Genomic DNA, 55,185 nt, shown 5'->3' on the forward strand with positions numbered 1-55,185 from the left:
GGTGGCCCGGGAGGCCGGGGTGTCCATCGGCACCGTCTCCAATGTCCTCAACCGCCCCGAGGTGGTCTCCGAGGACCGCCGCCGCCGTGTGCTCCGGGTCATCGAGGACCTGGGCTACGTCCGCAACGACGTCGCGCGCCAGCTCAAGGCCGGCCGCTCGCGCACCGTGGGGCTCGTGGTGCAGGACTCGGCCAACCCGTTCTACAACGAGATCGCCCTGGGCGCGGAGACGGCCGCCGAGCGGCTGGGCCAGGCAGTGATCATCGGCAACGCGGGGCTCTCCCCCGAGCGGGAGAGCCTGTACCTGGACCTGTTCGAGGAGCAGCGGGTCCGGGGCGTGCTCGTCACCCCCCAGACCCCGGAGCGGGCCCGCGTCGACGTCCTGCGCTCCCGCGGCACCCCGGTGGTGCTGGTGGACGAGCACGCGGCTCCCAGCGAGTACTGCTCGCTGGCCGTGGACGACGTCGAGGGCGGCCGCGCGGCCGTGGCGCACCTCCTGGGGACGAGCCGTCGGCGGATCGCCTACGTGGGCGGCCCCGACTCCCTGCACCAGGTCCGCGACCGCCGGGCGGGGGCGCAGCGGGCGGTCGAGGCCGTGCCCGGTGCGTCCCTGGAGTCCTTCGGCACCACCGCCCTGACGGTGCTGGAGGGACGCCGGGTCGGCGAGCAGATCCTCGAACTCCCCCCGGGGCGACGCCCCGAGGCCGTGTTCGCCGCCAACGACCTGCTGGCGCTCGGGCTGCTGCAGGCCTTCGCGTTCACCCACCGCGTCCGGGTGCCCGAGGACATCGCGCTCATCGGCTACGACGACATCGACTTCGCGACCTCGGCGATCGTCCCGCTCTCCTCGATCCGCCAGCCCGCGCGGCTGATCGGGCGCACGGCCGTGGAGCTGCTGGAGGACGAGATCACCGACCCCGGCCACCACCACCGTCACGTGAGCTTCCAGCCCGAGCTCGTCGTCCGGGACTCCACCCGCCCCGCGGCCTGAGCCGCCGAGCGCCTCGCCCGGGCCCCTGGGGCTGCGTGGGCCCAGGAGTCACGCGGGCGCGAGCCGGTGCCGCAGCATCTCGGCCCCCTCTCCCGCCAGCCGGTCCAGCCCGGCGCGGCGCCCCGTGAGCAGGAGCAGCAGCGCGGCGGCCGGTCCCCGGATCTCGGGGCCCTCGCCCGCGACCCAGGAGACGTCGGTGGCGACGAACCGGAAGCCCTCCAGCGGCAGGTGCCGGAACACCCGCGCCGTGCGCGTGCCCCCGGTGGACCGCACGCGCTCCGCGGCGACGGCCGCGGCCTCCGGGGGCATCTCGAGCTCGAGGCCCAGCGGCACGGCGATGTCCTGGCCGTGCACCAGGATGTCGGTCAGCGTCTCGAGGCTCGTCACACCCACGTTGTGCCGCCGGGAGCCCACCGTGGCGCGGATTCCTGCGACCAGGCGGTCCGCCGGACGGCGGGCGCGGTCACGGGCGGACTCGAGGATGACGTGGTTGAGGCCGCCCGGGTGCCGCAGCGCGGACAGCAGCGCGGCGCCGAGGCCCAGCTGCTGCAGCGTCAGGTGGGCGGCGACGTCCCGCACCGTCCATCCCTCGCACAGCGACGGGTGGTCCCACTGCTCCCCGGAGAGCCCGGCGAGCAGGTCCGCCGTGCGCCGGCGCTGAAGGTCGATCACGGCCCAGACGTCGTCGTCGCCCATCGGGCCGGTCGTGCTGTCCTTCCGGACCGTGCTCATGGTCCTGCCTCCTCGCCCGCGGACGGGGCCGTCACCGGGCCCCTCGTGTCCTCCGGGTGACCCTATTATAGTTCGTTCATAGGACTATTTCGAGGGGCGGGCATGACAGGACAGCTCAACATCGGGGTGCTCATGTTCATCGCGCACCGCTCGGCGGAGAACCGGATCGTGGAGGCGGTGCGTCGGGCCGGCTACTCGGACCTCACCGTGCCGCAGGCGCGCATCCTGGCGCGGATCGGCCCGGACGGGACCCGCCTGTCCGAGCTGGCCGAGCAGGCGCAGGTGGCCAAGCAGACGGCCACGGTGCTGGTGGACCGGCTCGAGCGCGCGGGCTACGTGGAGCGCACGGTCGACCCCCGCGACGCCCGGGCGCGGCTGGTGCGGATCGCGGGCCGGGGAATGGAGCTCGTGCCGATCGCCCGCACGGAGGAGGCCCGGATCGAGGCGGAGTGGAGTGCGCACCTGGGCGAACGGAGGATGCGCCACCTGCGCGAGGCGCTTACAGCACTGCGCGAGATCACCGACCCGCACGCGGGGCCGGAGGAGCAGGGGTGAGGCTCAGGCCTCCTTGGGGATGATGATCCACAGGGCGATGTAGACCAGCTCCCCCACGCCCACCAGGCCGAAGACGATGAAGCCCAGCCGCAGGAGGAACTTCGGCAGTCCGAAGCGGGCCGCCAGGGCCGCGCAGACGCCGGCGATGAGCTTGCCGTTGCGGGGGCGGACCAGAGAAGTGTTCATGCCCGGATCCTACCAACGCGCCCCGGGACACGCCCGGGGGCGGGACCGTCCGGTCCGGGCGGAGCGGACGGCCCCGGCCGGCGTCAGAGGTCGACGACGCCCTTGTCGCCCTTGATCGTGTCGCCGGTGACCTTGGACTTCACGAGGTTGGCCACCTGGGTGACCTTGCCGCCGCCGGGGGTGTCCCAGTACTCGGCGGAGCGGCCGGTGACCTCGATGAGGATGTTGTTCGGGTTCTCCGGCCCGCCCTCGAGCCAGGAGCCGGTGAAGCTGTCCCACAGCTCCTTGAGCTTGGCCTCGTCATTGAGCACCAGCGCCGTCCCGGTCAGCGAGACCCAGGCGCCGTCCCCGGCGTAGGCGACGTTCACGGCCGGCCGCTGCTGCAGGTCCTGGACCTGGTCCGAGGTGCGCTCGGCGATGAAGTACACGGTGCCGTCGAATTCCACGTCCTGCGTGGCCATCGGCTTGGAGATCAGGTTCCCGTGCTCGTCCGCGTGGGTGAGCATGGCGATCCGGGTGTCCTTGATGAGCTGGCGCACCTTGGCGGTGCCGTTGTCCTGGTCGGTCATGGGGAGGTCCCTTCTTCGGTGGACTGCTGACGGTGTTCGACTGCTGAACTGCGGTCCGCGGCGCGGAGGGCCAGCCTATGAACCCCGAGCGCGTCGCACGAGGGGTGGGCCGGCGAACGGCCCCGGCCAGGCCGCGGGGAGGACCGCCGCGGCGACCCTTCCTACCGGCCCTCCGGCGCCTCGGCGGCGGCCGGGACCACCGCGTTGCGCGCGGTGGAGACCGGCAGGTTCACGGGGCACGCCATCTGCCCGGCGAGGCGGTGGACCACGGCGAACGCGCTCAGGGCGAGCGCCAGCACCCCCAGCCAGGGCTGGACGGGCGCGAACCACGTCAGGGCCCCGGTGGAGCCGAGGGCCAGCAGCGCGAGCTTGTTGCAGACCGGGCAGCCCACGGCGAACCAGGCGGCGAACGTGCCGACCGCGCCCAGCCGGGCGCTGCGGCGCTCGCCGGACTCGACGGCCCGGGCCACGGTGGCCGCGGCGACGTCGTCGTCCCCGGGAAGCGGGGTGCCGCCGGCCACGGGGGACACGTAGGAGGCCACGAGGACACCGGTGAGCGCCGAGGTGGCGATCCAGACGGGGTAGTTCCACCACACGGGCGGGATCTCGCGGCTGAAGACGCCGTTGGGGATGAGCACGGTGGCGAGCCCCAGGACCAGGGCGGTGGCGAGCCCCGCGAGCACCGCGACGCCCCACTGGCGCGGACCCCACAGTCGGAGGGCCTGGGTGGCGGGGCGGAGGCGCTGCGTCATGGGCGGGGTGCCTTTCGGTGGGACGGGGTGGTGCCCCCACTGTGTCGTGGATCGCGGTCCCGCACCAGCGCGGGGACCAGCCGCACCAGCACCACCATCCCCACCAGCTCGACCAGGGTCTGGGTGACGACGACGAACGGCGTCAGCGCGAGCCGCTCCGGCAGCGCCAGGGCCAGGGGGAGCACTACGAGGGAGTTGCGGGTGACCCCGCCGAAGACCAGGGCCCGGGAGACCGGCACGTCCAGGCGGGCCAGGCGGGCGGCCAGGATCCCGATCGGGACCATGAGCACCAGGAAGCCGGCGTAGAGCGGCACGACCGCCGCGAGGTGGGGCAGCTGCTCCCCCACCCCGCGCACCTGCGAGGCGATCACGGTGAACAGGGTCAGCGCCATCAGCGGCACCATCGCCGCGCCCGTCGCGGACTCCAGCCGCCGGGCCGCGCTGGAGCGGGACGCCGCCCGCTGCACGGCCGCCGCCGCGGCCAGGGGCAGCAGGATCAGGAGCACGAACGCCTCCGCGAAGGGGCCCAGCTCCACCAGGGCCACCGCCTCCGGGCCGGCGAGGAGCAGCAGGTAGGCGGGCAGGAGCAGCATCTGCGCGAGCATCAGCAGCGGGGCGGCCGCCAGCAGCCGGTCGGCGGCGCCCCCGGCGAGGCCGGTGAAGACGATGACGTAGTCCACGCAGGGGGCCAGCAGCACGAGCAGCACGCCCAGCAGCAGGGCCTCGTGCCCGGCGACCGGCCGGGACAGCCCGAGGACCACGACCGGGACGACCACGAAGTTCACCACCAGCAGTGCCGCGAGGAAGCGGAGGTCCGCGAAGGCCCGGCCCAGTGCGGCGAACGGGACGGCCAGGAACGTGGCGAACAGCAGCAGCCCCAGGACCGGGGTGATGGCCGGGGCGAGCGCCGGCGCGCCGGGCACCGTCCAGCCCACGAGGACCGCGGCCGCGATGGCCACCAGGTACACCGCCACCTGGTGGCGCTCGGCCCGTGCGACGGCTGTCGGTGCGTTCACCCGCCCAGCCTAGGGGCAGACCCTCCGGGGGGTGCCGGCGGCCGTCGCCGGTCCGCACCCCGATAGCCTGGTGGAATGCAAACGCACACGGCCCGCACGGAGGCCGCCCGGGTCGATGCCCTGCACGCCCTGAAGATCCTGGACACCCCCCGGGAGGAGCGCTACGACCGTGTGGTGCGCCTCGCCCAGGACGTCTTCGGGGTGAAGGCCGCGGCCGTGAACCTCATCGACGCCGACCGGCAGTTCACCAAGGCCGAGGCGGGACTGGACGGACTCGTCCACGCCACCCGCACCGACTCGCTGTGCGCGCGCACCGTCGACCGGGACGCCCCGCTGATCGTCGCCGACGCGATGACCGAGCAGCGCTTCACCGGCAGTTCGTTCGTCACCGGGGACGACCCGGTGCGCTTCTACGCCGGCCACCCGCTGCACGCCCCCGGCGGTGAGCCGGTCGGGTCCCTGTGCCTGGTCGACAGCGTCCCGCGCGAGCTGGACGAGCGGGAGCGGCGCATCCTCGCGGAGATGGCCGGGTGGGTGGAGCGCGAGCTCGCGGCCCAGATGGAGCTGGACCGGGCCGAACAGATCCAGCAGATGCTCATGCCCCGCACCGGGCTGGTCACCCCCGCGGTCGAGGCCGCCGGCCGGTGCCTGCCGGCGCGGTCCATCGGCGGGGACTTCTACGACTGGATGGTCCTGGGCGACGAGGTGCAGGCGATGGTCACCGACGTGATGGGCAAGGGCATCCCCGCGGCCCTGCTGTCCGCCTCCGCGCGCGCCGTGCTGCGCGGGACGTTCCAGTACAACCCCCCCCCCTGCGGAGGCCATGAAGCGCGCGGCCGGGGCGCTGACCCCGCTGCTGGAGGAGGCGGGGGCGTTCATCACCGCCTTCATCGCCCGGGTGCACACCGGGACCGGGGAGATGAGCTACATCGACGCCGGCCACGGCCTGGCGCTGATCCTGTCCCCGGACGGCGCCCACCGCCGGCTGATCTCCTCGGGTCCGCCCCTGGGGGTCGTGGCCGAGTGGATCTGGGACGTGCACACCACCACGCTGCTGCCAGGGCAGACCCTGCTGGTGGTCTCCGACGGCTACCTGGACTTCTTCGACGACCTCGAGGCGGCCGTCGCGACCGCCGCAGCCCTCAACACGCTGGCCGGCACCGCCGAAGAGCTCGTGATGCTGTGCAGCGACTACGCCGGCACCTCCGGCGCCGATGACGACACGACGGTCCTCGCGCTCCGGCGCACCGCCTGAGCACCCACCGGTCGCTGCGCCCGGTCCGAGGGCTCACCCCACGTGCCGGCAGGCGGGTTCGCTCGTGTAGGTGAGGACCACCTCGTCGTCCTCGGGGCGTTCCCGGGAGGAGCGGTGGCTGACGGCGGCCAGCACCGCGGTGATGACCTCCTCGTCGTCCTCGGGGCGTTCCCACTCGGAACTCCCGCGGCCGGGGGGTCGCCCGGCGCTTCCGGCCGGTGCGGCGCCGGGCCGGGTCTGCTCCCGGGGCAGGACCTGGAATCCTCGGACGCCGGTACCGATCGTCTGCGGTGCCGGCTGTGCGGGCGGTGTCGCCCCGGAGTGGATGCTGGTCGTGGTGGTCATCGCGCTTCCCTACTTCGTCGTAGTGGTGTGCTCGGTGGTGTCGTGCTGTGCCCGGTCGGTGTCCGTCCCCGCGGGGCGTGACGCTTCCGGTGGAGTGCCCCGCTTCCCGGACCCCCAGGACCGTCGCGGGGCCCGCGGATCCCGGCTGCCCGATGGAACCGGGCGCGCCGGTGGACGCCGAGGAGTCCGGGGGTCGCAGACGGCGCGCTGGTGGGGGATTCGCCTCTGCCCGCAGGTGGACCTGAGACTAGCGACCCGGACCACGGACCGGAACCGCCCGGCGAAATATGTCGACGCATCAGGGCGCGCGAAGCGCGAGAGCGCGCCGGGGAGCGGCCCTCACGCTGACGTGGAGTCGCCCTTCGTCAGCGTTCGCAGGAGGGGCTGGACGCGGTAGGGGATCTGCTCGCTGAGGGCCAGGGACGTCTCGGCGCGGAGGACTCCCCGGATCCGCAGGATCGAACGCAGGACGGCGTGCAGATCACGGGTCTCCCGCGCCGCCACCCGGCACCAGACGTCCCCGCGCCCCGAGATCTCGTGCACCTCCAGGACGTTGTCGATGCCGCGCAGGGCGGTGACGACGGCGTCGAGCTCCCGGTGGGTGACCTCGAGGGTGAGGAACGCCAGGACGTCGAAGCCCACGGAGGCCAGGTCGACGTCTCGACCGCCGGAGCGCAGCACCTCCCGGCGCTCGAGCCGGCGCATCCGCGAGACCACGGTGTTGCGGGCGACCCCGAGTGCGGCCGCCACCTCCCCGATCTGTGCCCGGGGGTACCGCAGGAGGTGCAGCAGCAGCCCGATGTCGACGGCGTCCAGTGTGGTCACGGTGGTCTCCCTGTCAGTGGTCCGCCTCGAATTTTTGATCAGCGTGATCAGTTCCGCAAGCATCTCGGTGGTGCCGGACTCAGTCTCCGGCAGACTGCGTGAGCACTCTGCGCCGGCCGCCCACGGCACAGCCCGCAATCGCCGATCCCACCGGAAGGCCCGCGATGACCGTGTTCAACGAGCTGACCATGCGCTCCGGCGCCGGCGACGCAGGCCGGGGATGGAACGCGGGATCGCGCTCCCGCCTGGTGCTGACCATGTCCACGACGGCACTGCTGCTGGTGGGCGCCAACCTGGCCACCCCGCTGTACCCCGCGCTGCAGGAGCGCCTGGGGCTCGGCCCCTTCGCGGTGACGGTGGCGTTCTCCTCCTACGTCCTGGCCCTCATCGCCGGGCTCGTCCTCTACGGGCACTGGTCGGACCACATCGGGCGGCGCACTGCCCTGGTGCTGTCGGTCCTCGTGGGACTGGCCGGTGAGATCGTCTTCGCGACCGCCGGGGGTCTCGCCGGTCTCGTGACCGGTCGGGTCCTGCAGGGCGCAGCCGTCGCGATGGTGACCGGCGCCAGCAGCGCGGCGCTCCGGGAGCTCCTGCCCCACCGCCCGGAGTGGGCCGGCCGCTTCACCCTCCTGGCGTCGGCGGGCGGAGTGGCGGCGGGCCCCCTCCTGGGCGGGGCCCTGGGGCAGCTGCCCCACCCGACGACGACTCCCTTCGCCGTCCACTGCACCATGCTGATCGCCGTCCTGGTGCCGCTGTGGACGCTGCACGCCCGGCCGGCCATCGCCCCGGCCCCGGGATCGGCGGCCTTCAAGGCCCTGCGGCCGCGCCGTCTCTGCCTGCCGCCCGGGGTCCGCACGCGGTTCCAGCAGGCGGCCGCGGTCGGTTTCCTCAGCTTTGCGCTCTTCGGCTTCAGTCTCTCGCTGGCTCCGGGCTACTTCGCGCGAACGCTCGGGGTGAGCTCCCCGGCCGGGATCGGGGCGCTGGCGGCCCTCGTGCTCATCGGGTCCGCCGCGGCGCAGCTGGTGGGACGCCCCCGCGTCCGGGCCCTGCCCGGGGCCCTGGTGGGGATGGCCCTGGGCACGGCGCTGATCGGGGTGGCGGGCGCGCTGTCCAGCCTGCCGCTGCTGCTTCTCGCCGCTCTGTTCGCCGGGGCGTGCCAGGGCGTCGCGTTCCGCACGGCGTTCAACGAGCTGTCCGTGGCCGTTCCGGCCGCCGACAACGCCCGGGTGGTCAGCGCGGTCTACGTCGTGACCTATCTGGGCAGTGCCGTGCCGGTCCTGGGCCTCGGGGTCCTGGCCGGCGCCGTGGGCGTCCCCTCGTCCGTCCACTGGTTCGCGGGCACCCTGGCCGGCGCATGCCTGCTGCTGGCGGGGACCGTCCGGTTCCGGGTCGGTCGCGGCCCGCGGCGCGGACAGCGGGCCTGACCGGTCGGGGCACGAGGGACAGCACGCGGGGACCGCCGTCAGGCGATGATTCCCGGCGGCGGCCGCAGGCGGCTCTTTCCTCGGATGCGCCGAGCAGTCATCATCGGGGGACGACGGAGTCGCCGAGTGCGAAGGAGCACCAGCCATGTCACGGGCCCGCGTCCACAACTTCTCCATCTCCCTCGACGGCTTCGGCACCGGTGAAGGTCTGAGCCAGGACGCCCCCTTCGGGCACGCCGGACAGAGGCTGCACGAATGGATGATCGCCACCCGATGGTGGGATCCCGGCGGCAGCGGTGGCGTGGACGACGCCTTCGCCCAGCTGCACGGTGTGGGGATCGGCGCCGAGATCATGGGGGCGGGGAAGTTCGGTCCTCCCGGGTGGCACGAGGACGCCGGGTGGGAGGGCTGGTGGGGCCCCAACCCGCCGTTCCACACGCCCGTCTTCGTCCTCACCCATTCCCCGCGCCCCTCGATCGAGATGGAGGGCGGCACCGTGTTCCACTTCATCGACGCCTCGCCCGCAGAGGCGCTCGAGACGGCGCGCACGGCCGCCGACGGCCAGGACGTGCGCATCGGCGGGGGCCCCACCACGGTCCGCGACTTCCTGGCTGCCGGGCTCGTCGACCACCTGCACGTGGTGGTGGTTCCGATCCTGCTGGGCCGCGGCGTGCGCCTGTGGGAGGGGCTCGAGGGCCTGGAGGCGGACTACCGGGTCGAGGCCACCTCCTCGCCCCGTGGAGTCACCCACGTGACCTTCACCCGGACGAGCGCCTGAACCGCCCCGGTCGGCCCAGCGTGTTGATGACCGGCGTGTTGACCAGGGCGGACCGATGGATCAGTGAGCGGGGAGTGCCCTGCCGATCTGCGGGTCGGGGCCGTGCCCGAGCCATCGGGCCACGGGGATGAGCACGATCAGGGCGAGGAAGCCGGCGAGCACCACCGTGGGCACGGCCAGGGAGTCCTCGAAGTTGGCGACCACCACCACGGTGGCAGCGCCCATGTTGCGCTGGGACGCCGAGATGCCCAGTACGACCCCGGTTCCTGCCCTCCACGCTCCCAGGATCCATCCGAGGCCGAAGTTCAGGGCGATGAACGCCAGGATCGCCGCGATGGTTCCGGTGCCGACCAGCCCGGCCAGCTCGCGGTGGTCGGCGAGGAACTGGTTGGCCAGCATCACGACCATGGCGACGAGGCTCAACCGCCCGACGGGTCGCTGGGCCAGGCCCGCAGCCGTCGGGGTGAACTGGCGCAGCAGCACCGCCCCGACCAGGGGCAGGAACATGGTCAGCAGCAGCACTGCGGCGATGGCTCCAGGAGCGACCTCGACTCCGGGGAGCAGCACGGGCAGCGCGACGGGCATGTACCCGATGGTGGCCAGCAGCATGACCGCCAGCAACGACGAGGACACGGCCATGTCCGCACGCGCGAGCTTCGACAGTTTGAGCACGAAGGGCGCCCCCGCGGCGCAGGCCAGGACCATCAGACCGATGCGGGCCTCCTGCGGGATGCCGAAGACCGTGATGACGGCGAAGGCCACGGCCGGAGCGATCACGAAGTTGGCCGCCAGCCCCGCCAGCACCAGACGAGCATCTCGGAGGGGTGTGAGGAACTGCCGGACCGTGTGCCCCAGACCCACGGCGACCATGCTGGTGACCGCGAAGAGCGGGACCGCCACGGCGGCCACGGCGTCGGTGACGGTCTGCAGGTCCATACCGCTCATTGTGCGGAGGAACCGCAGTGGAGTATTTTCAGATTTCCACCCAGTGGAAGAGGAGATCATGGCCGGCAACGCGACCACCCCGGGGCGTTCCGTTGCTTCCCGGGTCCTGGAGGTCATGGGGTCCTTCGATCCCACACACACCAGACAGAGCCTGTCCCAGATCTCCCGGCGCAGCGGGATTCCGGTGGCCACCTGCCACCGGCTCCTGAAGGAGCTGTCGGGGTGGGGGGCGGTGAGCCGTCAGCCGGACGGCACGTACACGGTGGGTCCCCGCCTGGCCAAGCTGGGGATGCTCGCCCCGATCCAACGAGGGCTCCGTCAGGTGGCGGCTCCCTACATGCAGGATGTCCTCTTCGCCACGCGCCAGGTGGTCAACCTCTTCGTGCTGGACGGGACGGAGGCGCTGCTGCTGGATCGGATCGCGGGCACTCATGTCGGCTCCCCGATCGCCCGCCCCGGCGACAAGCTGCCGTTGCACACCAGCGCCGGCGGGAAAGTGCTGCTGGCCTACGGGCCCGCCGAGCTGTGGGAGACCTGCACCCAGGCGCTCGTGCGGGAGACCTCGCGCAGCATCGTGGACATGCCTCGGCTGGAGCAGGAGATGGCCGCGGTGCGGGGACGCGGGTATGCCACGACCGACGGGGAGCACTCCCTCGGCGCGCACGGGCTCGCGGTGCCGATCCGGGACGTCGAAGGCGAGGTGATCGCCGCTCTGGGCATCGTCACCCTGGCGAGGATCAAGGACTCTCAGCGCATCGTTCCGGCGCTGCAGGTGGCCTCCGCGGCGATCACCCGTTCACTAGGAGTCCCCGCCTGACCTTCCCGCTCGCCGGGTCAGGCGTGACTGCCTGCGGGGGCTTCCGCGGGAACGACGGCGTAGACCTCACCGGGACGTGCCACGCTGACCGGTCCGGCGTACTCGGCTGCGACACCGGCGGTCCACTCCGCGTCGGTGGCGACACCGGCCAGATGGGACAGCACGACCCTGGCAACCCCGGCCCGGGCAGCGACTCGGCCCACCCCGGCGGGAGTGGTGTGCGAGATCTCCTGGTGGTTGAGGAACTCCGGTCCAAAATCCCGTGCCCGGTAGAAGTCGAGGTTGACGGCCTCGTGCACCAGCAGGTCCGCCCCGCCGGCCAGGGTGGACGTGTTGAGGCACTCCGTCGTGTCCCCCGAGACCACCACCGATCCGTAGGCGGTGTCGAAGCGGAAGGCGAAGGCCGGGAAGATCGGCGGGTGCTCCACGAGAATGGCGCTCACCCGCACGACCTCGTCCTCGTAGACCAGGAACGGGTCCATCCGGGGGGTGTGCTCCCCGTCGGCCCCCGCCGCGGAGGCCGGCAGCCCGATCTCCTCGACCTGCACGAGGTCGTACAGAGGCGGACGCCCCTCGTCGACGATCCGGACGTCGATGTCGTAGGAGTAGGCCCGCAGCACGTGCTCCACCAGACCCGCGACGCCGACCCCTCCGGCGCGGGGGTCGGCCGGGCCGGGACCCAGGAGCTGCACCGGTTCGGTGAAGCCCTGCACCGGCCGGCCCCAGTTCCACAGCAGGAAGGCGGGGATCTCGGCCACGTGGTCCGAGTGCAGGTGGGTCACGAAGCAGGCCTTCAGGTTCTCCCCGCGCAGACCCGCCGCATGGGCGGCCCGGGTGACTCCGAGACCGAAGTCCACGAGGTAGAACCGGCCGTCGACGACGATGGCGGTCGCGATCCCAGGACACTCGGAGCGGATCGCGGGGCCGGCGGCGGTCCCGAGCGTGACCACGTGCAGCCCGCGGGCCTGGTCGAGGGGGGCGTCGAGGGCAACGCGGTCAGTCATGGGAGGGCCTTCCGATCGGGCGCGGCCTGCACGGGCAGGCGGGTGAAGTGCTCCTACTCTGCCCGCGCCTCCCGGTCGGGAGAACGCGTGATTTTCACTGGCCGGAAAACGTCCTATGTGCTCCAGTTCACAGGCTCCTAGATTCGCTGAGACACTTCACCACGGCCCGCACTCTTTCGAGGGTGCACGACGGGAGCCCACCGCCATGACCACCACAGCCGTACCCCAATCCGCTCAGCCTGTTCCGCCGGGATCGGGCATCGACCCCAAGGACCCGCACCACTGGAGCAGCAGGAAGCGCTCCCGCTACGCCTGGATGCTGACCTTCCTGCTGCTGTTCCTCATGATGCTCAGCTGGGCCGACAAGGCCGTTCTGGGCCTGGCCGCGGTGCCGTTGATGGAGGAGCTGGACATCACCCCGGAACAGTTCGGGCTGGTCGCCAGTGCCATGTTCCTCACCTTCGGGCTGGCACAGCTGGTGGCGGCCCCGCTGGCCAACAAGTTCCGGGCGAAGACCATCCTGCTGGTGCTGTGCCTGATCTGGTCGCTGTCGGTGATGCCGGTCGTGGTCTTCGCCACCCTGCCGGCACTGTGGGTGTCCCGGCTGGCGCTGGGCGCCGGTGAGGGCCCGCTCGCCCCGGTGCTCATGCACGCGGTCTACAAGTGGTTCCCCTCGAAGAAGGGGGCGACCCCGGCCGCGGTGGCTTCCTCCGGAGTGACGCTGGGCATCGTGGCCTTCGCCCCGGTGCTCGCCTGGGTCATCGCCCAGCACGGATGGCGCACGGCGTTCGTCGTCCTGGCCGTGGTCGGGGTGCAGTGGTGCGCGGCCTGGATGGTCCTCGGCAAGGAAGGGCCTTACACCTCTCTGGCGGCCGAGCGCGAGATCGAGGGCACCGAGATCGCCGTCTCCGCCCCCGGGGCCTCTCGGGTCAACGAGGAGAAGGTCCCCTTCTTCCGCAGCATCATGAACCCGACCTGGATCTTCGCCGTCATGGCATCGTTCTTCGCCTACTGGACCTTCACGCTGGCCATGTCCTGGGGCCCGGCGTACTTCCAGAACGTCATGGGCTTCAGCGGGCAGCAGGCCGGCTCCCTCATCGCCCTGCCTGCGGCGTGGGGCGTCATCGCCACGATCGGTCTGAGCATCCTGATCCAGCGGATGGATCAGCGGGGCGTGCCCAGCCGGCGTTCGCGCGGGTGGACCCTGGGCCTGGCCGGGGCCGGTGCCGGCACCGCCCTGCTGGCCTCCACGTTCGTCTCATCGCCGGTCCTCGGGGTGGCCCTGATGAGCATCGGGTTCAGCACCGCCCCGGCCATGTTCGCCATCACCTACCTCATCGTGGGCGAGCTGACCACGATCTCCCAGCGCGGTGGGCACCTCAACGTGGCCAACGCCGTGCTCACCACCGGCGGCGTGTTCGCCCCGGCCGTCGGCGGCTTCCTGATCGGCGGAGCCGCCACACCGGCCGACGGGTACCGGCTGGCCTTCCAGGTCACCGCCATCCTGCTGGTGGCCTTCGGCGTGCTCGCCCTGGCGTTCGTCAACCAGCAGAAGCAGCGACTCCGCCTGGGCATCGAGGCCTGAGCGGCTCGTCCGGGCAGACGAAGGGGCCCCGTACCGTTCCCGGTGCGGGGCCCCTTCGCCGTCCGTGCCGCCGGCGTCAGCCGGTGTGCGGGCGGGCGTTGACGGTGCGGAGCTCCAGGTACTCCCCCAGCCCCCACCGGCCGCGCTCACGACCCAGCCCGGAGCCCTTCCACCCTCCGAACGGGGCGTCCAGCTCCACGACGGTGTGCTGGTTGATCCACGCCGTGCCGACCTCCAGCCGGGCAGCCACCTCGTGGGCCCGTTCCAGGTCCGGGGACCAGACCGAGGCGCCCAGGCCGAACTCCTGGGCGTTGAGCTCCTCCACGGTGGCGTCCAGGTCGTCATAGGCCACGACCGGCAACGCCGCACCGAACTGCTCGCACGCCACCAGATCCGTGTGGTGCGGAGCGTCGGCGACGACGGTCGGCTCCAGGAAGTGTCCCGGCAGGTCCGTGCCGTGCTCCCCGCCGTGGGCGATGCGCCCGCCCTCGGCCACGGCCCGCGCCACGTAGTCCTTCACCAGCTGCTGCTGTCCGCTGGTGTGCATCGGCCCCATGGTGGTGCCCTCGGCCACGCCGTGGCCGATCCGCAGCGCGGAGACGGCTTCCACCAGGGCCTCCGTCAGCGCCGCCGACCGGTCACGCGGGACGTAGACCCGCTTGACCGCCATGCACACCTGGCCGGCGTTGCGGAAGGCGGAGCCGGCGATCCGGGCGGCCGTGAACTCGAGGTCCGCATCCGGCAGCACGATCGCCGGATCGTTGCCGCCCAGCTCCAGCGTCACCTTCTTCACGGTCGGTGCGGCCTGGGCCATGATGGCAGCCCCGATCTCCGTGGACCCGGTGAACGAGATCTTCCGCACGTCCGGCATCTCGGACAGCGCCTTGGCGAGGACACCGCGGCCGGTGACGACCTGCAGCACGTTCTCGGGCAGGAACCGGTTGAGCACCTCGGCCAGCGCACGGGTGGACATCGGGGTGGACGGGGACGGCTTGGCGATCACGGTGCACCCGGCCACCAGCGCCGGGGCCAGCTTCACCGCCAGCAGGGAGATCGGGAAGTTCCAGGGCGTGATGGCGCCCACCAGTCCCACGGGGGCGTACTGGACCTGGACGGAGCGGTCGCCGCGGGCGGGCAGCGTCTCGACCAGGTCCCAGTCGAGGTCGGCGTAGTGGCGCAGCAGCCCGGCCGCGACCGTGAACTCCTGGGTGGCCTCGGCCCAGACCTTGCCCTGCTCCAGCGACAGGATCCGGCCGAGGCCCTCGGCCTCGGCCAGCACCGCCTCGGAGGCCTGGCGCAGCGCCGTCCGGCGGGCTTCACGGTCCGCGGCCCAGTGGCGGGCGACCGCGGCCGCGGCGGCAATCGCCCGCTCGACGTCCTCTGGTTGGTGCAACGGAACTTCTCCGACCGGGTCCAGCGTGGCCGGGTCGATGACTTCGTAGGTGGCAGGCACCGGATCTCCTTGTCGCTCATGTTCCGGAAGTGCCCACCGACCGGTGGGCGGACTTCCCCTGTTCCCAGCTTCGAGCTCCCATGTGACCGGACCCACGCCATCTTCCACCCAGTGAAAAGGAGAGATGAACCGGGAGTGCGCCAGGCCACATAGTGGAGTCGAACCAGCCGAACCGCACGCGGAGGATCCATTCGAGCGTGCAGGGGCCACTCTTCTGGAAGGACCACGTCCATGACCCTCGACGGACAGACATTCGTCGTCACCGGTGCCGCCTCCGGCATCGGTGCTGCCACCGCAGCTCTCCTGCGCGATGCCGGCGCGGAGGTGATCGGCGTGGACCGCAACACGCCCGCGGAGTTCCCGGGGGCCTTCGTCCAGGCGGACCTCTCCACGGCCGAGGGTGTGGCCGCGGCCGCCGGACGGATCCCGGAGGGAATCGACGGGCTGCTCAACATCGCCGGCGTTCCCGGCACAGCCCCCTGGCGTCTGGTGCTGTCCGTCAACGTCTTCGGCGTCCGGGATCTGACCCGGGCTCTGCTGTCCAAGCTCGTCCGGGGCGGCGTGGTCGTCAACCTGGCCTCCAACGTGGCCAGTGGCTGGACCGAGCGCCGCGAGCAGATCGTCGCGTTCACCTCCGTCGAGAACCGGGAGACGGCCCTGGACCTGGCCGGTGCGGATCCTGAGGTCACGGGGAACTCCTACCGGTTCTCGAAGGAGTGTGTCCGCTGGTTGAGCCTGGAGGCCGCCGCCTCCTCCCTGGGGAGGGCGCGCGTCGTCTCGGTCAGCCCCGGCCCCGTCCAGACCCCCATCCTCGAGGACTTCAAGACGGACCACGGCCGCGACAAGGTCGAGGGCGCCGTCGCCCTGCTGGGCCGCGCAGGGCAGCCGGACGACATCGCACAGGCCATCGGCTTCCTCGTCAGCCCGGAGGCCGCCTGGATCAACGGCACCGACGTGTGCGTCGACGGCGGCCTGAGCGCTCACCGCGCTGTGGCCGCATCCTTGTCCGTGACCGCCTGAGTGGAGGGACCATGACCACCGTGAACACCGTTCCCACCCCCGCCGTCGGGAACCAGACCACGAACGGCTACCGGCACGAGGTCGAGGAAGTCCTCGTCGACCGGCTCGAGACCGTGGCCGAGGGCGTTCGCCGGGTGACCCTGCGCATGCCCGACGGTTCCGACTTCCCGCAGTGGGAGCCGGGCTCGCACATCGATCTGATCCTGCCCCACCACATGCGCCAGTACTCCCTGTGCTCGCCCCTGGCCGACCGCAGCCGGATCCAGGTGTCGGTGCTGCGCACCCGCGATTCCCGTGGTGGTTCCGCCTACGTGCACGAGAGCCTGGCCGAGGGCGACACGGTCCACATCAACGGGCCCCGCAACAACTTCCCCTACGTCGACTCCCGGAAGTACCTGTTCGTGGCCGGCGGCATCGGCATCACTCCGATCCTGCCGATGATCGAGGCCGCGGAAGCCGCCGGCCGCGAGTGGCGCCTGGCCTACGGCGGACGCAGCCGGGCCTCGATGGCCTTCGCGGACGAGCTCGTGGCCGCCTACGGGGACCGCGTCCTCCTCTACCCGGAGGACGAGGTGGGGCGCATCGATCTCGAGGGTCTGCTGGCCCTGCCTCGGGCGAAGATGCTGGTCTACGCGTGCGGACCCGAACCGTTGCTGCGCGTGATCGAGGACTACTGCATGGGCTGGCCCCCCGGTGCGCTGCACCTGGAGCGCTTCGTCGCGGCCAACCTCGACGCCGGGGCGAGCGCCGAGCCCTTCGAGGTGGAGCTGACCGATACGGGCACCACCGTCACCGTCCCCCCGGACCGCACCATCCTGGACGTGGTGGAGGAGCACGGAGTGCGTGTGCTCTCCTCCTGCCGCGCGGGAGTGTGCGGCACGTGCGAGACCCGCGTGGTGGCAGGGGAGGTCGAGCACCGGGACGCCATCCTCAACGAGGAGGAGAAGCACTCGGGCGACGCCATGATGATCTGCGTCTCCCGCGCCGCGGCCGGGTGCCGCAAGCTCACCCTGGAACTCTGAACCACCGACCCAGCACAGGAGTCACCATGACTGTCACCGCCACGAGGCCTGAGGCCGTGTCCTTGCCCGACGATCCCTTCTCCGTCGAGAACATCTCGAATCCCTACCCGTTGCACGAGAAGCTCCGGGAAGCCGGACCCGTGGTGTGGCTGGAGAAGCACGGCTGCTACGCCGTGACCCGCTACGAGTGGGTCTACGAGATCCTCACCGACTTCGAGTCCTACTGCTCCAGCGGTGGCCTCGGCCCCAAGGACATCCGCAAGGAACCCGAGTGGCGCCCGCCCTCGATCCTGGAGTCCGACCCGCCCACGCACACCGTGATGCGCCGGGGCCTGGCCGGGGTCATCTCCCCGTCCACCATGCGCCGGCTGCGGGAGCAGTTCGCCCCCTTCGCGGAGGAACTGGCCGAGCGGGTGGTGGCCCAGGGGGACGTCGACGCCATCAAGGACATCGCCGAGCCCTACCCCCTGAAGGTGTTCCCCGACGCGGTGGGCCTGCGCCCGGGAGGCCGGGAAAACCTGCTCCCCTACGGTGCGATGGCCTTCAACGCCTTCGGCGCCGACAACGAGATCCGGGCCGAGGCCTTCACCGAGGGCGAGAAAGTCGCCGCGTGGATCATGGACAGCTGCGCCCGTGAGAACCTGTCGATCACCGGCCTGGGCGCCGACATCTGGAAGGTCGCCGAGGAGGGGCGCATCGCCCCTGAACAGGCCACCCTGCTGGTGCGCGCCCTGCTCTCCGCGGGGGTGGACACCACGATCTTCGGCATCGGGAACACGCTCTACAGCCTCGCTCGGCACCCCGAGCAGTGGGAGAAGCTCAAGGCCGACCCGAAGCTGGCCAAGTTCGCGGTCGACGAAGCGCTGCGCGTCGAGTCGCCGTTCCAGATGTTCCACCGCACCTCCACGGTCGACACCGAGATCGGAGGCGTCCGGATCCCCGCGGACTCGAAGATCCTGCTGTTCATGGGCGCGGCCAACCGGGACCCCCGCAAGTGGGGCGGGAACGCCGACGTCTTCGACCTCGACCGCAGCGCCTCCGGTCACGTGGCCTTCGGCATGGGCCTGCACCAGTGCGTGGGGCAGCCCATCGCCCGGATCGAGATCGAGCTCGTCCTGCAGGCGCTGGCCAGGCGCGTGGACCGGATCGAGCTCACCGGCGAGCCGAGCCCGTGGATCCACAACGTGCTGCGCGGCTTCGCCCGCATGCCCCTGCGCCTGACACCACTGAGCCGAACGAACTGATGCTCCGGAGCACCGCCTCGACCCCACCGGTGTGCACGTCGCGTGCGGCACGGTGCCCCGGGACCGTCAGGGAGGCGATCCATGGATGAGTCCATGCCCGCACCGGACCGCAACCGCCTCTCGGCGCGCGTGCTGGGCGGTGGGACGGAACCGGATCCGCGGTTCACCCTGGCCAACGAACGCACCTTCCTGGCCTGGATCCGCACCTCCCTGGCGTTCCTGGCCGGCGGCATCGCGGTGGAAGCCTTCACCGAGGATCTCTTCCCCGAGCCGGTGCGCACCTTCCTGGCCGTGGTCCTGCTGCTGCTCGGGGTGCTCATCAGCGGCGGCGCCGCCTGGCGCTGGGTGGGTGTGGAACGCAGCCTGCGGCGCAAGGCGCCACTGCCGCTGCCGCTGATCACCCCCCTGCTGGGCATCGGCGGAGCCATCGCCTCCGGGGCCCTGGTCGTGTTCGTCCTGCAGACCTGACCGAGGCCGCCCGATGAACCGCTCCTCCCGACGACCTCCGGGAACCCGGACACCGCCTCCGGCGCATGACGACCCTGGTCTGCAGCCCGAACGGACCGCGCTGGCCTGGGGACGCACGGTGCTGGCACTGATCACCGCCGCCGCCGTCTGCCTGCGCTGGATCTCCCACCACGGGCCGTTCGTCCTGGCGCTCCTCGCCGTCACCGTCGTCACCGGCACGGCGATCTGCCTGACCCAACGGGCCCGCTACACCCGCAGCTCCAGCGGGATCACCGCCGAACGCGTCGCCGCCGACGTCCACGGGGTGCTCGGCCTCGCTGCGGCCACCGTCGTTCTCGGTTCCCTGGGCATCCACGTCGTCGTCGTGCTCGCCTGATCCCTCTCGGGGCCGGGGCGGACCGGCCGACGACTCGGACGACTGCGCCCCCGGTCCCCCAAAGAGCGGTGCTGCGACACCCGGGGTCTGCGGCCTCCACGATGTCGCGGCATGGGATCGTTCACACCAGTGAACTGCCGCGCCGAGGGCGGTGGGACGCCAGAACTCCGAGGAGTGGAGAGCAGGAAGCCATGTTCTACATCGTCACGGCCATCGTCCTGGCCTTTGTCACCGTGATCTCGATCGTCGGCTGGATGATGTCCCCGAAGGAGACCGTCCGGAAGGACGCGAGCGGCGAGCACGTCCACGCCAGCGCCACGAGGAAGGCGGCCGGACTCACCGCCGTCAGCGCCCTGGTGCTCCTGCTGCTCGTCACGGCCGGGACGACTCTCGCCCGAGTGGGCGCACGTGAAGTGGGGATCGAGACCAGCCTCGGCAAGTACTCCCGGACGCTGCAGGCGGGATGGCAGATCAAGGCGCCCTGGGCCGAGGTGGAGACCTTCTCCACCCAGTTGCAGCGCTCGGAGATGGACGCCCCGATCGCCTTCGCCGGCGGCGGCTCCGGAACCCAGCACATGACCGTGCAGTGGACCATCACGGGAGAACAGGCCCAGGAGCTGTGGTCCCGGTACCGGCAGTTCGAGAACGTCGACGGCATGCTCGTCCAGCCGGCAGCCAGGGAGGCGGTCGCGACCGTCCTGGCGTCCTACACCCCCGCGGAGGCCCGCGCCGAGGGCAAGGTGGAAGAGGTGCGCGAGGCAGTGGAGAAGGCCCTGACCGAACGCCTGTCCCCCTACGGCGTGCAACTGGATTCCGTGGCGCTGCCGCCGGCGGCGCTCGACCAGACCGCCCAGGACGCGCTGAACCGGGTCGTGGAGGCCGAGGCGAACGTGGACCGCGCCCAGTCCCGTCTCGAGCAGGCCAGGATCGATGCCGAGGCGGACCGGGAACGCAACAAGAACGTCACGGCGGAGAACCTGGTCCTCGAGTGCCTGACCATCACGAACAACTGGAACGTCGAGGAGAACGGGCCTCTGCCGGCCACCTGGAACTGCTTCGGTGGAGACGCCGCGGACGTCCTCGTGAACACGAACCGGTAGCGCGGCCTCGGCCCGCCCGCACACCGCGACCGTCAGCCCGTTGGCATCAGCACCGACCGTGATCCAGGATGAGGGATGACCACGACTCCACCCCTTCCCCGGACACGCGTCGCCGGCGGGACCATGATGGCGGTCGTCACCACCGGTGTCGGCGGCTACGACCGTCTCGTGCTCTCCCGAGTGCCCATCCCCGAGCCGGGCGAGGGTGAGGTGCTGGTTCGCGTCCTGGCGGCCGGCATGAACAACACCGAGATCAACACCAGGCTCGGTTGGTACTCGTCGTCGGTGACGGCGGGAACGAACGATGTGTCCGAGGACGTCGTCGGAGACGCCTCGACGAGACCGGACGGGGGCTGGAACGCGGCAACCCCGTTCCCGCTGATCCAGGGCGCGGACTGCTGCGGGCAGATCGCGGCCGTCGGTCGTGGGGGCGACGAGTCCGCCCTCGGGGCACGGGTGCTGATCCGCGCCTGCATGCGCACCAAGGGTTTCTCCTCCTGGGACACGACCTGGCTGGGCTCCGACGTCGACGGAGCCTTTGCGCAGTTCGTCGCCGTCCCGGCGCACGAGGTCTTCCCGGTGGACTGCGACTGGAGCGACGCGGAGCTGGCGACCATCCCGTGCGCCTACGGGACGGCGGAGAACATGGTCCGCCGCGCCGGCATCACCACGGGGGCACGGGTCCTGGTGACCGGCGCCTCCGGCGGCGTCGGATCGGCCGTGGTGCAGCTCGCCAAGCGACGCGGAGCCCACGTCGTCGGCATGGCCGGCGACGCCAAACGGGACCAGGTCCGCGCCCTCGGCGCCGACGAGGTCATCGGACGGGACGACCCGCGGAACGTGCTGGGCGCGGACAGCGTCGACGTCGTGATCGACAACGTCGCCGGCCCCGGCTTCCCGGCCGTGCTGGACCTCCTCAGGAGGGGCGGGACGTACGTCTCCTCCGGGGCCATCGGCGGCCCCCTGGTCGCACTCGACATGCGCACCCTCTACAGGAAGGACCTCACCCTGATCGGCTGCACGGCGTGGGACGAAGAGGTGTTCCCCGACCTCGTCTCCTACATCGAGCGCGGAGAGATCCGGCCGCTGCTGGCGAGGGTCTTCCCGCTCGAGCAGATCGCGGCCGCCCAACGGGAGTTCCTCGAGAAGACGCACGTGGGCAAGTTCGCCCTGATCCCGCCCGACCCCGCACCCTGAACCACCGCTGCCGGACCCGACACCCCCTGGGAGGACCATGCCGATCCCCGACCGACACTGCACCACGCCCGTCACCGACGAGCTCCTCCACGGCGTCGTGGAGCTGGAGCACACGGACGACGGAGTGATCCCGCACCGCCTCCCCGCGTGGGCCAGGAACCAGGCCCGCGACCCGCAGCTGGCCATGGCCGAGTCCCAGCCCTCGGGCGCGCGGCTGCTCTTCGCGACCGAGGCGAGCCGCGTCGAGCTCCGCGGGCGCGCCACACGCTTCCGGTACGAGGGCGCACCACCGCGCCCGGCGGGCATCTTCGACCTGCTGGTCGACGGCCGGCGCACCCGGCAGGCCGGCCTCGAGGCCGCGACCGTGGTGAGCATCGACATGACCACCGGCGACCGGCAGATCACGCAGGCCGGGCTCGGCGGCGTCGTCTTCGACGATCTGCCCCGGGGCCCCAAGACGGTCGAGCTCTGGCTGCCGCACAACGAGACCGTGGAACTGGCCGAGCTCCGCTCCGACGCCCCCCTCCGGCCGGTCAAGGACCCGCGCCCGGTGTGGGTGCACCACGGCAGTTCGATCAGCCACGGCTCGAACGCGGTGCATCCCACCGGCACCTGGCCGGCGGTCGCCGCGAGGCGGGCCGACCTCAATCTGCTCAACCTCGGCTTCGGGGGCAGCGCGCTGCTCGACCCGTTCACCGCACGCACCATCCGGGACACCCCGGCCGAGCTGATCAGCGTCAAGCTCGGCATCAACCTGGTCAACCTCGATCTGATGCGGCTGCGGGCCTTAGGCCCCGCAGTGCACGGCTTCCTCGACACGATCCGCGACGGCCATCCCCACACCCCGCTGCTGGTGATCTCCCCCCTCCTGTGCCCGATCCACGAGAACACCCCGGGACCCGGCGCCTTCGACCCGGACGCCCTCGCCCGGGGTGAGCTGCGGTTCCGGGCGACCGGCGACCCCGGCGAGGTCGCCGCCGGCAAGCTCACCCTGACGGTCATCCGTGCCGAACTGGCACGGATCGTGACGGAGCGGGCGCACGACGATCCGCACCTGTTCCACCTCGACGGACGCGAGCTCTACGGGGAGTCCGACGCCCGGGAGCTCCCCCTGCCCGACGCCCTCCACCCCGACGCGACCACGCACCTGCGGATCGGCGAGCGCTTCGCCGAGTTCGTGCTCGGCCACGGCTCGCTGCCGGCCGGCGAAGGGGCGTGACATCTTCGGCGGTTGGGTAACGATCCGGGGCAGGTCGGCCGGCCGACCCGGAGGACCGTCCTACGCTGGGGGCACCGCCTGTCCCACGCGTTCACCGGGGCCGGTGCGTGATCCGGGGCCGTGGACCGGCCCGTCATCTCATCGATTCCACGCCCCGTACGTGCTGTCGGATGTGCCTTCGCGGTGGAGTGCGGCGCAGGGGTCGACATCGTCGCCCATGACGACCGCGCCAGAAGCACTGTTCTCCGGATGCAGGCCCTCCCCGGAAGCGGCCTGCGCCGATCGAGAAGGAAACGAAGATGTCCGCACCCGTACGCTCCACGCGCCACACGTTCGCCGCCGCCACGGCGGCGGTGCTCCTCCTCGGGACCACCGGCGGGGCAACCGCCGGGCCGCCCTCCCCGGCCGGGCCGGCGGCCACTCCGGCCGCCGCGGCGGCACCGTCGGCTCCGGCCACGGACCCCGAGGCCTGTGTCACCGATGTCGACGACGTCGTGGCCCGAGAGCCCTCCGCGCAGATGTCCGGGCCGCTGCCCGAGGAACGGGCTACGACGTTGGACGCCGCCGCCCGGGCCTCGTTCGCGCAGGCCGCCACCCCCGGTGCGGTGGTGGGGGTCTCCTCCCCGGAGGGCACCTGGACGGCCGCCTACGGGGTGGCCGACCCGGCCACCGGGGAGCCCATGGAGGTGGGGGTGCACACCCGCGTCGGATCGGTCACCAAGCCCTTCACCGCCACCCTGGTCCTGCAGCTGGCCGAGGAGGGTGAGCTCTCCCTGGAGGACCCCATCGCCGACTACGTCGACGGCATCCCCAACGGCGAGCAGATCACCCTGCGCCGGCTGGCGGACATGACCAGCGGGGTGGCCAGCTACACCCGCAGCACCCAGTTCACGGACCGCTTCTTCGCGGATCCGCAGCAGGTCTTCACCCCGGAGGAGCTGGTCGCCGTCGGCGTCTCGGAATCCCCCCTGTTCGCCCCCGGTGCGCAGTTCGACTACTCCAACACCAACTACATCCTGCTGGGCCTCGTCGTCGAACAGGTCACCGGCCAGCCGGTCGGGGAGGTCCTGGAGGAGCAGATCTTCGACCCGCTGGGACTCGACGAGACCGTCTGGCCCGGTGACTCCACCGAGATGCCGGAACCCTACGCGCGGGGCTTCACGCTCCAGGGCGACACCGCGACGCCGGAGGCGCCGGCCGACGCCACGCACTGGAACCCAAGCTGGGGAGCCACCGCCGGGGCCCTGATCTCGGACATGGACGACCTGCTGGTCTACGGCCGGGCCCTGGGCACCGGGCACGGACTGCTGGAGCCGGAGGCCCAGCGAGAGCGCCTCACCTCGTTCCAGCCCCCCGAGTCCGGCTACGGGCTGGGCTTCGGGTGCATCGACGGCTGGGTCGGGCACACCGGGACGCAGCCCGGGTACAACACCACCGTCTACTACGACACCACCACCGACACCACCGTGGTCGTGCAGGCCACCAGCGACATCCCCTCCGGGGACTGCCCGGAGTCCCCGGTGCTGGCCGACGACCCCAGGACCCTGCCGTGCGCCACCCCGGCCACACGGATCTTCGCCGAGGTCTCCACCGTCCTGGGCCACACCTTCACCCCCAACCCGGAACGCTGATCACCCGCTCCACCGAATCTGGCGGACGTCGATGATGGGCAGGTCCCCGTCCGTCTCGATGGCGTCCCCGCCTCCGTTGCGGGCGTGATAGCCGGTGGAGTACTGCTCGACGACGTGGACCGTGGCGCCGACGGCCTGCAGGGACGAGACGACGAGATCACGCTCGCGGTCGGTGTCCGCGGCGGTCCAGCCGGCCCCGACCATCGCGGCGGACAGCTGCGCGGGGGTGCCGACCACCGCCAGGTTGACCGGGTCCCCCAGCAGGCCGTCGGAGGTGCGGGCCCGCCCGATGAAGTAGCTGGGGACGTAGATGCCGGTGAGCAGACGGTTCAACCGCGGCAGGAGCACATAGGCCGACAGCACCCAGAGGGGCAGGAACAACCAGGGCAGACGCCCGTCGTCGTCGATCTCCTCGAGGACGAGGTGGTAGACGCCCCAGCCGGCCAGCACGCTGGTGACGAGGAAGCCGAACCGGTGCGCCCACAGCACCACGGTGGCCCGCCGGGCACCGCCCCTGGGCTGCGGGCTCCGCTCGTCGCTGTCGGGGTGCCCACGTCCTGCATCCATCTCGTGCTCCCCGCCCCGTCTCCCGCACCGGACGTCCGCGGCGCCGGTCGTGGTGCTCCCAGGCTAAGAGGTCATTTCATAATGAGTTCGACGTAGCCCTTGAGTGCTGACGGGGTCCTCGGTGACCCTGGTGGGCATGATGGGGGATCTCGTACCGGACTCGCTGTGGGAGCGAGTCGAGCCGTTGCTGCCACCACGCCCACCCCGGCGCCACCAGCACCCAGGGCGCAAGCCCGCCGATGACCGGACAGCTCTGGCCGGGATCGTGTTCGTGCTCAAGACCGGGCTCGGCTGGAACCAGCTGCCCCGGGACCTGCTCGGCGTCTCCGGAGTGACCTGCTGGCGGCGCATGAGGGACTGGACCGAGGCCGGAGTGTGGCCGGCGGTACACGAAGTGCTGTTGGCTGAGCTGCGCGCGGCCGGGGCACTGGACCTAGACCGGTGCGCTGTGGACGGCTCGCACGTGCGGGCCCTCAAAGGGGGGACCACATCGGGCCCAGCCCCGTCGATCGCGGCCGGCCCGGTTCCAAGCACCACCTGATCGTTGAGGCGAACGGCATCCCGCTACAGGTCACCCTCACCGGCGGCAACCGCAACGACGTCACCCAGCTGTTGCCCCTGGTCGACTCGATTCCGCCGATCCGCGGGTTGCGTGGTCGGCCCCGCCGCAAGCCCCGGGAACTGTTCGCGGACCGTGGCTATGACCACGACAAGTACCGGCGGCTGCTGCGCGCCCGCGGGATCACTCCGCGCATCGCCCGTCGAGGCGTCGCCCATGGTTCCGGGCTGGGCCGGCATCGCTGGGTGGTGGAGCGCGGCTTCGCCTGGCTGCACTCCTACAAGCGACTCCGGACTCGGTGGGAACGCCGGGCCGACCTCCATCTCGGACTGCTGCAACTGGCCTGCGCGCTGATCTGCCACAGACGCCTCACCGCATTATGAAACAAGTTCTAAGGGGTGCTCCGGACGCTCCGGAGCCTGCACCTAGCGGGATTCCCCTCCGGCCTCTCGAAGGGCGAAGCTCCGCCGGTAGGCGGACGGCGTGGTCGCGTAGGCCGAGACGAAGTTCTGCCGGAGGGTGACCGCGCTGCCGAAGCCGCAGGCCAGCGCGATGCGGTCGACACCCCAGCGCGTGGTCTCGAGCAGGCTGCGGGCCTCGTCGAGGCGTCGCGCGAGGACCCAGCGGGCGGGGGTGGTGCCGGTGGTGTCGCGGAAGCGGCGCACCAGGGTCCGGCGGCTCATCCGGGCGTGGGCGGCGAGCTCGTCGATGGACAGGGGCTCGTGCAGCCGGGCCATCGCCCAGTCCAGCGTGGCGGCCAGGGGATCCCCGCTGTCGGGCCGGGCGACCGGGCGCTGGATGTACTGCGCCTGGCCGCCTTCCCGGTGCGGGGCCACGACCAGGCTGCGGGCGACCCGGTTGGCGGCCGCGGCACCCAGGTGCTTGCGGACCAGGTGCAGGCAGGCGTCCAGGGAGGAGGCCGTGCCGGCGGAGGTCATGACGTCGTCGTGGTCGATGTAGAGCACCGAGTCCTCGACAGCCAGCTCCGGGTGACGGGACGCGAGTTCGTCCATCCCCTCCCAGTGGGTCACGGCGGGCCGCCCGCCCAGCAGACCGGCCTCGGCGACGGCGAAGGCCCCCATGCACAGACCCACCACACCGGACCCATGCGCATGGGCGCGGGTGAGCACGGCGCGCAGCGGCTCGTCGACGGCCACCGGCGGATAGGGCCAGGAGGGGATCACCACCAGGTCGGCGTCCTCGGCAGCCTCTGGCCCGGCGAGACGGCCCAGCGAGTAGCCCTCCGCCGTCGTGACCATGTCCGTGCCCGTGCTCCACAGCACCGTGTCCCAGCCCTCGGCCAGGCCCAGCCGGGTGACCTCGCCGAACACCAGCTGCGGCACGGCCAGGTGGAACATCGTCACACCGTCGAACGCATGGATCGCGATCCGCACCAGACCTCGTTCCTCCCCCCGGGGCCGCTGCGCAGCAAGAATGGCCCGATCTCATCGTCATTATGCCCGCGGGCCAGTCGCGGTGGAACCCGGTCGGATCCGAACATGGACTGCAGGCCATGCACCACCGCTGGCCCACCGCTTTCTTCAGAGGAGATCCCGTGACCATTCCCCGCCGCGCCCTGATCGTCGTCGACGCCCAGATGGAGTACTTCGACGGCCCCATGTCCATCCAGTACCCGCCCCGCGAGGAGTCGCTCGCCAACATCAGCCGCGTCCTCGAGGTCGCCGCCGAGCAGGACATGCCGGTCGTCATGGTCCAGCACGAGACGGACGAGGGCGCACCCATCTTCGCGCCCGGCTCGGCGGGATATCCGCTCCACCCTGATCTCGAGCAGCTCGACAACCGGCAGTGGAAGCAGGTCGTGAAGGGGTACGGCAGCGTCTTCGCCGGCACCGACGTGGCCGAGTGGCTGCGCGAGCGCGACGTCGACACGATCACGGTGGTCGGCTACATGACCAACAACTGCGACCTGGCGACGGCGGTCGAGGCCGAGGGGCTCGGCTTCGCCGCCGAGATCCTCTCCGACGCCACCGGCGCGATCCACCTCGCCAACGAGGCCGGTCAGGTCTCGGCCGAGGATCTGCACCGCACCCTGATGGTGCTGCTGCAGTCGAACTTCGCCGCGGTCACCACCACGGACGCCTGGATCGGGGCGGTCGCCGGCGGCGAGTCGCCGGTCCGCAGCAACCTCGTCGCCTCGGCGATGAACGGAGCGGAAGCGTTCACCAGCGGCTCCTAGACGGCATGTCGTGACCGCCCAGCCGCGCTGGGGGGCGGGCCGGGGTCCACCGAAGGACACCCACCCGGCGCGGTTCAGTCGCTCACGGAGCGCACGACCCGTGCCGGGGAGCCCACCACCACGGACCTCTCCGGGACGTCCTTGGTCACCACCGACGCCGCCGCCACGACGGCGTCGTCGCCGATCGTCACGCCCGGCAGGACCGTGGCGTTGGACCCGATCCACACGTTGCGGCCGATCATGATGGGGGCCGGGTGCATGTCCGCCCGGCGGCTGGGGGCGAGGTCGTGGTTGAGGGTGGCCAGCACCGTGTTGTGCCCGATCAGGCAGTCGTCGCCGATGACCACCCCACCCTGGTCCTGGAACGTGCACCCGGAGTTGATGAAGACCCGCTTCCCGAGGGTGATGTTCTTCCCGAAGTCGGAGTGGAAGGGCGGGAACACCGTCACCGATGCGTCCACCGGCCTGCCGGTGAGCTGGGCCAGCAGCTCCCGCACCCGGGCCGGTTCCCGGTATCCGCCGTTGAGCTCCCCGGTGATGCGCAGGGCCTCCTGGCTGACCCGGTGCATGACCTCGTGCAGGGGCGAGTCCCCCGTGATGGTGCGCCCGGCGTCGAGCGCCTCCAGAAGATCGGTCAGTTCCATGGTGTCCTTTCGGTAGTGTCCGGGCGGCGGGATCCGCAGGCCCAGCGCCTGGGCGCGGGCTCAGACCAGGGTGGCGGCGTCGATGACGAAGCGGTAGCGCACGTCCGAGGCCAGCACCCGCTCGTAGGCCTCGTTGACCCGGTCGGCGGAGATCAGCTCGGTCTCCGGGACGATGCCGTGCTCGGCGCAGAAGTCGAGCATCTCCTGGGTCTCGGCGATGCCGCCGATCATCGACCCGGCGTAGGTGCGCCGACCGCCGATGAGGGAGAAGACGTTGAGGCTCAGCGGCTCCGCCGGGGCCCCGACGTTGACCAGAGCCCCGTCGACGGTGAGCAGGGAGAGGTAGGCGTCCACGTCGATCACGGCGCTGACGGTGTTGAGGACCAGGTCGAAGGACCCGGCCAGCTGCTCGAAGGCGGCCCGGTCCGAGGTGGCGTAGTAGTGCTCGGCACCCAGCCGCAGCCCGTCCTCCTTCTTCTTCAGCGACTGCGAGAGCACGGTGACCTCCGCGCCCATCGCGGCGGCGATCTTCACGGCCAGGTGCCCCAGTCCGCCCAGGCCCACGACGGCGACCTTCCGGCCCGGGCCGGCGCCCCAGCGGCGCAGCGGGGAGTAGGTGGTGATCCCGGCGCACAGCAGCGGGGCGACCGCGGCGAAGTCCAGGGACTCGGGCACGGACAGCACGAAGCCGGCGTCGACGACCACGTGGGTGGAATAGCCGCCCTGGGTGATGGTGCCGTCCCGGTCGGCCCCGCCGTAGGTGGGCACCATGCCCTCGGCGCAGTACTGCTCGTCCCCGTTGCGGCAGTTGGTGCACTGCCCGCAGGAGTTGACCATGCACCCCACCCCGACGCGGTCCCCGACGGCGTGGCCGGTGACCTCGGGGCCGATCTCGGCGACGGTGCCCACGATCTCGTGGCCGGGCACCAGGGGGTAGTGCTGGGGCCCCCAGTCGCCGTTGACGGTGTGGATGTCGGAGTGGCAGATCCCGGCGTAGGCGATCTCGATCAGCACGTCGTTCGGGCCCACCTCGCGGCGGGTGATCGTGGTCGGCTCCAGCGGTGCGTCGGCGGAGGGGGCGGCGTAGGCGTTGACGGTCAGCAAGGGGAACTCCTGATGCGGTGGGGCAGCGGAACGGATCGGGCGGACGTGGTGGGAGACCCGTCCGCGCAGTCGCCCGAGCGTGCGGGAAGGACCCGACGGATCGGCGACTGCACCACCTCATCAGGAACGGCAGGACTCAGGGAGTCCCTGGTGAAGGGCGTACCGGGAGAGCACCCCAGGGTCGGTGCCTCCGCGTTCACACCGCGGCTGGTGGCAGCCCGGGGGTGATGCTGCGTTCGGGCTCACCGTCGCCGCGGTGATGAGGATTCTCCCGCTGCGGGTCCTCGGTGCTGGGAGGCGGCGTCGAGCTGAGCTCCACGGTGACCGTGGTGTCCGGGAACAGGTCGCGGGCCCGTTGGCTCATCCGGGTCAGTTCCTGCCGGTCGGTGGCCGTCGGCTCCCCGGTGACGATCAGGGTCACGGTGTGGCCGGTGCGGTCGGTGCGCACGAGAACGGATGCAGAACGGCTCATGGCCGGGACCTCTCATCGCAAGGCCACCCCGAGGGGCCTGCTGCTTGACCTCCCCGAGGAGGTCTCGCGACCGTAGAACATCCGGATGTGCATCCGCCCAGATCACCGACTCATACCGACAGGACGCCGTCATGAATCCAGTCGGCTGCTGCCCTGACCGCAGGAAAGCCCCGCCCGGCGGTGGACCGGTCCGCAAGGGGACACGTCGGCGGCGTCCATCCGCCCCGGTCCTCCGGTGACGCTGCCGGTCCAGCGGCACCCCGATGCCGTCACCCGCCGACGGGCGCGTCCGGGGCCGGTGGGTCCGGCCGCCGGACGCCGGGACGCGCAACCGGCCGGGACAGGACATCGGAGTTTCGGGGGTTCGGGAACCAGATCTGGATGAGAGCCCATCCCACCGCGGTCAGCGGGACGGCCAGCACTGCCCCGACGACACCGGAGAGGATCCCGCCGGCGGCCAGGGCGAGCAGCACCACCAGCGGGTGCAGGCTCAGGGCCCGGCCCAGCACCATCGGCTGGAGCACCCTCCCGTCGAGCTGGTTGATGGCCACCACCACCGCCACCACCACCAGCGCCACCACCGGGCCGTTGGCCACCAGGTCCACCAGGACTGCGACGCCGCCGATCAGGGCGGCTCCCACGATGGGGATGAAGCCGCCCAGGAAGATCAGCACCGACAGGGGCAGGGCCAGGGGCACCCGCAGCACCAGCAGGGTGACCCCGATGACCACCGCCTCCAGCAGGGCCACCACGGCGGTGCCGCGCACATAGCCGCCCAGCACGTGCAGGGTCGTGGTGCCCGAGGTCAGCAGTTTCTCCAGGGTCTCACCGTGGAAACGGCTCAGGACGAACGCCCAGATCCGGGCCCCGTCCTGGAGGAAGAAGTAGAGGATCACGGCCACCAGCACCGCTCCGGTGATCACCTGGGTGGCCGCGGAGATCCCCAGCAGCGCCCCGGCACCGAAGCTGGGGCTGGCCGTGAAGTCCACGACGGCGGTCAGAGCCTCGTCCAGGCCCTGCTGGCCGACCGGGATCGGCCCGGCCACCACGAACTGGCGCAACCGGTCCAGCCCGCCCACCGCGGAGGCCACCAGCTCCGCCCACTCGCCGCGCACGGCGAAGACCATGCCGGTGACCACCCCGCCCAGGACCACGATCGCGGCCACGAACACGATCCAGGTCGCCAGCGCCCCGGGCACACGGTGCCGGCGCAGGAAGGCGACCAGGGGGTTCAGCGCGGCGGCCAGGACCGTGGCGATCAGCAGCGGGATCACCACCAGCTTGAGCTGGATCAGCCCGTAGACCACCACCACCGTCGCGCTCAGCAGCACCAGCCCCTGCAGCGCCCGGGTGGTCGCCCGACCCAGCGGGTCCGCCCACAGATCACGAGGGTGCGAGGTCCTGCGATGCCGTGGACGCGTCACCGGAATCGCCCCTCCCCCGCTTCGCCGCTGGCCTGGGTTCAGGATGCGCCCACGGACTCATCGATGCCAAGACCCCGGACGGCACCCGACGACGCTCCCGGTCGATGCCGACCGCAGGACGGACGGCTCGACGACGCGGCACGACCGGCGGCCTCCGTGTGCTCGCGGGCGATGGTGCGCGCGGTCTGCTCGTCCTGGTCCTCGATGGCGCGCACGAGCCGCTCGTGCACGTCCAGGGCGGCGTCCCTCCGGTCCTCGGTCGACAGCGTGGACTTCGGAGCGGGAGTCAGCCTGCCACCGGCATCCAGAGCATGTTCCCGATGCCCCACAGCACCAAGCACACCAGCACGAAGGGCAGGGTCCTCGCCACCAGGGCCCCGCGGGTGAGGACGGGCCCGGGGGTGTCCTTCTGCTGGAGTGGGCCGGCGATCCGGTAGGCGAGCTCGATGCGCGCCGGGCTGGCCAGGCAGGCCAGTCCGGCCGCCACGTTCTGGGAGGCCATCATCCACAGCGGGTCCATGCCGAGGGCATGCGCGGCTGCGTCCTGGGTGCCGCCGAACATGGCGTTGGCGCCCGTGCCCGAGGCCGTGATGTATCCCCCCAGACCACCGACCATGGGCACCAGGAACAGGTAGGCCTGACCCAGCCCGGTCAGCGCCGCGGCCAGCGCCTCGGCCAGCCCGCCCCCGGAGACCGCACTGCCCAGCACCAGGTACAGGCCGGTCGGCGCCGCCACCTGGAGCCACATCCGGCGGATCTCCCGCGGCAGTCGCCGCCGGTGTTCCCTGTCCATGGAGAGCACGACGACGCCGACCAGGGCGCCGGTGATGGACCACAGGGCCGGCGAGCCCAGCACCGCGCCGAACTCACCGGGCGGCAGCAGGCCTTCGAGGAGCTACCCGATGATGGTGCCTCCGAGCAGCACCAGGTACGGCACCAGGGCGCGGGCCGGGACGGGCCCCATCCGTCCGCGGCTGATCACGCCGGCCCAGCCCGCGGACATCACCAGGGTGGCCACCGCACCGGCCACGGCCGTGCCGAACGCCAGATTGGCGGCGAGGACCAGGGCGGACAGCACCACGCCCGATGCCAGTCCCATGCCGATCCAGGCCCCGTAGTCAGCGGGCCGGGCCCGGGCCCGGGCATGGGAGGTGGGCAGTCCCCGGCCGGCGATGACCGCGGCCACGGCACCGGATCCCAGGAAGGCGATGACGTTCAGGACTCCGGAGGCCACCCCGAGGTCGTGCAGGGTGACGCCGGCGATCTGGGAGCCCAGGAGCGTGCCGGGCCCCATGGAGCCCCACGGGCCCACCATGAGCGCCACCAGCGAGAGCGAGGCCGCTCGCAACGGCGTGAACCCCAGGGACAGCAGCAGCGGCAGCCCGATGATCACGGAGACGCCGAACCCGGTGACGGTCTCCATGAACGGCACCACCCCGTGCACCATGAGCAGCGCCGAGAGCACCGTGGGGCCGCCGCCGTCCGAGAGCCACCGGGCCAGCTTCTCCTGAGCGCCGGTCCGGTCCATGACGCGGGAGAGCAGGATCCCGCCGGCAATGATCGCCAGCACCTCGACCAGGATCCAGAAGCCCTCGCCGAAGGCCGAGGACACCTCCGCCACAGGGGTGCCGAACCAGGCCAGGCCGATCACCACGGCTGAGACCAGTCCGGCCGCGGGGGCCACCCATGGCGGCGCCGGCACGAGGAGCAGACCTGAGGTCAGGACCATGGGCAGGGCCGCCATGAGCACGTCCAACGGCGGCCCACCTCCACACTTCTCCTGTCAGATCGCTGTCACCGGCCGATGCTACGCCCCGACGGCGTCCGGGTGATCACGGATGCGGAGGGCAACTCCTACTGCGCCACCGCTTCGTGAGCCCGCCCGGTAGTCCGCCATATGTAAAGCGGCGATGGGACCCTCATTGCCTGCGGAGACCATCGCCCATCCGGGTGCGGTTCAGCGTCCTGTTCGCTCAGGAGCACCGGCCCCGTGCCGGCGCCGCCGTCATGGCAGCAGTGCCGGGGCGGCCTGGGCCGGTCTTTTCTGGGTGGTTGGGCTCGTGCCGGCGGGAATGCTCTCGCCGGAAGCGCCGGCGATGGCTGGTCGGGGTCCGGTGGTGTTGGTCGGTGCCAGCGCCAGCACGATCAGGGCGGCGGCCAGGATTGACAGCCCGATCCAGCCGAGCACCGCGAGCTGTTCGCCGACCACGAGGACCGCCAGCAGTGCCGCCACGGCCAGTTCGGTCAGGGTCAGGGTGGTTGCCGTGCTCGGGCGCAACCGGGTGAGCCCGATCCCGAAGAGGTAATAGCCGAGGAACATCGGGATCAGGGCCATGTAGGCGGCCACGGCGAAGGACTGGCTCGAGGCCAGTAGGGGCGCCCCCGTGGCGGCCAGCACGGGCAGCAGCAGGACCCCGCCGGTCCCGAAGACCGCACCCATCGCCGCCGCCCGGTCCACCCCGTGGCCCATGAGCCGGTGGACCACCCAGGAGTACAGGGCGTAGGTCGCCCCGGCCACCAGGCCCAGCCCGATCCCGGTGACGGTGTCGGTGGCTGACCCGCTCGTCTGACCGGTCTTGGACAGGCACAGCAGGGCACTGCCGGTGATGCCCAGCACCGCCGCCAGCACCCACCACCGGCTCAGCGGCTTGCGCTCCAGGATCAGTTCCAGCACCCCTGAGGCCAGCGGGGCCGAGGCCAGGGAGACGACCGTGCCGATGGCCACCCCGGCCAGGTGCATCGAGGAGTAGAACGCCAACGGGTAGACCGCCACCGCACCGGCCCCGACGGCCACCAGCCTCGCGTGGGCCCGCAGCATCGGGCGGGCCCGGCGCAGGGCGGGCACGGCGATCCCTGCTTGCAGCAGTCCGCCCACTCCCAGCGCGGCGGCACCGATCGCCAAGGGGCCGGCCTCCGGGGCGAAGGTCGCCGCCGTACCGGTGGTGCCCCACAGGAACGCGGTGATCAGGACCGCGACGATCCCCCCGGCCACGCCCTTCACCGCCCCGCCCCCAGTCCGGCCAGAAGGCCTCCGGCGATCGTCCGGGCATGGATCAGGCGTGCCGGGTCGCCCTCCAGCCCGGCCCGGGCCATCGCCCCCTCCAGCAGGAAGCTGAAGTGCTCCGCCAACTGGCGGGCCGCGGCCGGATCGGTCAGCGTGCCCAGGTGCTCGACCAACAGGTCCTCGACCTGCTCCTTGTGCCGGCGCACCACCGCCCGCCCCGGATCACCGGCGGGCAGCTCGGCGGCGGCGTTGAGCAACCCGCAGCCGCGGAAACCGTGATCGTAGGCGAGACCAGCGTGATCGAGGTAGGCGTCGAACACCGCCAGCACCCGCTCCTGGGGCGTGGACGCCTCTCCCAGGCGGGCCCGGTACAGGCCCAGCCACTCCTCGTGCCGGTCCTGGAGATAGGCCTGCACCAGGGCGGCCTTGGAGGCGAAGTTGTTGTACAAGCTCATCTTCGCCACCCCGGCCTGGGCGGTGATCGCGTCGATGCCGGTGGCCGTGATGCCCTCGGCGTAGAACCGGCCCGCGGCCGCCTCCAGCAGCCGCTGTCGGGCCGACCCGCGGCGCTGCGCGGGACTGTGCTGTGGTGTCGTCATGCTCGCCTCCTTCTTAGGTAGAGCAGTCTACCTAAGAAGGAGGTGGCGACAACCTTGGTGCAGCCCGGCACGGTCTTGAGGTAACGAGTGCGCCTCGCCACGGGCTGGCTGGTCCGGCCAGGAGTTCGCGCACCCAGCCCAACAGGCTGCGCCACGCCGGCAGCCACGTGCAGGATGTGGGACGCAAGGCCGGTTCTCAGTCGCGGCGGATTCAGGAAGCCGGAGGGGATGTGGGAGTAGATGCAGTAACTGCCGCGACTCGTTGGCCGGTATCCGGGCCATATGTAAAGCGGAAGAGCTCTGAACCGGGATCAGGTGTCACCGAATGGTGCGGCAGTTCCAGCCCTTGCTGATCGTGAGCTTGGGAACCTGCCGTATCCCTGTAGGTCACATCAGATGCAGGCCAGATCAGACGACATCTGGGACTACCCCGGGTTGCTTGACTCAACGGAAGTCCGGGCAGTCCCGTTTTGCACTTGTGCTGCGATCAGGTTGTGAGGCCTCGGTGTTACGGCATTGGTCCGTGGGTGGGGCCTGTAGCACGCTGATGGGTGCTTTCTGAGACGAGATGCGAGATGGTGAAGGCCTCGGAGAGGAGGTGTTCCAATGCAGGAGAACAAGCCCTTGGTCACGAGCGTCCGCACGATCACCGCGACTCGCCCTGCAGTTGAGACGGTTCCGCTCCAGCAACTGATACAGCGTGCGGAGGCAGCCGCTCTGCGGTACGCGTTGAACGATGCCAAGGCCGACCGGTGGGGGCGTGATTCTTTCCCCGCCTCCGATCCACCGCAGAACTACTGAGGCAAGCCATGGCCAATGACCACATTGGCCATGGCTTTTGCGCGTTCGTCGGGCTCAACAGCGTGGACCGTGGAGCCGCAGGGTCGGCCCTGGTCTCTTTTCAAGCGTCGTTGCCAGGGACGCCCCCTGCACTGGCAGAAACTGCTGGCGCCCGAAGTCCTGCGCTGTACCGACCGGATGGCCCAGTCCCACGAGATCCCGGCTCCCCAGAGGTCAATCACGGGTGCCGGATGTCGTCTGTGATCGTTCGATCGGGCCCCTGAAGGCCACGGTGGGCCACACGGTGGTGTCAGTGTTCGTCGGCCCAGATCACCTGTCCGTCGCGCTCGATCATGTGTAGGTCCAGACGAGTCGCGGTGTAGTCGAAGAAGTCGATCGCCCCGTCGGCGAGAGCTTCGGCGATGTGCTGGCAGTCGTCGTCGCTGACCACGGGATCGCCCCACAAATCGTGCTGACTGCGCAGCCCGCGCCAACAATCCAGGGCCAAGTACCAGGATTCGCCGAACATGTGAGAAGTGGCCACCACCACGGGATGCTCGGCCCCCGGGGCCTGTCCCAGTTTCAGCGCGACGGCGCGCACCTCCCACACGGTGCGAGGCACCCGCCAGAAGCGCAGCCGATCCCCTACTTGCAGCAACGGGATGCGGTGCGCCGGGGCACACCTGGGCACCTGGGAAGGTCTCGCGCGGCGAGGACCGTAGAGGTCGTCCCAGTCACGGACGGCATGGAACGGGGAGTGTCTCGGTACCGGGGTGACGATGCCGTGGCTGTGCGCGGAGATCCAGATTCCGTGTCCGGGCCCCTGGGGCGCACCGGCATTCTGGGGTGCGCCGAGGGACATGGCCTGGCCGGGGGTGACAGATCCCAGCATGATTTTGTCGCCGATCTCGATCAGGGCGGCCAGTGCCGGTCCCCGAGCTCGTGTGGCGGTGTAGCTGGTCCCTACGATGCGCAGCCCTACTGGGGTGTCCTCGAGCAGTCCCCGCACCTTCCGGGCTGTCTCGCGCAGGATGGTGCTGCCCTCCGGTGCGGCGGATTCGGCGGCCAGAAAGGCCAGGCCTTCGATGAACAACACTCGGTCCCCGCAGGTCTGGGCGGCTTCCTGCAGGAGAGCGTGCAATTCGGTGAGGTCGTGGTGCCCTGCGCAGGAGCGAACGAGCCCTGACCAGCTGCTCTGTGCGCCGCTGTTGAAGTCGATGGCCCAGGCCTCGACGCCACGGGCCATCAGTGTGGCGGCCAGGTGCTGGGTGAGCACGGTTTTGCCGGCCCCGGAGGGCCCGTAGACGCCTAGGTGCCGGCCCGTGGACCACCAGGTGTCGAAATCAAAACGGGGTCCCTCTACCGGCGCCGAGGCATTGGCTAGGCCGCCGATCCTGTCCGTCTCGGCTACAAGAACCTCTTGGGCGATTTCCAGGCGGGCCGCAGGATCGGCAACCCGGGTGGCGGTCGCCCCGAGGATTCGCAGGCAGGTGGTGTGCTTGGCCCCGGTGGCGGCGGTGAGCTGTTTGGCCTGTCGGGACAGAGTGGGTGATGGGGACACGACGGCCTCCTCAGGACGTCGGTGCTCGCGTCCGCGCCCGTGGGCACCTGCGACGGGGATCCTCTTCGTCCGTGCGGCCATGGATGGCCTTGTCCGCTGTGCACCCTGGGGCCGGCGCGGCGGCACGGAGCGGGGCTTCGGAGATCGGCGGGCACGGCCAGCCGGTCCTCCCACCATAGCCCGTGTCGTAGTATTAACGAGAATAAGACATCTCTTGGGACGCAGCGGCAGGTCAGCGCATCGACCGGCCGGTGGTCATGCGTTCTTGTCCCGGCTCAACGAAGGACTCCCATGGCCTTGCCTCCTCCGGTGACCGAGGTGCCGTTGCGCGAGGCGGTGGAGCGCTACCTGGAGGCCTGTCGGGCGAAGGCGCGCGCTCAGAGCATGGCCCCGGCCACGGTGAAGAACTACACCTGGGACCTCGAACGGTTCCTGGATCTGTTGCCCGGTACTGTCCTGCACACCACGGAATCGGTCACCGGGGAGGAGATCGATCAGGCCTTACGGGCCTTTGCGCACGGCACGGATCACCACGCCCGCACTACTACTGCGCTGGGGCAGAGGAGTCGGGTGCCCGGGCCCGTCACTGACACAGAGGTCACGGTCTCCCGGTCAACCCTGCGGATGCGCCGGTCGATCGCCCGGTTCTTCACCTACGCCGTGGAACAATCGTGGGCCACTGTGACCCCCCTGCGTGGCTCCCGAACGGTGCCGGCGGAGGAGGCAGTGCTGCGGCGAGAACGGACCGCCTTGGGCGCCGAGCAAGCCCACGCCCTGCTCACGTGTGGACCCGGCACCGCAGAGACCAACAAGCAGCATGACCGTGACACGGTTGCCCTGGGCTTGCTGACGATGCTGGGCTTGCAGGCCGGAGAGGTCGCCAGGCTCGACATCGACCATTACACCGTTGCTTCCCCGGCCGCCGGTGCCCGGCTGCAGGTCATCGGTAGGGTCGGTAGCGGGCGCGTGGTGCCTGTTCCCCCGCAACTGGCCCAGCAGATCGATGTCTACCGTGCCCGGCTCGGCGAGGAAGCCCCCGCGCCGTTGCTGCTGTCCCCCGCCGGTCGGCGCCTCGCGGTGCGCGACATCGAACGCCTCGTGGAACGAGCCGTGAAGCGCACCCAGGTCACCGATCCTCAGCACGCTCGAGCGGTCGTGCCCCACGGTCTGCGGCGGACGGCGGCGACCCTGATGCTCAGCGAAGGATGGGACATGCAGGCAGTGGGGCACATGCTGGGTCACCGATCAGTGAGCACCACCCTCACCTACCTCCAAGACGTCCCTCTGCCCACCGTCGGTGCCTCCACCGGAGACCGCCGGCAAGCGGACTCCCCCTCATTGGGTGTGACATGAGCCGGGTGGGGCGACGCGGGGTTCGGTGCGTGCGGCCGAACTCTCATCTCGGAGGACGGCCAGATACGTGAACCGGCCGCTGAGGACCTCATCGGTGCTCCACTGCCCTGCCTGCGTGAGCAGTGCTGCCTCCCAGGATGGAGGGGACTTCGAGGGGGCGATCCGGGCGAGACGTGTTGCTGTGACGGACGCCCTGACAGCAGGTGCTGATGCTGGTGACCGAGGTGGTCGCGGATCGTTGGGGCCGGGGCGGTGATCTGCACCGGAGCGGTGCCCGAGGAACCGTTTCGAAGATTTCGGGCCAGCACGTCGATCGCGGTCGGTTCCCGCAGCTGGGCCCGCTGCAGGTCCACGCTCAACCTGGCTTCCGGGAACGTGGTTCGGGCGCGGGCGATCAAGGGTGGCAGGGCCTGTTGGTTGGTTTCAGTCAGGGTGCCGGCCACGTCCAGTCTCACGTGCCGGCCGTCCAGGTCGATGTGGACCAGAACGGAAAGCTTGGGGTTCATCGTGAAATGTATTCCTTGTGTCAGTTGTCAGTGGCCATTTCGCGGTCCGCCCCCGAAGATCTCGGTGTGACGACCGTCAGATGGATTCACGTTGTCCTTCTAGGGGTCCGGAACATCAATTGACGGAGCCTTGGTCAAGGTTTTGAGGGACCGTTGCGTGAGGGCGCTGGTCCTTGAGGTGATCGGAGTCAGCCCCGGAGCAGTCCGGCAAGCACCCTGGCTTCGCTGATCTCTGGGGTTCTCGTGGCCGTGAGCAGCGTGATCGGCCCTTTTTGCGCCAGTTCACGTAAATGCTGGAAAGCTTCTGCTCGCTCGGGTTCTTTCATTTCGGCGCGGTAGCGGACGCTGAACTCTTCGAAACGTTCCGGGACATGCCCATACCACTGGCGCAGCGATGTCGAAGGAGCTATCGCCTTGCACCACTCGTCGAGGGCCGCTTTCTTCCGACTCAGTCCACGGGGCCACAGGCGATCGACCAGCACACGGGTGCCATCGGCCGACGAGGCTGCTTCATAGACTCGCCGGACCCGCACGTGATAAGTGGTCATGCTTATTTCTCCTGGGTTCCGACTCGTGCGTCCAGGGCATCAATCAGCATCCGACGGCGGTCCAGGGTGACGGGATGGGGGCCTGCCGGATCGGTGAGGTATTCCCAGTCGAGTTGGCTGCAGATCCGGCTGTGCAGGACCTGCAATTGCGTCACTGTCAGATCCGCCAGGCTCTCCGGGAAGGCATCGGTGGGTTCGAGGTAGATCCACTCGGGTGCGACAGGCCCCTTGGCGCAGTCGCCAAGGGAATCGAGAGGATGGACAGGATAGGTCTGCACATTAGCCACAAGAAAAACTTTCTGGTCAGTCGCCTGTCTCGGGGATCTCCTGACTGGGCGTTCCGGTTGTCGTTCGCCATCTCGGGGCGTGTCGGCACCCGAAAGGCACTGTCCTTCCGACTATATCCCTTTCTCCAGTTTTGAATTATTCCGCCCCCAGGCGGAAGTAATCTTTCAGGGCAGGGACGCGCTGATTTCGAACAATCATGTTTCCTCATCCACGAGTGTCCTGGAAGAAAAGGTGTCCCTGCGCAATGCACAGCGTCTTACGCGCGATAAGTTCAGGTTTTTCAACCGAAGACATACGAGGAACTTCTCGTACAATAACGTCGATGGATCGTTATGAGTTGTCGTAGTCTTCTCATATCCAGAACTTCCCGTATCCGGGCTTGAGATCCGGACGACGGCAGCCAAGGGCCGCCTGAAGCATCGGGCATGCCCGCCGGCGCGTCCCCGCTCGCCCAGCGGACTGACGTGACCGGTGTCGGAGCCGTTCCGGGGATGTCGTCCCGCTTGGTGCTCGACAGACCCGGCGCTCCGATCCCTGAGCTGCTGGAATACTTTTGAGGCGAAAGGTACCCCGTGGGTGCCTCGACAGCACCGACCCCCAGGCCGTTCCGGCGATGTCAGCCGCACCTGGCCGAAGGCGAAGATCATCGCCGCGGTCAGCGGCCCTCGGCCGACGGAAGCAGAGCGGGCGAGCTTTGCTCAACGGATGAATGGGCCGTAGGTCTTCATCCAGGCGTTCAGCCACTGCTCCAATTGATCGGAGTTCCAGTCCGGGGCCTGGACTTCCAGCGCATCGGGACCACGACGGAACACCGACACGACACCGTCGAGGCCGGCGAGCTTGTGCGCCATGATGCCCACCAAGGAGGTACGACGGGCGGCGAGAACAGGATGCACGCCGACGTCAAACCCGTCGGGTTCAGCCACGACCACCACCGGGGATCCCTCCGATAGTGGATCCACCTCCGCACCGGTGCGCAGATCGGCGATCACACGCTCCGCGTACTGCTCCAGTTCGCTCTCGCGCAGCGACTGCTGACCGCGCTTGAGCCGCAGCATCCCGGCCATCGGCAGGGTCGGGACGAAGATCTGGTGCCCATTGCCGGTGAGCACCGGGTGGTGGTGCAGATGATGGCCGGGGTCCTGTGGGGAACCGATGACCCACTGGGCGTTCGGGGCTCCGGCGATGAGGACGACGGCCAGATAAGAGACCAGCCCGTCCAACAGCAAGAACATCGTCCGTGACGGCACCCGCGCACTGGTCACGGTGTGCCGAGCCCACGAGGGCCACCGCTCACGCGGTTCCACCGGGGAGGACATGAGCTCTGCCCGGCGGTCAACGATCCAGCGCCACAGCGATGTCAGGGAGCCTGGGGTGGCATCGAGGAACTCGTCCGGGTCGAGTCCCCGCCCGGCCAGTTCCGCGCCCAGACTCCGCAGCGCCGGGCCGCGCTCGTCCAGAAACTCCTCCAGTGCGGCCGCGGCCTGCTGCCGGCTCATCTGCCGGTAGTGGGTCATCGGCATGGCTTCCACCGTAACCGCGCGCGAGGAGCTCCGTTCATTGTGTCGGAGCCAACCCCGGTCGCGTGTTCGCGGGAACACATAGCCCGCACACACGGGGAGGTATGAGCACACTGCGCATGGGCGTCATGGGGCGCCTCGACCAACTGCGCGACGTCATCGCGGCACACGACCGGGCCCCCCTCGCGCCGCACCGTTTAGCAGGCAGGACCAACCAGGGCGGATAAGCCTCCACGCACCAGAACACGAAACCCTCACCGGGCATTCGGTGCACCACCAACTGGACAGCGCCACGACGATCAGGCCGCCTGGGCACCGGGGCTGCCCTCCTGTTCCTGGCCCTGTTCGGTCTGGCCGGAGTGTACGCGAGCCACTCCCTGCCCGAGGTGAGCCACGGCGCCTGAGGCCGGCCGGCTGCCCCAGCGGCCGTCGTCGTCCTTGTTGTCGTCCTTCGGTGCTTGCACCGATTCCGGGAGTATCGCCCCGCTCTCGGCCGGGCCGCGACGTTCCCGACGGCGCAGGCTTTGCCCGTGTCCGGACCTTCGGCAGGGGCCGATCAGGTCATCCGTACGGGTCCTGGGTTCCGACTCGGGCATCCAGGGCGCCGATCAGCGCGCGGCGACGGTCCAGGGTGATGGGGTGCGGTCCGGCGGGGTCGGCCAGGTATTCCCAGTCGAGCTGGCTGCAGATCTGGCTGTGCAGGACCTGCAGCTGGGTCACCGTCAGATCGTCCAAGTGCTCCGGGAACGCCTCGGTGGGCTCGAGGTAGATCCACTCGGGCTCAACACGGTGCGAGGCGGGGCCGGCCTGGGGATCGAGAGGGTGGACAGGGTAGGCATGCAGGGTCGCCAATCGGGGCTCTTTCTGGTCACTCGCCTGTCTCGGGGTGTTCCTGACTGAGCGTTTTGGTTGTCGTCTGCCACACCGGGGCAGAGACGGCACCCGGAAGGCACTGTCCTTCCGACCACAGCCCGTTTCCTCGTACCCCGCCGGGGTTTCCGCCGCGGGGCCTACGGCTGGACCGGTCGCACGGAGCCGTGGAATCCTGCTCGCGCGTCCAGGGCGAAGACCACTTTGCAGTACCGGGCCATGGTCACCGGGTGGGGAACGGCAAGATGCTGCAGATGATCACGGTTGAGCTGGCGGCAGAGCCTGCTGTGCAGCACCTGCAGCTCCGAGAGGGCCAGCCGCGACAGGTCTGCGGGGAAGCCGGCGGTGGGCTCCAGATAGATCTCCTCGGCATCATGGAGGTCGAGGGGGTCCCAAGGCTGAACAGGGTGGGCGGAACGGTGGCTCAACAGGCGCTCTTTCTGTCGGATCGCCTGTCTCGGGTGGCTCTCCTGACGGGGCGGGGTGGTGGTCTCCGCCCCATCAGCGCGCCGGTCGCGCCCGAAGGGCAGCACTGCTCCGACCATAGTGTCCCGCCGGTGGTAAGGCGAACCGCGGGGGCGGCACCGGTCGTGAGCCGGCGTCGCCGCCGACGGAACCAGGAGAACGGAGACACCATGGGTCTCCCGGGACGCGTCACGGACGTGCCGTCCAGACCCATTGACCCCGAAGTTGTCCGTACCCAGAGCGGCGGGCAGGAGGCCGGATCGTGTCCTAGTTCCCGTCCTCCGAGAGGATCGATCTCCCCGCGCGGGATCCGCTGTCACCGGGTGCGGCCTCGGCAAGCACCTCCTCCAACCGTTCGTCACCCAGATAGGTCAGGGCAGTGAGGATGCCTGTGATCCTGCGGCGCTCACCATCGTCGAAACGGGTGGAGTCGAGGATGTCGCTGACCCACAATCCGTCCATGGCCAGCCGCACGATCACCCCGATGATGCCCGCCGGGTGTCCCGGATCCAGATCCTCCCGGTCCATCCGGCGATTGAGCTGGACCAGGGACTCGGCCAGATGAGGCCTGGCCACCGCCGCGTGCAGCAGCGCCACCTGGTCGCGGTTGCTGTTGTCCCGCACATCGGAGAACGCCTGCACATAGGCCCGGTCATCGGCACCGTCCGGAACATGGTCCTGCTGGACCCAGTGGTCCAGTTCCTCGACGAGCTCCGTCATCACCGCTTCGACGTGCTGCTCGATCTCTTCACTCGGCGTCTCCGGCCTGAACATGGCTCCTCCAGCCGCTCGGGAGAGGACACTCCGTGCGAGTCCGCTCACAGAAAGAACAAGTCTACTTTGCTGTTTCCGGGGACACCTCATGGGACTCGGCCGAGCAGCAGCTAGTCCTACACTGAGGCCATGTCGGCCATGTCGTGGCCCAGGGATCTTCCCCGTCTGCTCCGGACCCGGGTGCGGTCGGGTGTACGCCGGGTCCGGAAGTCCTTTTGGCACGCCGTTCAGACGACCGCGGGTGGAATCGCGGCTTTCGCCATTGCCCAGGAGCTGTTTGGCCACGAAGGTCCGATCTTCGCGGCGACGTCAGCCATCATCGTTATGGGCTTTTCGCATGACCCGCGGCTGCGCCGAGTACTGGAAGTGGCCATCGGGTGCACCATCGGCATTCTTGTGGGGGATCTTCTGCTGAAGGTGCTCGACGCGGGCCTGTGGCAGGCCTCCGCGGTGCTGTTGACAGCCATCCTGCTGGCCCGATTCCTGGACAGCGGGTCGCTGTTCTCCACCCAGATGGCGATTCAGTCGGTCCTTGTGGTGCTGCTGCCGGTCCCAGCAGGAGGACCTTTCACCCGCAGCGTGGATGCCATCGTGGGAGGCTCCGTGGCTCTGCTGATCACAGCGCTGGTGCCCCGCGATCCCCGGCGTGAACCCCACGCGAACGTCCGGCGGGTGCTGGCCGAGCTATCCAAGGTCCTGCAGAGGGCCGCCGTCGCGCTGGAAACCAACGACGCGACACCGGCCTGGCACGCCCTGGTGAGGATCCGGAAAGCCCAACCCCTGGTCGACACGCTGCAGGAATCATTGAATTCAGCCCAGGAAGTCGCCCGGCTGGCACCAGCCTATCGACGACATCGCACCGAACTGGAAGACCTGAACCGGTCACTGGACTTCATCGAGCTCGCCGTCCGCAACAGCGACGCGCTGGTGCGACGACTCGCCTCGGCCATCAACAACGCCGCTCTGAGCGAGGAAGCCATGGACTCCCTGCACGGGCTGCTGATCGACACCGCGGACGCGGTGGAGACCTTCGGCCGCGCCCTCACCGAAGCCGACGCCGGAGGAGGCTCGGAACTGGACATGCGCCGGACCCGGGACGAGCTGATCGCGGTGGCTGCCAGGTTGCATCCGGACCCGCTGGGGGTCCGGGGTCTGCAGGGCGAAGGCGCGATCCTGCTGCTGCGGCCGCTGGTGGTGGATCTGCTGGAGGCGACCGGGATGAGGCACCGGACGGCGTCCGGCTACCTGCCGAAGCTCCACTAGCCGACACGGTGCTCGAGTGGCGTTCGGCGTTCACGGCCTTCACATCGGGGATCCGCATGCCTTCGACGCCGATCGGATCGCCGCGATCGACAACATCACCCGCAGCACGGGGGCGGGTGCAACCTCCTCCGTCGTGTGCCCTCGGGGGGTTGCTGAACGGTCGTCGTCGACCCGCGCCCCGCTGCGCCCGATCCGCGGCGTCAGCTCACGCGCCGGCAGGCGGACTCGCTCGTGTAGGTGAGGACCACCTCGTCGTCCTCGGGGCGTTCCCGCTCGGGACTCCACCGGCCGGGGGAACGCCCGGCGTTCTCGACCGGTGAGGCGTCCTGCCGGGTCTGCCCTAGATGTAAGAGGGCATGTCCTTATTGGCTCGGGCCGGAGTGCGTGAGGCCGTCTGCTGAGTGCGCGACACCGCCTGGGGTGTCGCACCGGTGGCGAAGTTTCAGCACCACCGCAGCGGGAGTGAGCGGCAAAGCAGGAAGCGCCCCCCGGCGGTGCCGGGGGGCGCTTCCTCACGGTGACGCCGCCGTTCAGGCGGACGTCGAAGATCTCAAATGGAGATCAGTGCGTCATCAGGAGATGACGGTGATATTCGCGGCCTGGGGGCCCTTGGGGCCGTCCTGGGTCTCGAACTCCACGCGCTGGTTCTCCTCCAGGGAGCGGAAGCCGCCGGAGTTGATCGCGGAGAAGTGCGCGAACACGTCCTTGGAGCCGTCCTCGGGGGTGATGAAGCCGAAGCCCTTGTCGGCGTTGAACCACTTCACGGTGCCAGTAGTCATGAGTGACCTACCTTTCTGAAAAAACGGAGCGTCCCCGGCGATCGGGGTGCTCGGGCGTTGCGATGCCTGCCATGAACGTCTTCTCAGAACAACTGCTGCACCCGGTGGTCGGGCGAACTGCTTGAAATGCGAAAAACGAAACTTCAACAACTGAGTCCTACTGTACGCGGGTCGGCCCGGATGCGCAGTGACGGCAGACACCCCCAGTCGCGACCATGATGCGGGTGCCCCACCACGACGACATGCCTGTTCATACGCCCACTGAGGAACCCTTGGCGGCACCAGGGCTGGTCCATAGGATGCGAATTGACAACGATGTCGCATCGCAAGGGGCCACCATGCTTACCGAATCCGATTTCGCCTACGTCAGCGCAGCAGAACTCGCACGCCGGGTGCGTGAACAAGAGCTCACCTCTGTCGAGCTCATCGACATTTGCATCGACCGGATCGAGAAGCGCAACCCGAGCCTGAACGCCTTCGTATACAAGGGCTTCGACGATGCCCGGAAAGCCGCGAAGGATGCCGATGAGGTGGTGCGCTCCGGCGCCGAGCTGGGTGTCCTGCACGGGGTTCCGACCGCCATCAAGGACTTGTTCGACTTCAAGCCTGGATGGCCTGCCACCTTCGGTGGGGTGCGGGCACTGAAAGATTTCTCCCTGGACAGCTACTGCGTCTTCGCCGAACGGGTGCAGAAAGCCGGAGCGGTGATCGTGGGCAAGACGAACTCACCGGTCATGGGCTACCGCGGAGCCTGCGACAACCCCTTGTTCGGTGCCACCCGTAATCCGTTCGACACCTCCAGGAACACCGGCGGCTCCTCCGGTGGTAGCGCAGCAGCCGTGGCTGACGGACTGGTGCCGTTCGCGGAAGGCACGGACGGCGGAGGCTCCATCCGCATCCCGGCCGCCTGGTGCGGTCTCTACGGGTACAAGGCATCCTTCGGCCGCGTCCCCTCCGTAGTACGCCCCAACGCCTTCGGCAGCACGATGCCGTTCCTGTTCGAGGGCCCGCTCACCCGCACCGTCGAAGACGCCGCCCTGGTACTCAACGCAATTTCCGGACACGACCCCCGTGACCTCTTCAGTCTCGACGACGGCCCACACGACTTCACCACCGACGTGGGCCGGGACATCTCAGGCATGCGGATCGCCTACACCCCCGACTTCGGCATCTTCCCGGTCGATCGCCGCATCCGGGAGGTCGTCGACCGGGCGGTGCAGGTCTTCCGAGACGCCGGCGCCATCGTCGAAGAGGTCAACATCGACATCCCCTACGACCAGCGCCAGCTCAGCGACCTGTGGTGCCGACAGATCATGCTGGTCAACGTGGGCGCCTTCGAAAACTTCAAGAGCAACGGCCTGGACCTCCTGGCTGATCACCGCGAGGACTTCCCGGAGGGATACCTACGCTGGGCCGACCACGTCTACGGCATGTCGATGGCCGAGCTCAACGAGGACTACGTGATGCGCACCGCCGTCTGCGACGCCATCCAGGCCGTCTACACGGATTTCGATCTGCTGGTCAGCCCGACCCTCAGCGCGATGCCGGTTCTCAACGCGGACGAGCCCGGGGCCACCGTCGGCCCCTCCGAGGTGGAAGGCGTGGAGGTGGATCCGTACATCGGGTGGTGCCCGACCTACCTCACCAACTTCACCGGCCACCCGGCTGCTTCAATTCCTGCTGGGCTGGTGGACGAGCTGCCGGTGGGCATGCAGATCCAGGGACGTCGGTACGCTGACGGTGACGTTCTGGCCGCCAGCGGCGCCTACGAGAAGCTGCGACCCTGGGCCGACACGTACGACCGCTGCCGGCAACGCAACCTGTAGCGCGGTAGGCCAACCCCGCAACACGGCCCGCCGCTAACGGGCCATATGTAAAGCGGACGCAGCTGCTCCAGCTCAATCGCCTGCCGTTCCTCCACGGGCCGGCCAATCGGCCATGAGTGCAGGGCCGGAGCGCGTGCTGCTGATGGGCCTCCTCGTGCCCGAAACCTGTATGGCCCGATTTTTGGACCAGAGGGAGAACGCGTTTTTGCCCGCCGTGGGCCCCATCTATGCTGGGTGGTGTCGTGATATGACAGCGAAAAATGAGAATTTTAGGGTTGCCTTGTGAAGAAATCACATCATGCGTCACACACTACGGTTGTGTTCGATCTTGGGAATGTGATGGTTGGCTGGGATCCTTTTCTTCCCTTTTCTGACCGGATGAGTCGGGAGCAATGGGATCGATTTGCCGTGGATGCAGATTTCTTTTCGCTCAACGCCAAGGCTGATAGTGGTGTGCCTTGTGAGGAGATCATTGCCCTGGCCGCGGGGAAGTGCCAGGACCATGGTGGTCTGATGAGGCAGTACTACGAGAGGTTTGATCGTTCCCTGACCGGTCCGGTGGTGGGGGTTGCGGACATCGTGGGTGAGCTGGAGCTCGGGGACCTGAGGCTGCTGGGCTTGACCAACTGGTCCACGGAGACCTTCCATCACGCCCCCACCAGCGCCCCGACGATCGACCGCTTGGAAGCCATCATGGTCTCCGGGCGGGAAGGGCTGGCCAAACCGGACCCGGCGATCTTTCACCGGCTGATCGAAAGGTTCGCGCTGACGCCGACCCAGACCGTGTTCATTGATGATTCCCCTCGCAATGTCCGCACTGCGCACGAACTCGGTTTCACAGCACTCCGATTCACGGACGCAGTCAGCCTGCGCGCAGCGTTGGAAGAACTCCACCTCTTGGATTGAGGCGAATTCTGGCCTCCTGTCTGGAGGCCGACTGACGACGGGGTGGCGGCTGCCCCCGCGTCCGGCAGGAAAAGGGGTCTCCGTCACGATCATTTCCTCGGGCTATTAGCGCCTCACTTGCAGGCGCACGGGAAAATCTCTGGCGGGTGGTGTGCCCGTTGAATTGCTGGCGACCGCGCACCCCGACAACGGATTAGTGGAAGAGATTTTTGCCGGCCTGGGAGGGTGTCGCCACCGGGGCGCTGGCGCTGGTCTTCCGCCCGGGCGGGGCCGTGGCGCAGGACGGTGAGGCGCCGCCGGGATCACTCCGGGCGGCGCCTCACGGTGTTCTTGTGGTGGGCGGTTCTCAGGCGGGGACCGGGACCAGGTCGACGGCGGGGACCGGTTCGGCTGTGCCGTCGAGGACCGCGCGCAGCGACGGGACGGCCACCGGCTCACCCCGGGTGAGGGAGAGCTGGGCGGCGTCGGCCACGAGGGAGGCGGCGACGGCGTCGAAGGGGGTGCACGGGTTCTCGCGTTCGCCCAGGACGAGTTCGACGAAGGCGACCAGCTCGGCCACGTAGGCGTCGGCGAACCGCTCGGCGAAGGTCGCGTGGGCTTTCCCGGCCGGGAAGTTCACCTCGGGTTCGGCGGAGCGCAGCGCGGAGCGGTCGTCGAGGCCGGCGACCAGGGTGTCCTTGGATCCCTGGACGTCGAGGCGGACATCGTGGCCGGCCCCGTTGTAGCGGGTGGCCGCGGCCGTGGCGAGGGTGCCGTCGGCGAGGGTGAGCACGGCCTGGGCCGTGTCGACGTCACCGACCGCGCGGATGGCGGGGTCCCCGTTGTTGGTGCCGCGGGCGTAGACCTCGACGATCTCCTGGCCGGTCAGCCAGCGGATCAGGTCGAAGTCGTGCACGCTCATGTCGCGGAAGATCCCCCCGGAGCTCGCCAGGTACTCCACCGCGGGCGGGAACGCGTCCCCGGACACGGCCCGCAGGCTGTGGAGCCAGCCGAGGTCGCCGGCCTCGAAGCGGCGCTTGGCCTCCTGGTAGCCCGCGTCGAAGCGGCGCTGGTGGCCGATCTGGACGACCCCGGAGGCGGCCTCGATCTCTTTGAGCAGGGGCAGCGCGCCGATGACGTCGGAGGAGACGGGCTTCTCGCAGAACACCGGCAGCCCGGCGGCGAGCCCGGCGCGGATCAGATCGGGGTGGGTGGCGGTGTTGGTGGCGATGATGAGCCCGTCGATGCCCTCCCCGATCATCGCCTCGAGGCTGCCGGCGGCGCGCAGGCCCAGCCGGTCACCGACCTGGCGGGCGGCCTGCGGGTCGGCGTCGGCGAGCACGATCTCCAGCTGCACGCCGCGGGCGGCGACCTGGTCCCGGACGGTCAGCAGGTTCTGGGCGTGCATCTGGCCGATCCGGCCGACGCCGACGAGCCCCAGGGTCAAAGTCTTCATGTCTTTCTCTTCTCTCACGTCGTGTCGATCAGGAAGGCGTCCGTGACACGGGCGCCTCTGAAAAAAGGGGTTCTGCCGGTTCAGCCCGCGCTGGGTGCGGCGGCCCGGGCCACGGTCACGCTCTTGCCAGTGGCCGCGGATTCGGCGGCGGCGTTGGCCAGGACCAGGGCGGTGACACCGTCGTCGAAGCTGGGTGAGCAGGGCGCGCCGGTGCGGATGGAGTGGGCGAAGGCGTCCAGTTCGGACCGGTAGGCCTGGCCGTAGCGCTCGAGGAAGAACGGCATGAACGCGCCGGCTTCCTCGGTCCCGGTGGCACCGGACTTGCGCACCGTGGTCGAGGTGACGTTGCCGGCGGTGAGCATGCCGGTGGCGCCGAAGGCTTCCAGGCGCTGGTCGTAGCCGGAGGCGCAGTGACGGGAGTTGATGATGGTGATCAGCTCACCGCCGCTGCCGCGCAGGGTGACGGTGACGGAGTCGTAGTCGTCGAGCTCCTTGATCTCCTCGCTGAAGACGTTGGCGCCCACGGCGGTGACCTCCACGATGTCCGGGACGAAGAACCGGGCCATGTCCAGGTCGTGGATGGTCATGTCCCGGAAGATGCCCCCGGAGCTGGCGATGTAGTCGCGCGGGGCCGGGGCGGGGTCGCGGCTGGTGATGATCAGCTGCTCCAGCGCCCCGACCTCTCCGGCTTCCACCCGGGCGCGGACCTCGGCGAAATTGGGGTCGAAGCGGCGGTTGAAGCCGAGCATGATGGGCACGGTGTGGCCGCTGATCTGTTCCTGGCAGGCCCGGACGGTGTCGATGTCCAGGTCGATGGGCTTCTCGCACAGCACGGCCAGCCCGTGGGCGGCCGCACGGGTGATGAGGTCGACGTGGGTGGGGGTGGGAGAGCCGATGATGACCCCGTCGAGGCCTGGCTCGGCGAAGACCTCTGCGGGGTCCTGCACGGCCCGCGCGCCGGTCTGCGCCGCCAGACGCTGGGCGGCGTCGATGAAGGGGTCGGCGATCAGGACCAGGTCGAGGTCGGGGTTGGCGGCCACGTTGCGGGCGTGGACCTGCCCGATCCGCCCGGAGCCGAACAGGGCCAGGCGCAGGCGTCGGTCGTTGGACATGGTGTGTCCTTTCGTCAAAGAGTGAGAGTCAGGCTGGGGTGTGGGCCGCGGGGCAGGCCCGGGTGCTGGGCGCAGGCGGACCTGCGCCCAGCACCCGGCGGATTCGGCGACACGGACTGCCGCGGGTCTCGTCCTGCCCGCGCCGTCTCCCTGTCGGGGTGTGGTGAGCGGGGAGCTGCCCGGGTGGGGCCGGGTCAGATCTTCTGGAGGGCGTGGGAGAAGGAGCTCAAAGCGGTCTCGTGGGCGTAGCGCAGGCCCTCGAGGAGGGGCTTGCTGCGGTGCTGGGCCGAGATGATCTCCACACCCCACGGGCCCTGGTAGCCGGCCTCGAGGGTGCGCTGGATGAAGGTGGCGGTGTCGAAGTCGCCTTCCCCGCAGTAGGCGCGGTTGTTGATCGTGTCCTCGAAGACGGTGCCGACGATCTGCTCGAGCCCGTCGTCGATCTCCACGGCGTAGACCCGTTCGATCGGCACCACGTTGTACAGGTCGTCGTGGGAGAGCCCGCCCCGGTAGGTGTGCCAGATGTCGATCAGCAGGCCCGCGGCGGGGTTGTCGGCCTGGTTGATGACCTCCACCGCCTCGTGCGTGGTGCGCAGGTGAGAGAACGGGGTGGCTTCCAGGGCCAGGCGGATCCCGGCGTCGGCGGCCTCGTCGGCCAGATCGGAGAACGCGTCGGCCAACGTCGCGAACGGCAGAGGCCCGCTTTGGCCGGTCATGCCCGCCCCGACCTTGATGTGCCGGGCCCCCAGGGCGGTGGCGGCTTCGAACAGATCGGCGCGCAAAGCATCGGCTGCTGCCCGCTCGGCCCCGGTGGTCCACCACTCGTTGAGGAACTCGACCTCCACGATGCCGATGCCCGCCTCGCGGATCAGCCGGGAGAGCTCGGGGTAGCCGATGGTGTCGCGGGCCTGCACCAGGTCGGCGTGGACCAGGCCGATGCCGGCCCACCCGATCTGGGCGATGGCGGTGATGCGCTCGGCCAGGGGGATGGGGCTGGTCTCGTCCCCGCGCATGGGGGCGGCGTCGCCGGCACTCACCCAGCAGGTGGCAATCAGGTCAGGGTTCATGGTCTCTTCTTTCTTCGTGTTCATGCCGTGGCCACCTCGATGCAGGCTCCACGGTCCTTCTCGGAGCGGTAGCAGGCCTTGACGATGCGCGCCACGGCCAGGGCGTCGGCGACCGGGGCCACCACCGGGGCTCCGGTGCGGATGCTCTGGACCCATCCGCGCATCTCGGTGTGGAAGTTGCTGATGTTCTCCAGCTCGGGCAGCTCGGAGAACTTGTTCGCCTCGGTGCGGGCGAACGGCGGTGTGAAGTAGCTCTGCGTCCATTCGGTCCAGCCGGCCGGCCAGCCGGCCCGGTCCTTCTCCACGTAGACCCGCAGCTTCTGGGGCAGGATGCCGAGCTCGATCATCCCGGCGGTGCCGTAGACGGTGATCCGGGAGCTCTCGAACCACTCGAGCGGATCGTGGCCGTCGAAGCTGAAGGTCATGGACATGTCCGGGTAGTTCAGCAGCACCGCCGCGGAGTCCTCCCGGCTGGTCTCATCCGAGAGGCGGGCGGACTTGTGCACCCGGGCGTTGACGGACTCGGGGGCACCGAACATGTGCACGAGGGAGTCGAGCATGTGACAGCCCAGGATCCACAGGACCCCGCCCATGTCCGCCGGCTGGTTCAGGTGCGCGGTGCGGTGCTCGCCCACCAGGGCCGCACCACGGGCGGCGACGGTGACGACCTCCCCGATCACCCCGGCCTCGATCAGCTCTTTGGCCCGGGTGATCGACTGGGCCAGGCGCACGTTGTAGCCGACCTGGACGACCTGCCCGGGCCCGGCCTGGGCCTCGGCCTCGGCCAGGCGCTCCAGGTCCTCCACCGTGCCACCGCCGGGCTTCTCCACCACCACGGACTTGCCGGCCTCCAGGGCGCGCAGCGCGTGGGCGACCATGTCCTTGCTCTTGGAGTGGACCATGATCGCGTTGATGCGCTCGTCCTGGAGCACGGCCTCCACACTGCGGGCCTCCATGTCGTACTTGTCGGTGAAGTAGTTCAGCCGCGAGTCGTCGTCGGCGGCGGCCACCACCTCGACCCCATCGATCTCCCGGAGGGCACGGACCCGCGCGGAGGCGTGCGGGTGGGTGATGCCCAGTAGTCCTACGACAATCGGTTCCAACGCAGTGTCTCCTGTCCTTGTGAGCCTCAGGCTCGGGGGTGATGGGGGCGTCCGGCGTGCCGCGGGGAGCTTCAGGCCGGGTGCGCGTGGCGACCCGGAGTGATTCGGGTGCCGGATAACCACCAGCTGCTAGTGCCACCTGATGGACAACATGTCCACAGCATGCCATGGAGGGTGGTGGGGGTCAATCTATGACCTGGGACACTTCCAGTGCGGCCCATTCCTGGTCCAGGAGGTCCGGGCCGGCCTGCGGGGCGCCCAGGTAGCGCGAGAGCGTCTGGGCTCCCTGGCGCACGAGCTCGGTGACGGAGGGGTGGTCACCGGCCGGGGCCAGGACGCCCTCGCGCAGCCCGCTGACCGACAGGGAGGCGACGACGTCGCCGCGGTGGTCGAAGATGGGGGCGCCGATCGCGGCGATGCCCGGGGTGACGTTGTTGTCGCTGCGCACGTAGCCCTGGGCGCGGATCTCCTCGAGGTCGGCGTAGAACTCCGATCGGGAGCGCACATCGCGCCACGGCTCGCCGCTGTGGTTCATGATGGCGGCGTATTCCTCCCAGGCGGCGCGTCCTTCGAAGGCCAGCAGGGCCCGGGGGGCGGCACCCACGTGCAGGGGCAGGGACTCCCCCAGCTGCAGCACGCGGCTGTTGACCCGGATCCCGTCGAGGCGTTCGATGCACACGGCCCGGGTGCCGCGTCGGATGCACAAGAAGGTGGTCTCCCCGGTGGCCTCGTGGATCTGCTGGAGCACGGGGCGGCAGGCCCGGCGCAGATCCAGTTGCCGGGTCAGTTCCCCGGCCAGGGACAGCATCTTGGAGCCCACCCGGTAGGCGCCCCGGTGGCCGATCTGCTCGACCCACCCGGCCTCGGCCAGGGTGGCGAGCATGCGGTAGACCGAGGTCACCGGCTCCCCGAGCAGTTCGGTCAGGCGCCCCGAGGTGGCGATCCGCTCCCGGGCCAGGGCGTCCATCAGGGCGCTGGCCTTGGTGATCGCCGCCGGCTGCCGGGCACCGCTGTGGGCCGGCGATGGCGAGGCGGGCACATGGTCAGTCCGGGGGGTTTGCGTGCGTTCGGGGCGGTCCATGGCCGCTGTGATGGCCTCAGCGGCGGTGCGCAGCACACCGGTGGCCACCGATTCCTGGTTCAGCACGCTCTCGCGCAGTCCGGCCACCGCGATCACCCCCAGCACCGATCCGTCCTGGTGCCTCACAGGCACCCCGATCGTGGCCACGCCTTCGATGATCGTGCTGTCCTCCACGCTCCACCCGCGGGCCGCGGTCTGGTCCAGCTTCTCCCGCAGTTCCGCGGCCGTGAGCGCGGTGCCCGAGGCCAGCCGGTCGAAGGGCGCGTTCTCCAGCACGGCGGCCTGTGCCTCCGGGGCGGCGAAGGCCAGCAGGGCCAGGGACGGGGCCCCGGCGTGCAAGGGCAGCAGGCCCCCGGGGGTGAGGTGGAACAGGTCCACCTCGGAGCCGTGGACCTGATCCAGGCACAGTGCCCCGTTCTCGCGCAGCACGCAGAAGAAGGCGCCGACGCCGAGCTGGCCGCGGACCCACATCAGCTTCTCGTGCAAGGCCGCGCGGTCCACGAGGGCATCGACGGCGGCGTCTCCCAGTCGCAGGATCCCCACCCCGAGTTCGAGCTTGCCCTCGCCGTTGGAGCGGATCAGCTCGGCCTGCTCCAGCCCCGCGGTGATGCGGTAGATGGTCGACCGGGGCTCGGACACCGCCTTGGCCAGCTCCGCCGGGGTCGAGGGACTCCTCCGGGCCAGCTCGTCGACCACCTGGCTGGCCTTGTGCAAGAGCTGAATGGTGTTCACTGCTGACCTCGTTCTTCGCGCGTTCCGTGGCTAACACAGGCCGGCACCCCGCAGGTGAGCAGACCCGCCTGCGCTGGTGCAGGCGACCGTCATGTCGCCCGAGCCGCCACCGCCGCAGACCAGCGCGATCCCAACGT

57 protein-coding genes and 2 pseudogenes (1 of these 59 running past the window's edge) are annotated in these 55,185 nt (G+C 70.1%); 25 read left to right on the top strand and 34 right to left on the bottom strand.

Annotation, left to right across the window (positions count from 1 at the left end; all coding sequences use genetic code 11):
* Positions 1-991 carry the 3' portion of a LacI family DNA-binding transcriptional regulator gene (locus ACZ2G1_RS09915; protein ID WP_229587110.1) on the top strand. It extends 35 nt beyond the left edge of the window, so the window shows 991 of its 1,026 coding nt (coding positions 36-1,026); its start codon lies beyond the left edge, outside the window; it ends in the stop codon at positions 989-991.
* 48 nt (positions 992-1,039) lie between these two features.
* On the opposite strand, the gene ACZ2G1_RS09920 is transcribed toward ACZ2G1_RS09915, so the two are convergent.
* Positions 1,040-1,723, bottom strand: coding sequence for a maleylpyruvate isomerase family mycothiol-dependent enzyme (locus ACZ2G1_RS09920; protein ID WP_470376644.1), 684 nt, complete (start codon positions 1,721-1,723; stop codon positions 1,040-1,042).
* Positions 1,724-1,825: 102 nt separating this feature from the next.
* Here ACZ2G1_RS09920 and ACZ2G1_RS09925 point away from each other — a divergent pair, with 102 nt between their 5' ends.
* A complete protein-coding gene (locus ACZ2G1_RS09925; RefSeq protein ID WP_470376645.1) occupies positions 1,826-2,278 on the top strand; it encodes a MarR family winged helix-turn-helix transcriptional regulator in 453 nt (150 codons plus the stop codon).
* Between the two features lie 3 nt (positions 2,279-2,281).
* Here the strand turns inward: ACZ2G1_RS09925 and ACZ2G1_RS09930 are convergent, their stop codons facing one another.
* The 4 genes from ACZ2G1_RS09930 to ACZ2G1_RS09945 all read right to left on the bottom strand — a co-directional run bounded on the left by ACZ2G1_RS09930 (position 2,282) and on the right by ACZ2G1_RS09945 (position 4,801).
* A complete protein-coding gene (locus tag ACZ2G1_RS09930; protein WP_017834030.1) occupies positions 2,282-2,464 on the bottom strand; it encodes a PspC domain-containing protein in 183 nt (60 codons plus the stop codon).
* 83 nt (positions 2,465-2,547) lie between these two features.
* Entirely contained in the window at positions 2,548-3,033 is a 486-nt protein-coding gene (locus tag ACZ2G1_RS09935; RefSeq protein WP_426120626.1) for a pyridoxamine 5'-phosphate oxidase family protein, read from the bottom strand.
* Positions 3,034-3,194: 161 nt separating this feature from the next.
* Positions 3,195-3,785 (bottom strand): hypothetical protein, encoded by a 591-nt coding sequence (locus tag ACZ2G1_RS09940; RefSeq protein ID WP_035925287.1) that lies wholly within the window; start codon positions 3,783-3,785, stop codon positions 3,195-3,197.
* Complete coding sequence (locus tag ACZ2G1_RS09945; protein WP_470376646.1) at positions 3,782-4,801, bottom strand: bile acid:sodium symporter; 1,020 nt, start codon at positions 4,799-4,801, stop codon at positions 3,782-3,784. Before ACZ2G1_RS09945 ends, ACZ2G1_RS09940 begins: the two co-directional genes overlap by 4 nt.
* Before the next feature lie 75 nt (positions 4,802-4,876).
* Between ACZ2G1_RS09945 and ACZ2G1_RS09950 the strand changes: the two are divergent.
* Together ACZ2G1_RS09950 and ACZ2G1_RS09955 are read left to right on the top strand one after the other, a co-directional pair.
* Positions 4,877-5,287, top strand: a pseudogene (locus tag ACZ2G1_RS09950) (GAF domain-containing protein); the annotation flags it as partial.
* A gap of 325 nt (positions 5,288-5,612) precedes the next feature.
* A pseudogene (locus tag ACZ2G1_RS09955) lies at positions 5,613-6,056 on the top strand (PP2C family protein-serine/threonine phosphatase); the annotation flags it as partial.
* 33 nt (positions 6,057-6,089) lie between these two features.
* On the opposite strand, the gene ACZ2G1_RS09960 reads toward ACZ2G1_RS09955, so the two are convergent.
* Positions 6,090-6,401 carry a hypothetical protein gene (locus ACZ2G1_RS09960; protein WP_095649927.1) on the bottom strand — a complete coding sequence of 104 codons (312 nt, stop codon included), beginning with the start codon at positions 6,399-6,401 and terminating at the stop codon, positions 6,090-6,092.
* A 339-nt stretch (positions 6,402-6,740) separates the two neighbouring features.
* Complete coding sequence (locus tag ACZ2G1_RS09965; RefSeq protein ID WP_035925279.1) at positions 6,741-7,226, bottom strand: Lrp/AsnC family transcriptional regulator; 486 nt, start codon at positions 7,224-7,226, stop codon at positions 6,741-6,743.
* Positions 7,227-7,390: 164 nt separating this feature from the next.
* Between ACZ2G1_RS09965 and ACZ2G1_RS09970 the strand changes: the two genes are divergently transcribed.
* Both ACZ2G1_RS09970 and ACZ2G1_RS09975 read left to right on the top strand, forming a co-directional pair.
* Positions 7,391-8,650, top strand: coding sequence for an MFS transporter (locus ACZ2G1_RS09970; protein ID WP_470376647.1), 1,260 nt, complete (start codon positions 7,391-7,393; stop codon positions 8,648-8,650).
* Positions 8,651-8,795: 145 nt separating this feature from the next.
* On the top strand, positions 8,796-9,428 hold the full coding sequence (locus ACZ2G1_RS09975) for a dihydrofolate reductase family protein (protein WP_470376648.1): 633 nt from the start codon (positions 8,796-8,798) through the stop codon (positions 9,426-9,428).
* A gap of 60 nt (positions 9,429-9,488) precedes the next feature.
* Here ACZ2G1_RS09975 and ACZ2G1_RS09980 read toward each other — a convergent pair whose 3' ends face one another.
* Positions 9,489-10,364, bottom strand: coding sequence for a bile acid:sodium symporter family protein (locus ACZ2G1_RS09980; protein WP_470376649.1), 876 nt, complete (start codon positions 10,362-10,364; stop codon positions 9,489-9,491).
* A 67-nt stretch (positions 10,365-10,431) separates the two neighbouring features.
* On the opposite strand from ACZ2G1_RS09980, the gene ACZ2G1_RS09985 reads away from it, so the two are divergent.
* Entirely contained in the window at positions 10,432-11,190 is a 759-nt protein-coding gene (locus ACZ2G1_RS09985) for an IclR family transcriptional regulator (protein WP_470376650.1), read from the top strand.
* Positions 11,191-11,207: 17 nt separating this feature from the next.
* Here ACZ2G1_RS09985 and ACZ2G1_RS09990 read toward each other — a convergent pair whose 3' ends face one another.
* Entirely contained in the window at positions 11,208-12,194 is a 987-nt protein-coding gene (locus ACZ2G1_RS09990; protein WP_470376651.1) for an MBL fold metallo-hydrolase, read from the bottom strand.
* 205 nt (positions 12,195-12,399) lie between these two features.
* Here ACZ2G1_RS09990 and ACZ2G1_RS09995 point away from each other — a divergent pair, with 205 nt between their 5' ends.
* Positions 12,400-13,779 (top strand): MFS transporter, encoded by a 1,380-nt coding sequence (locus ACZ2G1_RS09995; protein ID WP_470376652.1) that lies wholly within the window; start codon positions 12,400-12,402, stop codon positions 13,777-13,779.
* A 76-nt stretch (positions 13,780-13,855) separates the two neighbouring features.
* On the opposite strand, the gene ACZ2G1_RS10000 is transcribed toward ACZ2G1_RS09995, so the two are convergent.
* The gene (locus tag ACZ2G1_RS10000) at positions 13,856-15,232 is read right to left on the bottom strand and encodes an aldehyde dehydrogenase family protein (protein WP_470376653.1); all 1,377 of its coding nucleotides are present in this window, start codon (positions 15,230-15,232) and stop codon (positions 13,856-13,858) included.
* A 231-nt stretch (positions 15,233-15,463) separates the two neighbouring features.
* Between ACZ2G1_RS10000 and ACZ2G1_RS10005 the strand changes: the two genes are divergently transcribed.
* The 9 genes from ACZ2G1_RS10005 to ACZ2G1_RS10045 all read left to right on the top strand — a co-directional run bounded on the left by ACZ2G1_RS10005 (position 15,464) and on the right by ACZ2G1_RS10045 (position 24,509).
* Positions 15,464-16,252, top strand: coding sequence for a coniferyl-alcohol dehydrogenase (locus ACZ2G1_RS10005; protein ID WP_470376654.1), 789 nt, complete (start codon positions 15,464-15,466; stop codon positions 16,250-16,252).
* 11 nt (positions 16,253-16,263) lie between these two features.
* Positions 16,264-17,274: a PDR/VanB family oxidoreductase gene (locus ACZ2G1_RS10010; protein ID WP_017834045.1), complete on the top strand. Its 1,011-nt coding sequence runs from the start codon at positions 16,264-16,266 to the stop codon at positions 17,272-17,274.
* A gap of 26 nt (positions 17,275-17,300) precedes the next feature.
* Entirely contained in the window at positions 17,301-18,518 is a 1,218-nt protein-coding gene (locus ACZ2G1_RS10015; protein WP_470376655.1) for a cytochrome P450, read from the top strand.
* 81 nt (positions 18,519-18,599) lie between these two features.
* A complete protein-coding gene (locus ACZ2G1_RS10020; protein WP_419966688.1) occupies positions 18,600-18,986 on the top strand; it encodes a YidH family protein in 387 nt (128 codons plus the stop codon).
* Between the two features lie 118 nt (positions 18,987-19,104).
* Positions 19,105-19,362, top strand: coding sequence for a DUF202 domain-containing protein (locus ACZ2G1_RS10025; protein ID WP_470376656.1), 258 nt, complete (start codon positions 19,105-19,107; stop codon positions 19,360-19,362).
* 191 nt (positions 19,363-19,553) lie between these two features.
* The gene (locus ACZ2G1_RS10030; protein ID WP_470376657.1) at positions 19,554-20,462 is read left to right on the top strand and encodes an SPFH domain-containing protein; all 909 of its coding nucleotides are present in this window, start codon (positions 19,554-19,556) and stop codon (positions 20,460-20,462) included.
* 75 nt (positions 20,463-20,537) lie between these two features.
* A complete protein-coding gene (locus ACZ2G1_RS10035; protein WP_470376658.1) occupies positions 20,538-21,659 on the top strand; it encodes an alcohol dehydrogenase family protein in 1,122 nt (373 codons plus the stop codon).
* A 37-nt stretch (positions 21,660-21,696) separates the two neighbouring features.
* Entirely contained in the window at positions 21,697-22,878 is a 1,182-nt protein-coding gene (locus tag ACZ2G1_RS10040) for an SGNH/GDSL hydrolase family protein (protein WP_470376659.1), read from the top strand.
* Positions 22,879-23,177: 299 nt separating this feature from the next.
* Positions 23,178-24,509: a serine hydrolase domain-containing protein gene (locus tag ACZ2G1_RS10045; RefSeq protein WP_470376660.1), complete on the top strand. Its 1,332-nt coding sequence runs from the start codon at positions 23,178-23,180 to the stop codon at positions 24,507-24,509.
* On the opposite strand, the gene ACZ2G1_RS10050 is transcribed toward ACZ2G1_RS10045, so the two are convergent.
* Positions 24,510-25,076: an LssY C-terminal domain-containing protein gene (locus ACZ2G1_RS10050; RefSeq protein ID WP_144836374.1), complete on the bottom strand. Its 567-nt coding sequence runs from the start codon at positions 25,074-25,076 to the stop codon at positions 24,510-24,512.
* Between the two features lie 136 nt (positions 25,077-25,212).
* Between ACZ2G1_RS10050 and ACZ2G1_RS10055 the strand changes: the two genes are divergently transcribed.
* A protein-coding gene (locus tag ACZ2G1_RS10055; protein ID WP_470376661.1) for an IS5 family transposase occupies positions 25,213-26,018 on the top strand; the annotation gives its coding sequence in 2 pieces (ribosomal slippage) (positions 25,213-25,552 and positions 25,552-26,018; 807 coding nt in all).
* Between the two features lie 42 nt (positions 26,019-26,060).
* Here the strand turns inward: ACZ2G1_RS10055 and ACZ2G1_RS10060 are convergent.
* Positions 26,061-27,029: a GlxA family transcriptional regulator gene (locus ACZ2G1_RS10060; RefSeq protein WP_144836373.1), complete on the bottom strand. Its 969-nt coding sequence runs from the start codon at positions 27,027-27,029 to the stop codon at positions 26,061-26,063.
* 161 nt (positions 27,030-27,190) lie between these two features.
* Between ACZ2G1_RS10060 and ACZ2G1_RS10065 the strand changes: the two genes are divergently transcribed.
* Positions 27,191-27,832, top strand: coding sequence for an isochorismatase family protein (locus ACZ2G1_RS10065; RefSeq protein ID WP_109221872.1), 642 nt, complete (start codon positions 27,191-27,193; stop codon positions 27,830-27,832).
* 74 nt (positions 27,833-27,906) lie between these two features.
* Here ACZ2G1_RS10065 and ACZ2G1_RS10070 read toward each other — a convergent pair whose 3' ends face one another.
* The 10 genes from ACZ2G1_RS10070 to ACZ2G1_RS10115 all read right to left on the bottom strand — a co-directional run bounded on the left by ACZ2G1_RS10070 (position 27,907) and on the right by ACZ2G1_RS10115 (position 37,420).
* Entirely contained in the window at positions 27,907-28,476 is a 570-nt protein-coding gene (locus tag ACZ2G1_RS10070) for a DapH/DapD/GlmU-related protein (protein ID WP_470376662.1), read from the bottom strand.
* Positions 28,477-28,536: 60 nt separating this feature from the next.
* Positions 28,537-29,580: an NAD(P)-dependent alcohol dehydrogenase gene (locus ACZ2G1_RS10075; RefSeq protein WP_470376663.1), complete on the bottom strand. Its 1,044-nt coding sequence runs from the start codon at positions 29,578-29,580 to the stop codon at positions 28,537-28,539.
* Positions 29,581-29,776: 196 nt separating this feature from the next.
* Complete coding sequence (locus ACZ2G1_RS10080; protein WP_146200272.1) at positions 29,777-30,052, bottom strand: hypothetical protein; 276 nt, start codon at positions 30,050-30,052, stop codon at positions 29,777-29,779.
* Between the two features lie 269 nt (positions 30,053-30,321).
* The gene (locus tag ACZ2G1_RS10085) at positions 30,322-31,476 is read right to left on the bottom strand and encodes an AI-2E family transporter (RefSeq protein ID WP_470376664.1); all 1,155 of its coding nucleotides are present in this window, start codon (positions 31,474-31,476) and stop codon (positions 30,322-30,324) included.
* Positions 31,477-31,514: 38 nt separating this feature from the next.
* Positions 31,515-31,817 carry an FCD domain-containing protein gene (locus tag ACZ2G1_RS10090; RefSeq protein ID WP_109221876.1) on the bottom strand — a complete coding sequence of 101 codons (303 nt, stop codon included), beginning with the start codon at positions 31,815-31,817 and terminating at the stop codon, positions 31,515-31,517.
* Positions 31,763-32,332 carry an L-lactate permease gene (locus ACZ2G1_RS10095; RefSeq protein ID WP_470376665.1) on the bottom strand — a complete coding sequence of 190 codons (570 nt, stop codon included), beginning with the start codon at positions 32,330-32,332 and terminating at the stop codon, positions 31,763-31,765. The genes ACZ2G1_RS10090 and ACZ2G1_RS10095 overlap by 55 nt, the downstream gene beginning before the upstream one ends.
* A gap of 39 nt (positions 32,333-32,371) precedes the next feature.
* Positions 32,372-33,226: an L-lactate permease gene (locus ACZ2G1_RS10100; RefSeq protein WP_470377721.1), complete on the bottom strand. Its 855-nt coding sequence runs from the start codon at positions 33,224-33,226 to the stop codon at positions 32,372-32,374.
* A 255-nt stretch (positions 33,227-33,481) separates the two neighbouring features.
* The gene (locus ACZ2G1_RS10105; RefSeq protein WP_470376666.1) at positions 33,482-34,468 is read right to left on the bottom strand and encodes a DMT family transporter; all 987 of its coding nucleotides are present in this window, start codon (positions 34,466-34,468) and stop codon (positions 33,482-33,484) included.
* A gap of 5 nt (positions 34,469-34,473) precedes the next feature.
* Positions 34,474-35,079 (bottom strand): TetR/AcrR family transcriptional regulator, encoded by a 606-nt coding sequence (locus tag ACZ2G1_RS10110; RefSeq protein ID WP_109221879.1) that lies wholly within the window; start codon positions 35,077-35,079, stop codon positions 34,474-34,476.
* Between the two features lie 1,090 nt (positions 35,080-36,169).
* Positions 36,170-37,420 (bottom strand): ATP-binding protein, encoded by a 1,251-nt coding sequence (locus ACZ2G1_RS10115; protein ID WP_470376667.1) that lies wholly within the window; start codon positions 37,418-37,420, stop codon positions 36,170-36,172.
* A gap of 309 nt (positions 37,421-37,729) precedes the next feature.
* Between ACZ2G1_RS10115 and ACZ2G1_RS10120 the strand changes: the two genes are divergently transcribed.
* Positions 37,730-38,773, top strand: a complete 1,044-nt coding sequence (locus tag ACZ2G1_RS10120) for a tyrosine-type recombinase/integrase (RefSeq protein ID WP_470376668.1) — start codon at positions 37,730-37,732, stop codon at positions 38,771-38,773.
* 209 nt (positions 38,774-38,982) lie between these two features.
* A complete protein-coding gene (locus ACZ2G1_RS10125; RefSeq protein ID WP_470376669.1) occupies positions 38,983-39,402 on the top strand; it encodes a hypothetical protein in 420 nt (139 codons plus the stop codon).
* A 65-nt stretch (positions 39,403-39,467) separates the two neighbouring features.
* On the opposite strand, the gene ACZ2G1_RS10130 is transcribed toward ACZ2G1_RS10125, so the two are convergent.
* From ACZ2G1_RS10130 to ACZ2G1_RS10140, 3 genes are all read right to left on the bottom strand, one after another.
* Entirely contained in the window at positions 39,468-39,827 is a 360-nt protein-coding gene (locus tag ACZ2G1_RS10130) for a DUF488 domain-containing protein (protein ID WP_081615836.1), read from the bottom strand.
* Between the two features lie 2 nt (positions 39,828-39,829).
* A complete protein-coding gene (locus tag ACZ2G1_RS10135) occupies positions 39,830-40,114 on the bottom strand; it encodes a hypothetical protein (RefSeq protein ID WP_017834449.1) in 285 nt (94 codons plus the stop codon).
* Between the two features lie 699 nt (positions 40,115-40,813).
* A complete protein-coding gene (locus ACZ2G1_RS10140; protein ID WP_470376670.1) occupies positions 40,814-41,638 on the bottom strand; it encodes a hypothetical protein in 825 nt (274 codons plus the stop codon).
* A 101-nt stretch (positions 41,639-41,739) separates the two neighbouring features.
* On the opposite strand from ACZ2G1_RS10140, the gene ACZ2G1_RS10145 reads away from it, so the two are divergent.
* Complete coding sequence (locus ACZ2G1_RS10145) at positions 41,740-41,862, top strand: hypothetical protein (RefSeq protein ID WP_258558830.1); 123 nt, start codon at positions 41,740-41,742, stop codon at positions 41,860-41,862.
* A gap of 334 nt (positions 41,863-42,196) precedes the next feature.
* Here the strand turns inward: ACZ2G1_RS10145 and ACZ2G1_RS10150 are convergent, their stop codons facing one another.
* From ACZ2G1_RS10150 to ACZ2G1_RS10160, 3 genes are all read right to left on the bottom strand, one after another.
* Positions 42,197-42,487 carry a hypothetical protein gene (locus ACZ2G1_RS10150; protein ID WP_017834447.1) on the bottom strand — a complete coding sequence of 97 codons (291 nt, stop codon included), beginning with the start codon at positions 42,485-42,487 and terminating at the stop codon, positions 42,197-42,199.
* A 158-nt stretch (positions 42,488-42,645) separates the two neighbouring features.
* Positions 42,646-42,933, bottom strand: a complete 288-nt coding sequence (locus ACZ2G1_RS10155) for a hypothetical protein (RefSeq protein WP_146200270.1) — start codon at positions 42,931-42,933, stop codon at positions 42,646-42,648.
* Between the two features lie 304 nt (positions 42,934-43,237).
* Positions 43,238-43,744, bottom strand: coding sequence for a hypothetical protein (locus ACZ2G1_RS10160; protein WP_017834445.1), 507 nt, complete (start codon positions 43,742-43,744; stop codon positions 43,238-43,240).
* Positions 43,745-43,873: 129 nt separating this feature from the next.
* On the opposite strand from ACZ2G1_RS10160, the gene ACZ2G1_RS10165 reads away from it, so the two are divergent.
* A complete protein-coding gene (locus tag ACZ2G1_RS10165; protein ID WP_470376671.1) occupies positions 43,874-45,007 on the top strand; it encodes an FUSC family protein in 1,134 nt (377 codons plus the stop codon).
* 572 nt (positions 45,008-45,579) lie between these two features.
* Here the strand turns inward: ACZ2G1_RS10165 and cspE are convergent.
* Positions 45,580-45,786 carry a transcription antiterminator/RNA stability regulator CspE gene (cspE, locus tag ACZ2G1_RS10170; RefSeq protein WP_058874000.1) on the bottom strand — a complete coding sequence of 69 codons (207 nt, stop codon included), beginning with the start codon at positions 45,784-45,786 and terminating at the stop codon, positions 45,580-45,582.
* Positions 45,787-46,124: 338 nt separating this feature from the next.
* Between cspE and ACZ2G1_RS10175 the strand changes: the two genes are divergently transcribed.
* Complete coding sequence (locus ACZ2G1_RS10175) at positions 46,125-47,612, top strand: amidase (RefSeq protein ID WP_470376672.1); 1,488 nt, start codon at positions 46,125-46,127, stop codon at positions 47,610-47,612.
* Between the two features lie 282 nt (positions 47,613-47,894).
* Positions 47,895-48,518: an HAD-IA family hydrolase gene (locus tag ACZ2G1_RS10180; protein WP_242630530.1), complete on the top strand. Its 624-nt coding sequence runs from the start codon at positions 47,895-47,897 to the stop codon at positions 48,516-48,518.
* Between the two features lie 346 nt (positions 48,519-48,864).
* Here ACZ2G1_RS10180 and ACZ2G1_RS10185 read toward each other — a convergent pair whose 3' ends face one another.
* The 5 genes from ACZ2G1_RS10185 to ACZ2G1_RS10205 form a co-directional block, all read right to left on the bottom strand.
* A complete protein-coding gene (locus tag ACZ2G1_RS10185) occupies positions 48,865-49,953 on the bottom strand; it encodes a Gfo/Idh/MocA family protein (RefSeq protein ID WP_109221881.1) in 1,089 nt (362 codons plus the stop codon).
* A gap of 80 nt (positions 49,954-50,033) precedes the next feature.
* The gene (iolG, locus tag ACZ2G1_RS10190) at positions 50,034-51,065 is read right to left on the bottom strand and encodes an inositol 2-dehydrogenase (protein WP_109221882.1); all 1,032 of its coding nucleotides are present in this window, start codon (positions 51,063-51,065) and stop codon (positions 50,034-50,036) included.
* A gap of 194 nt (positions 51,066-51,259) precedes the next feature.
* Positions 51,260-52,156: a sugar phosphate isomerase/epimerase family protein gene (locus tag ACZ2G1_RS10195; RefSeq protein WP_470376673.1), complete on the bottom strand. Its 897-nt coding sequence runs from the start codon at positions 52,154-52,156 to the stop codon at positions 51,260-51,262.
* Positions 52,153-53,235, bottom strand: a complete 1,083-nt coding sequence (locus tag ACZ2G1_RS10200; RefSeq protein ID WP_109221884.1) for a Gfo/Idh/MocA family protein — start codon at positions 53,233-53,235, stop codon at positions 52,153-52,155. Before ACZ2G1_RS10200 ends, ACZ2G1_RS10195 begins: the two co-directional genes overlap by 4 nt.
* Before the next feature lie 184 nt (positions 53,236-53,419).
* Complete coding sequence (locus ACZ2G1_RS10205; protein ID WP_211309908.1) at positions 53,420-55,030, bottom strand: IclR family transcriptional regulator; 1,611 nt, start codon at positions 55,028-55,030, stop codon at positions 53,420-53,422.
* Between the last annotated feature and the right edge of the window lie 155 nt (positions 55,031-55,185).

This window comes from Kocuria sp. KKT182 (assembly GCF_055635395.1).

What these genes read in the sequence shown, in the direction of transcription:
- ACZ2G1_RS09920 (WP_470376644.1), bottom strand. Translation starts at nt 1,723, where the DNA reads ATGAGCACGGTCCGGAAGGACAGCACGACCGGCCCGATGGGCGACGAC.
- ACZ2G1_RS09925 (WP_470376645.1), top strand. Translation starts at nt 1,826, where the DNA reads ATGACAGGACAGCTCAACATCGGGGTGCTCATGTTCATCGCGCACCGC.
- ACZ2G1_RS09930 (WP_017834030.1), bottom strand. Translation starts at nt 2,464, where the DNA reads ATGAACACTTCTCTGGTCCGCCCCCGCAACGGCAAGCTCATCGCCGGC.
- ACZ2G1_RS09935 (WP_426120626.1), bottom strand. Translation starts at nt 3,033, where the DNA reads ATGACCGACCAGGACAACGGCACCGCCAAGGTGCGCCAGCTCATCAAG.
- ACZ2G1_RS09940 (WP_035925287.1), bottom strand. Translation starts at nt 3,785, where the DNA reads ATGACGCAGCGCCTCCGCCCCGCCACCCAGGCCCTCCGACTGTGGGGT.
- ACZ2G1_RS09960 (WP_095649927.1), bottom strand. Translation starts at nt 6,401, where the DNA reads ATGACCACCACGACCAGCATCCACTCCGGGGCGACACCGCCCGCACAG.
- ACZ2G1_RS09970 (WP_470376647.1), top strand. Translation starts at nt 7,391, where the DNA reads ATGACCGTGTTCAACGAGCTGACCATGCGCTCCGGCGCCGGCGACGCA.
- ACZ2G1_RS09975 (WP_470376648.1), top strand. Translation starts at nt 8,796, where the DNA reads ATGTCACGGGCCCGCGTCCACAACTTCTCCATCTCCCTCGACGGCTTC.
- ACZ2G1_RS09980 (WP_470376649.1), bottom strand. Translation starts at nt 10,364, where the DNA reads ATGGACCTGCAGACCGTCACCGACGCCGTGGCCGCCGTGGCGGTCCCG.
- ACZ2G1_RS09985 (WP_470376650.1), top strand. Translation starts at nt 10,432, where the DNA reads ATGGCCGGCAACGCGACCACCCCGGGGCGTTCCGTTGCTTCCCGGGTC.
- ACZ2G1_RS09990 (WP_470376651.1), bottom strand. Translation starts at nt 12,194, where the DNA reads ATGACTGACCGCGTTGCCCTCGACGCCCCCCTCGACCAGGCCCGCGGG.
- ACZ2G1_RS09995 (WP_470376652.1), top strand. Translation starts at nt 12,400, where the DNA reads ATGACCACCACAGCCGTACCCCAATCCGCTCAGCCTGTTCCGCCGGGA.
- ACZ2G1_RS10005 (WP_470376654.1), top strand. Translation starts at nt 15,464, where the DNA reads ATGACCCTCGACGGACAGACATTCGTCGTCACCGGTGCCGCCTCCGGC.
- ACZ2G1_RS10010 (WP_017834045.1), top strand. Translation starts at nt 16,264, where the DNA reads ATGACCACCGTGAACACCGTTCCCACCCCCGCCGTCGGGAACCAGACC.
- ACZ2G1_RS10015 (WP_470376655.1), top strand. Translation starts at nt 17,301, where the DNA reads ATGACTGTCACCGCCACGAGGCCTGAGGCCGTGTCCTTGCCCGACGAT.
- ACZ2G1_RS10020 (WP_419966688.1), top strand. Translation starts at nt 18,600, where the DNA reads ATGGATGAGTCCATGCCCGCACCGGACCGCAACCGCCTCTCGGCGCGC.
- ACZ2G1_RS10030 (WP_470376657.1), top strand. Translation starts at nt 19,554, where the DNA reads ATGTTCTACATCGTCACGGCCATCGTCCTGGCCTTTGTCACCGTGATC.
- ACZ2G1_RS10035 (WP_470376658.1), top strand. Translation starts at nt 20,538, where the DNA reads ATGACCACGACTCCACCCCTTCCCCGGACACGCGTCGCCGGCGGGACC.
- ACZ2G1_RS10040 (WP_470376659.1), top strand. Translation starts at nt 21,697, where the DNA reads ATGCCGATCCCCGACCGACACTGCACCACGCCCGTCACCGACGAGCTC.
- ACZ2G1_RS10045 (WP_470376660.1), top strand. Translation starts at nt 23,178, where the DNA reads ATGTCCGCACCCGTACGCTCCACGCGCCACACGTTCGCCGCCGCCACG.
- ACZ2G1_RS10050 (WP_144836374.1), bottom strand. Translation starts at nt 25,076, where the DNA reads ATGGATGCAGGACGTGGGCACCCCGACAGCGACGAGCGGAGCCCGCAG.
- ACZ2G1_RS10070 (WP_470376662.1), bottom strand. Translation starts at nt 28,476, where the DNA reads ATGGAACTGACCGATCTTCTGGAGGCGCTCGACGCCGGGCGCACCATC.
- ACZ2G1_RS10080 (WP_146200272.1), bottom strand. Translation starts at nt 30,052, where the DNA reads ATGAGCCGTTCTGCATCCGTTCTCGTGCGCACCGACCGCACCGGCCAC.
- ACZ2G1_RS10110 (WP_109221879.1), bottom strand. Translation starts at nt 35,079, where the DNA reads ATGACGACACCACAGCACAGTCCCGCGCAGCGCCGCGGGTCGGCCCGA.
- ACZ2G1_RS10125 (WP_470376669.1), top strand. Translation starts at nt 38,983, where the DNA reads ATGCTGGTGACCGAGGTGGTCGCGGATCGTTGGGGCCGGGGCGGTGAT.
- ACZ2G1_RS10130 (WP_081615836.1), bottom strand. Translation starts at nt 39,827, where the DNA reads ATGACCACTTATCACGTGCGGGTCCGGCGAGTCTATGAAGCAGCCTCG.
- ACZ2G1_RS10140 (WP_470376670.1), bottom strand. Translation starts at nt 41,638, where the DNA reads ATGCCGATGACCCACTACCGGCAGATGAGCCGGCAGCAGGCCGCGGCC.
- ACZ2G1_RS10145 (WP_258558830.1), top strand. Translation starts at nt 41,740, where the DNA reads ATGAGCACACTGCGCATGGGCGTCATGGGGCGCCTCGACCAACTGCGC.
- ACZ2G1_RS10160 (WP_017834445.1), bottom strand. Translation starts at nt 43,744, where the DNA reads ATGTTCAGGCCGGAGACGCCGAGTGAAGAGATCGAGCAGCACGTCGAA.
- ACZ2G1_RS10165 (WP_470376671.1), top strand. Translation starts at nt 43,874, where the DNA reads ATGTCGGCCATGTCGTGGCCCAGGGATCTTCCCCGTCTGCTCCGGACC.
- cspE (WP_058874000.1), bottom strand. Translation starts at nt 45,786, where the DNA reads ATGACTACTGGCACCGTGAAGTGGTTCAACGCCGACAAGGGCTTCGGC.
- ACZ2G1_RS10175 (WP_470376672.1), top strand. Translation starts at nt 46,125, where the DNA reads ATGCTTACCGAATCCGATTTCGCCTACGTCAGCGCAGCAGAACTCGCA.
- ACZ2G1_RS10185 (WP_109221881.1), bottom strand. Translation starts at nt 49,953, where the DNA reads ATGAAGACTTTGACCCTGGGGCTCGTCGGCGTCGGCCGGATCGGCCAG.
- iolG (WP_109221882.1), bottom strand. Translation starts at nt 51,065, where the DNA reads ATGTCCAACGACCGACGCCTGCGCCTGGCCCTGTTCGGCTCCGGGCGG.
- ACZ2G1_RS10195 (WP_470376673.1), bottom strand. Translation starts at nt 52,156, where the DNA reads ATGAACACGAAGAAAGAAGAGACCATGAACCCTGACCTGATTGCCACC.